The 55250-nt window shown below is 65.8% G+C and carries 58 protein-coding genes (1 of these 58 running past the window's edge); 29 read left to right on the top strand and 29 right to left on the bottom strand.

Translation table 11 applies throughout. The annotated features are described in order from the left end of the window. Nucleotides 1-3: 3 nt before the first annotated feature. Both ARC39_RS02930 and ARC39_RS02925 read right to left on the bottom strand, forming a co-directional pair. Complete coding sequence (locus ARC39_RS02930) at nt 4-336, bottom strand: H-NS histone family protein (RefSeq protein WP_068109707.1); 333 nt, start codon at nt 334-336, stop codon at nt 4-6. Between the two features lie 98 nt (nt 337-434). Then, nucleotides 435-2402, bottom strand: coding sequence for a protein meaA (locus ARC39_RS02925; RefSeq protein WP_068109704.1), 1968 nt, complete (start codon nt 2400-2402; stop codon nt 435-437). A gap of 296 nt (nt 2403-2698) precedes the next feature. Here ARC39_RS02925 and ccrA point away from each other — a divergent pair, with 296 nt between their 5' ends. The 5 genes from ccrA (at nt 2699) to ARC39_RS02900 (ending at nt 8401) form a co-directional block, all read left to right on the top strand. Further along, entirely contained in the window at nt 2699-3982 is a 1284-nt protein-coding gene (gene ccrA, locus ARC39_RS02920) for a crotonyl-CoA carboxylase/reductase (protein WP_068109701.1), read from the top strand. Between the two features lie 628 nt (nt 3983-4610). Continuing rightward, a complete protein-coding gene (locus ARC39_RS02915) occupies nt 4611-5324 on the top strand; it encodes a helix-turn-helix transcriptional regulator (protein WP_068109696.1) in 714 nt (237 codons plus the stop codon). Nucleotides 5325-5441: 117 nt separating this feature from the next. After that, nucleotides 5442-6086, top strand: a complete 645-nt coding sequence (locus ARC39_RS02910) for an acyl-homoserine-lactone synthase (protein WP_068109694.1) — start codon at nt 5442-5444, stop codon at nt 6084-6086. 60 nt (nt 6087-6146) lie between these two features. After that, entirely contained in the window at nt 6147-7673 is a 1527-nt protein-coding gene (locus ARC39_RS02905) for an AAA family ATPase (RefSeq protein WP_068109690.1), read from the top strand. Continuing rightward, nucleotides 7670-8401 carry an SDR family oxidoreductase gene (locus ARC39_RS02900; protein WP_068109687.1) on the top strand — a complete coding sequence of 244 codons (732 nt, stop codon included), beginning with the start codon at nt 7670-7672 and terminating at the stop codon, nt 8399-8401. Before ARC39_RS02905 ends, ARC39_RS02900 begins: the two co-directional genes overlap by 4 nt. Nucleotides 8402-8420: 19 nt before the next feature. Here the strand turns inward: ARC39_RS02900 and ARC39_RS25780 are convergent, their stop codons facing one another. The 5 genes from ARC39_RS25780 to lgt form a co-directional block, all read right to left on the bottom strand. Beyond that, nucleotides 8421-9029, bottom strand: coding sequence for a Hint domain-containing protein (locus ARC39_RS25780; RefSeq protein WP_161470923.1), 609 nt, complete (start codon nt 9027-9029; stop codon nt 8421-8423). Nucleotides 9030-9497: 468 nt separating this feature from the next. Continuing rightward, a complete protein-coding gene (locus tag ARC39_RS25925) occupies nt 9498-9647 on the bottom strand; it encodes a hypothetical protein (RefSeq protein ID WP_201455698.1) in 150 nt (49 codons plus the stop codon). 117 nt (nt 9648-9764) lie between these two features. After that, nucleotides 9765-10520, bottom strand: a complete 756-nt coding sequence (gene pgeF, locus ARC39_RS02890; protein ID WP_068109681.1) for a peptidoglycan editing factor PgeF — start codon at nt 10518-10520, stop codon at nt 9765-9767. After that, a complete protein-coding gene (locus tag ARC39_RS02885; RefSeq protein ID WP_068109679.1) occupies nt 10517-11590 on the bottom strand; it encodes a class I SAM-dependent methyltransferase in 1074 nt (357 codons plus the stop codon). The genes pgeF and ARC39_RS02885 overlap by 4 nt, the downstream gene beginning before the upstream one ends. Further along, on the bottom strand, nt 11587-12513 hold the full coding sequence (gene lgt / locus ARC39_RS02880; RefSeq protein WP_068109677.1) for a prolipoprotein diacylglyceryl transferase: 927 nt from the start codon (nt 12511-12513) through the stop codon (nt 11587-11589). The genes ARC39_RS02885 and lgt overlap by 4 nt, the downstream gene beginning before the upstream one ends. Nucleotides 12514-12611: 98 nt before the next feature. Here lgt and ARC39_RS02875 point away from each other — a divergent pair, with 98 nt between their 5' ends. Together ARC39_RS02875 and ARC39_RS02870 are read left to right on the top strand one after the other, a co-directional pair. Next, entirely contained in the window at nt 12612-12863 is a 252-nt protein-coding gene (locus ARC39_RS02875) for an accessory factor UbiK family protein (protein WP_068109674.1), read from the top strand. A gap of 82 nt (nt 12864-12945) precedes the next feature. Further along, nucleotides 12946-13716 carry a hypothetical protein gene (locus ARC39_RS02870; protein ID WP_149866283.1) on the top strand — a complete coding sequence of 257 codons (771 nt, stop codon included), beginning with the start codon at nt 12946-12948 and terminating at the stop codon, nt 13714-13716. Between the two features lie 87 nt (nt 13717-13803). On the opposite strand, the gene ARC39_RS26080 is transcribed toward ARC39_RS02870, so the two are convergent. Continuing rightward, complete coding sequence (locus tag ARC39_RS26080) at nt 13804-14733, bottom strand: PqiC family protein (RefSeq protein WP_236545100.1); 930 nt, start codon at nt 14731-14733, stop codon at nt 13804-13806. A 106-nt stretch (nt 14734-14839) separates the two neighbouring features. Between ARC39_RS26080 and ARC39_RS02860 the strand changes: the two genes are divergently transcribed. Next, entirely contained in the window at nt 14840-16210 is a 1371-nt protein-coding gene (locus ARC39_RS02860; RefSeq protein ID WP_068109669.1) for a phosphohexomutase domain-containing protein, read from the top strand. A gap of 113 nt (nt 16211-16323) precedes the next feature. On the opposite strand, the gene ARC39_RS02855 is transcribed toward ARC39_RS02860, so the two are convergent. The 5 genes from ARC39_RS02855 to ARC39_RS02835 are packed head-to-tail and all read right to left on the bottom strand — an operon-like array spanning nt 16324 to nt 20984. Continuing rightward, complete coding sequence (locus tag ARC39_RS02855) at nt 16324-17385, bottom strand: DUF1513 domain-containing protein (protein WP_068109667.1); 1062 nt, start codon at nt 17383-17385, stop codon at nt 16324-16326. Nucleotides 17386-17396: 11 nt separating this feature from the next. Next, on the bottom strand, nt 17397-18959 hold the full coding sequence (locus ARC39_RS02850; RefSeq protein ID WP_078059028.1) for a di-heme oxidoreductase family protein: 1563 nt from the start codon (nt 18957-18959) through the stop codon (nt 17397-17399). Beyond that, the gene (bfr, locus tag ARC39_RS02845; protein WP_068109665.1) at nt 18946-19431 is read right to left on the bottom strand and encodes a bacterioferritin; all 486 of its coding nucleotides are present in this window, start codon (nt 19429-19431) and stop codon (nt 18946-18948) included. Before bfr ends, ARC39_RS02850 begins: the two co-directional genes overlap by 14 nt. Next, the gene (locus ARC39_RS25150) at nt 19379-19672 is read right to left on the bottom strand and encodes a (2Fe-2S)-binding protein (RefSeq protein ID WP_078059027.1); all 294 of its coding nucleotides are present in this window, start codon (nt 19670-19672) and stop codon (nt 19379-19381) included. The genes bfr and ARC39_RS25150 overlap by 53 nt, the downstream gene beginning before the upstream one ends. 58 nt (nt 19673-19730) lie before the next feature. Next, nucleotides 19731-20984 (bottom strand): imelysin family protein, encoded by a 1254-nt coding sequence (locus tag ARC39_RS02835; RefSeq protein WP_068109658.1) that lies wholly within the window; start codon nt 20982-20984, stop codon nt 19731-19733. Between the two features lie 487 nt (nt 20985-21471). On the opposite strand from ARC39_RS02835, the gene ARC39_RS02830 reads away from it, so the two are divergent. The 9 genes from ARC39_RS02830 to ARC39_RS02790 all read left to right on the top strand — a co-directional run bounded on the left by ARC39_RS02830 (nt 21472) and on the right by ARC39_RS02790 (nt 33510). Then, nucleotides 21472-23088, top strand: a complete 1617-nt coding sequence (locus ARC39_RS02830) for a peptide ABC transporter substrate-binding protein (RefSeq protein WP_068109655.1) — start codon at nt 21472-21474, stop codon at nt 23086-23088. A 63-nt stretch (nt 23089-23151) separates the two neighbouring features. After that, nucleotides 23152-24075, top strand: coding sequence for an oligopeptide ABC transporter permease OppB (gene oppB / locus ARC39_RS02825; RefSeq protein WP_068109652.1), 924 nt, complete (start codon nt 23152-23154; stop codon nt 24073-24075). 10 nt (nt 24076-24085) lie between these two features. Then, a complete protein-coding gene (locus ARC39_RS02820; RefSeq protein ID WP_068109649.1) occupies nt 24086-25012 on the top strand; it encodes an ABC transporter permease subunit in 927 nt (308 codons plus the stop codon). A gap of 3 nt (nt 25013-25015) precedes the next feature. Continuing rightward, complete coding sequence (locus ARC39_RS02815; protein ID WP_068109645.1) at nt 25016-25984, top strand: oligopeptide/dipeptide ABC transporter ATP-binding protein; 969 nt, start codon at nt 25016-25018, stop codon at nt 25982-25984. Further along, entirely contained in the window at nt 25981-26991 is a 1011-nt protein-coding gene (locus ARC39_RS02810) for an oligopeptide/dipeptide ABC transporter ATP-binding protein (protein WP_068109642.1), read from the top strand. Before ARC39_RS02815 ends, ARC39_RS02810 begins: the two co-directional genes overlap by 4 nt. A gap of 778 nt (nt 26992-27769) precedes the next feature. Further along, on the top strand, nt 27770-29380 hold the full coding sequence (locus tag ARC39_RS25920; RefSeq protein WP_068109639.1) for a calcium-binding protein: 1611 nt from the start codon (nt 27770-27772) through the stop codon (nt 29378-29380). Nucleotides 29381-29472: 92 nt separating this feature from the next. Beyond that, a complete protein-coding gene (locus ARC39_RS02800; protein ID WP_068109636.1) occupies nt 29473-30168 on the top strand; it encodes a paraquat-inducible protein A in 696 nt (231 codons plus the stop codon). Next, nucleotides 30161-30814: a paraquat-inducible protein A gene (locus tag ARC39_RS02795; RefSeq protein ID WP_068109633.1), complete on the top strand. Its 654-nt coding sequence runs from the start codon at nt 30161-30163 to the stop codon at nt 30812-30814. Before ARC39_RS02800 ends, ARC39_RS02795 begins: the two co-directional genes overlap by 8 nt. Next, nucleotides 30811-33510, top strand: a complete 2700-nt coding sequence (locus tag ARC39_RS02790; protein ID WP_068109630.1) for an MlaD family protein — start codon at nt 30811-30813, stop codon at nt 33508-33510. The genes ARC39_RS02795 and ARC39_RS02790 overlap by 4 nt, the downstream gene beginning before the upstream one ends. A 102-nt stretch (nt 33511-33612) precedes the next feature. Here ARC39_RS02790 and ARC39_RS02785 read toward each other — a convergent pair whose 3' ends face one another. The 3 genes from ARC39_RS02785 to ARC39_RS02775 form a co-directional block, all read right to left on the bottom strand. After that, entirely contained in the window at nt 33613-34593 is a 981-nt protein-coding gene (locus tag ARC39_RS02785) for a DUF3179 domain-containing protein (RefSeq protein ID WP_068109627.1), read from the bottom strand. A gap of 225 nt (nt 34594-34818) precedes the next feature. Continuing rightward, on the bottom strand, nt 34819-35322 hold the full coding sequence (locus tag ARC39_RS02780; RefSeq protein ID WP_149866282.1) for a hypothetical protein: 504 nt from the start codon (nt 35320-35322) through the stop codon (nt 34819-34821). Between the two features lie 198 nt (nt 35323-35520). Continuing rightward, nucleotides 35521-35709 carry a zinc-finger domain-containing protein gene (locus ARC39_RS02775; RefSeq protein WP_068109622.1) on the bottom strand — a complete coding sequence of 63 codons (189 nt, stop codon included), beginning with the start codon at nt 35707-35709 and terminating at the stop codon, nt 35521-35523. A gap of 115 nt (nt 35710-35824) precedes the next feature. Here ARC39_RS02775 and ARC39_RS02770 point away from each other — a divergent pair, with 115 nt between their 5' ends. Next, the gene (locus tag ARC39_RS02770; RefSeq protein ID WP_068110118.1) at nt 35825-36772 is read left to right on the top strand and encodes an ABC transporter ATP-binding protein; all 948 of its coding nucleotides are present in this window, start codon (nt 35825-35827) and stop codon (nt 36770-36772) included. Continuing rightward, nucleotides 36773-37825, top strand: a complete 1053-nt coding sequence (locus tag ARC39_RS02765; RefSeq protein ID WP_068109619.1) for an ATP-binding protein — start codon at nt 36773-36775, stop codon at nt 37823-37825. It abuts the gene before it with no gap. Between the two features lie 92 nt (nt 37826-37917). Here the strand turns inward: ARC39_RS02765 and ARC39_RS02760 are convergent, their stop codons facing one another. Both ARC39_RS02760 and ARC39_RS02755 read right to left on the bottom strand, forming a co-directional pair. After that, a complete protein-coding gene (locus ARC39_RS02760) occupies nt 37918-38301 on the bottom strand; it encodes an HIT domain-containing protein (protein ID WP_068109616.1) in 384 nt (127 codons plus the stop codon). A 21-nt stretch (nt 38302-38322) separates the two neighbouring features. Next, nucleotides 38323-39900 (bottom strand): DUF5928 domain-containing protein, encoded by a 1578-nt coding sequence (locus ARC39_RS02755; protein ID WP_068109613.1) that lies wholly within the window; start codon nt 39898-39900, stop codon nt 38323-38325. A gap of 140 nt (nt 39901-40040) precedes the next feature. On the opposite strand from ARC39_RS02755, the gene ARC39_RS02750 reads away from it, so the two are divergent. After that, nucleotides 40041-40859 (top strand): sulfotransferase family protein, encoded by an 819-nt coding sequence (locus ARC39_RS02750; protein WP_068109611.1) that lies wholly within the window; start codon nt 40041-40043, stop codon nt 40857-40859. Nucleotides 40860-40862: 3 nt separating this feature from the next. Continuing rightward, nucleotides 40863-41267 (top strand): DUF3052 family protein, encoded by a 405-nt coding sequence (locus ARC39_RS02745; protein WP_068109607.1) that lies wholly within the window; start codon nt 40863-40865, stop codon nt 41265-41267. Nucleotides 41268-42236: 969 nt separating this feature from the next. Here the strand turns inward: ARC39_RS02745 and ARC39_RS02740 are convergent. The 3 genes from ARC39_RS02740 to nth form a co-directional block, all read right to left on the bottom strand. Beyond that, nucleotides 42237-42473, bottom strand: coding sequence for a helix-turn-helix domain-containing protein (locus ARC39_RS02740; RefSeq protein ID WP_068109601.1), 237 nt, complete (start codon nt 42471-42473; stop codon nt 42237-42239). A 109-nt stretch (nt 42474-42582) separates the two neighbouring features. Next, the gene (locus ARC39_RS02735) at nt 42583-43575 is read right to left on the bottom strand and encodes an adenosine kinase (RefSeq protein WP_068109598.1); all 993 of its coding nucleotides are present in this window, start codon (nt 43573-43575) and stop codon (nt 42583-42585) included. After that, a complete protein-coding gene (gene nth / locus ARC39_RS02730; protein WP_068109596.1) occupies nt 43572-44213 on the bottom strand; it encodes an endonuclease III in 642 nt (213 codons plus the stop codon). The genes ARC39_RS02735 and nth overlap by 4 nt, the downstream gene beginning before the upstream one ends. A 183-nt stretch (nt 44214-44396) precedes the next feature. On the opposite strand from nth, the gene ARC39_RS02725 reads away from it, so the two are divergent. The 4 genes from ARC39_RS02725 (at nt 44397) to ARC39_RS02710 (ending at nt 47337) form a co-directional block, all read left to right on the top strand. Next, nucleotides 44397-45242 (top strand): bifunctional helix-turn-helix domain-containing protein/methylated-DNA--[protein]-cysteine S-methyltransferase, encoded by an 846-nt coding sequence (locus ARC39_RS02725; RefSeq protein ID WP_068110115.1) that lies wholly within the window; start codon nt 44397-44399, stop codon nt 45240-45242. A 106-nt stretch (nt 45243-45348) separates the two neighbouring features. Next, nucleotides 45349-46005, top strand: coding sequence for a YiaD family glycine zipper/OmpA-like lipoprotein (locus tag ARC39_RS02720; RefSeq protein WP_068109593.1), 657 nt, complete (start codon nt 45349-45351; stop codon nt 46003-46005). A 183-nt stretch (nt 46006-46188) separates the two neighbouring features. Beyond that, complete coding sequence (locus ARC39_RS02715; RefSeq protein ID WP_068109591.1) at nt 46189-46956, top strand: FCD domain-containing protein; 768 nt, start codon at nt 46189-46191, stop codon at nt 46954-46956. A 93-nt stretch (nt 46957-47049) separates the two neighbouring features. Beyond that, complete coding sequence (locus ARC39_RS02710; protein WP_068110112.1) at nt 47050-47337, top strand: hypothetical protein; 288 nt, start codon at nt 47050-47052, stop codon at nt 47335-47337. A gap of 150 nt (nt 47338-47487) precedes the next feature. Here ARC39_RS02710 and ARC39_RS02705 read toward each other — a convergent pair whose 3' ends face one another. The 6 genes from ARC39_RS02705 to ARC39_RS02680 all read right to left on the bottom strand — a co-directional run bounded on the left by ARC39_RS02705 (nt 47488) and on the right by ARC39_RS02680 (nt 51241). Further along, nucleotides 47488-48048 carry a F0F1 ATP synthase subunit B gene (locus ARC39_RS02705; RefSeq protein WP_068109588.1) on the bottom strand — a complete coding sequence of 187 codons (561 nt, stop codon included), beginning with the start codon at nt 48046-48048 and terminating at the stop codon, nt 47488-47490. Further along, complete coding sequence (locus ARC39_RS02700; RefSeq protein ID WP_068109585.1) at nt 48048-48632, bottom strand: F0F1 ATP synthase subunit B'; 585 nt, start codon at nt 48630-48632, stop codon at nt 48048-48050. Before ARC39_RS02700 ends, ARC39_RS02705 begins: the two co-directional genes overlap by 1 nt. Before the next feature lie 84 nt (nt 48633-48716). Next, nucleotides 48717-48941 carry a F0F1 ATP synthase subunit C gene (locus ARC39_RS02695; protein WP_068109582.1) on the bottom strand — a complete coding sequence of 75 codons (225 nt, stop codon included), beginning with the start codon at nt 48939-48941 and terminating at the stop codon, nt 48717-48719. Between the two features lie 62 nt (nt 48942-49003). Then, entirely contained in the window at nt 49004-49753 is a 750-nt protein-coding gene (locus tag ARC39_RS02690; RefSeq protein WP_068109579.1) for a F0F1 ATP synthase subunit A, read from the bottom strand. A 3-nt stretch (nt 49754-49756) separates the two neighbouring features. Further along, a complete protein-coding gene (locus ARC39_RS02685) occupies nt 49757-50137 on the bottom strand; it encodes an AtpZ/AtpI family protein (RefSeq protein WP_068109576.1) in 381 nt (126 codons plus the stop codon). A gap of 207 nt (nt 50138-50344) precedes the next feature. Further along, complete coding sequence (locus tag ARC39_RS02680) at nt 50345-51241, bottom strand: DMT family transporter (protein WP_068109572.1); 897 nt, start codon at nt 51239-51241, stop codon at nt 50345-50347. A 221-nt stretch (nt 51242-51462) separates the two neighbouring features. On the opposite strand from ARC39_RS02680, the gene ARC39_RS02675 reads away from it, so the two are divergent. Beyond that, nucleotides 51463-51660, top strand: coding sequence for an RSP_7527 family protein (locus tag ARC39_RS02675; RefSeq protein ID WP_068109568.1), 198 nt, complete (start codon nt 51463-51465; stop codon nt 51658-51660). Between the two features lie 91 nt (nt 51661-51751). Next, nucleotides 51752-52117, top strand: coding sequence for an ArsR/SmtB family transcription factor (locus tag ARC39_RS02670; protein WP_068109565.1), 366 nt, complete (start codon nt 51752-51754; stop codon nt 52115-52117). 47 nt (nt 52118-52164) lie between these two features. Here the strand turns inward: ARC39_RS02670 and ARC39_RS02665 are convergent, their stop codons facing one another. Further along, nucleotides 52165-53052, bottom strand: coding sequence for a DMT family transporter (locus tag ARC39_RS02665; protein WP_438273250.1), 888 nt, complete (start codon nt 53050-53052; stop codon nt 52165-52167). 5 nt (nt 53053-53057) lie between these two features. Then, nucleotides 53058-53936 carry a LysR family transcriptional regulator gene (locus ARC39_RS02660; protein ID WP_068110107.1) on the bottom strand — a complete coding sequence of 293 codons (879 nt, stop codon included), beginning with the start codon at nt 53934-53936 and terminating at the stop codon, nt 53058-53060. A gap of 212 nt (nt 53937-54148) precedes the next feature. Here ARC39_RS02660 and ARC39_RS02655 point away from each other — a divergent pair, with 212 nt between their 5' ends. After that, nucleotides 54149-55084 (top strand): EF-hand domain-containing protein, encoded by a 936-nt coding sequence (locus tag ARC39_RS02655; RefSeq protein ID WP_068109563.1) that lies wholly within the window; start codon nt 54149-54151, stop codon nt 55082-55084. A gap of 161 nt (nt 55085-55245) precedes the next feature. After that, on the top strand, nt 55246-55250 hold the beginning of the coding sequence (locus ARC39_RS02650; protein ID WP_068109560.1) for an FMN-dependent NADH-azoreductase. Its footprint extends 586 nt past the window's final position; 5 of the gene's 591 nt are visible here — the first part of the coding sequence; the start codon lies at nt 55246-55248; its stop codon lies off the right edge, out of view.

Here is a 55250-nt window from a genome sequence, read left to right as displayed (position 1 = left end):
CGCTCAGATTGCGAATTCCGCGAGATCCTTGCCCGCCTCTTCGGCGTCCTTGATCCAGGCCGGTTTCCGCCCGCGCCCCGTCCAGGTTTGCTTGGGATTCTCGGGGTTACGGAATTTCGGCGGGTTCTTCGCCTTGCTCTTTCCGCGACCGGCGGCACGACCGCCCAACAGGTTGCTCAGGTCCGAAAGATCGTAGCCATGTGCCTTTGCAGTCTCTTCGATTGCCTCCAGCGCTTCGCGTCGTTCTCGTTCCGCGACTTCGACCATGGCGATCTCCACGTCCTTGGCCAATTGTTCAAGTTCCGCACGCGACATATTCGCTAGATCGATTGACATGTCGACTCCGTATAGTTGGTGACTGTCCTTCAAAGACACAGCAACCCGGACAAATCAATTCCTTGGTGCTCAATTTTTCGACAACCTGTCCAAAAAGTCTATTCGGCGGCCATGTTTGGCGGTGCCGCCAGGGTGACGATGTCCATCATGATCCGATTTAATTCGAAGTCTTTCGGCGTGTAGACTTTTGCCACACCCATCGCCAGAAGCCGCTCCGCATCGTCATCGGGAATAATCCCGCCGACGATTACCGGAATATGGCCCAACCCGGCATTTCTGAGTTTATCCATCAGGTTTGACACCAGCGGAATATGGCTGCCCGAGAGGATCGACAGGCCCAGAACATGCGGCAATTCGCGTTCCGTGGCCGCGACGATTTCGTCCGGCGTCAAACGGATACCTTCGTAGTCGATTTCCATTCCGCAATCGCGGGCCCGGAAGGCGATCTGCTCGGCGCCATTGGAATGACCGTCGAGACCGGGTTTGCCCATCAGGAACTTGAGCCGACGGCCAAGCCTGTCCGACGCGGCATTTACCGCGTCGCGGATGTCGTCGAGCCCCTCGGTTTTGTTCGATACCGATCGCGACACGCCGGTGGGTCCGCGGTACTGGCCGAAAACGGCACGCATGACACCTGCCCATTCGCCCGTGGTGACGCCGGCCTTGGCGGCGGCAATGGACGGTTCCATGACGTTGGCCCCGGTCGCGGCGGCGGTGCGCAGCGCCTCCAGCGCCTTGGCCACCGCGTCGGCATCCCGCTCGGCCCGCCAGGCGTTCAGCCGGTCGACCTGATCCTGTTCCACGTCCGGGTCGACGACCATGATGCCGCCTTCCTCGTCCACGAGCGGAGACGGCTCGCCTTCCGTCCAGCGGTTGACGCCGACAACGGTCGTCTCCCCCTTCTCGATCTCGCCGAGGCGGTCCGCGTTGGAATTCACCAGTTGCGATTTCATGTACTCGATCGCGCCGATGGCGCCGCCCATGGAATCGAGATTGGCCAGTTCGTGACGGGCGCCTGCCTTGAGCGCCTCGACCTTGGCATCCACGGCGGGGTTGTTGTCGAAGAGATCCTCGTATTCGAGCAGGTCGGTCTCGTAGGCCATGATCTGCTGCATGCGGAGCGACCATTGCTGGTCCCAGGGGCGCGGCAGGCCAAGCGCCTCGTTCCAGGCGGGAAGCTGCACGGCGCGGGCGCGGGCCTTCTTGGAGAGCGTCACGGCCAGCATCTCGATCAGGATGCGGTAGACGTTGTTTTCCGGCTGCTGCTCGGTGAGGCCCAGCGAGTTGACCTGCACGCCATAGCGGAAGCGACGGAATTTCGGATCTTCCACACCGTAGCGCTCGCGGCAGATCTCGTCCCAGAGATCGACGAAGGCGCGCATCTTGCACATCTCGGTGACAAACCGGATGCCCGCGTTGACGAAGAAGGAGATGCGGCCGACGAGCTTCGGGAAATCCTCGGCCGGCACCTTGTCCTTCAACCCGTCGAGCACCGCCTGGCCGGTGGCCAGCGCGAAGGCCAGTTCCTGCTCCGGCGTCGCGCCCGCTTCCTGCAGGTGATAGGAGCACACGTTCATCGGGTTCCACTTCGGCACGGCGGAATAGCAGTACTCGGCGACGTCGGTGATCAGTTTCAGCGAGGGCTTGGGCGGGCAGATATAGGTGCCGCGCGAGAGGTACTCCTTGATGATGTCGTTCTGCACCGTGCCCTGGAGCTTGGCGATATCCGCGCCCTGCTCCTCGGCCACCGCGATGTAGAGCGCGAGCAGCCACGGCGCGGTCGCGTTGATCGTCATCGAGGTGTTCATCTGCTCCAGCGGGATCTGGTCGAAGAGCGCCCGCATGTCGCCCAGATGCGCCACCGGAACACCGACCTTGCCGACCTCGCCGCGCGCGAGCTCGTGGTCGCTGTCGTACCCGGTTTGCGTCGGCAGATCGAAGGCGACAGACAGGCCGGTCTGCCCCTTCGCGAGGTTGGTCCGGTAGAGCTCGTTCGACTTCCGTGCCGTGGAATGGCCGGCATAGGTGCGGAACAGCCAGGGGCGGTCTTTCTTCGCTTCCGTCATGAAGGATCTCGCGACTCGTTTGGGGCAACAAAATTCCGTTCCAACGGTGGTATTCGAAATATTGTGGCGCTGTCAATTCGCTGCATCGCGGCACCGGCGCTTCTGCACGGCGTTTGGCGACCGTTTTCGCGCTGGCCCCTTGTTTTCTTTGCAGCGGCACGAGAAACAAACAATCGCCACGACATAAAATTTCAAAACAATAGAAACTTGCATTGCAATGTTGCGCGCGTGACCGTATCAAACTCAACGACCCGCGTTGATTCTGCGATGCGGCACATTCAACCACGGAGGCTCAGATGGCTCTGGACGATATGACCCACGCAACCTACGAGGCCCCTGAAAAGGACCTATACGAGATCGGTGAGATGCCCCCGATGGGCTATGTGCCGAAGAAGATGTACGCATGGGCGATCCGGCGCGAGCGCCATGGCGAGCCGGACAAGTCCTTTCTGCAGGAGGTCGTCGACACGCCGAAACTGGACACCCACGAGGTGCTCGTCCTCGTGATGGCCGCCGGTGTGAACTACAACGGCGTCTGGGCCGGGCTTGGCGTGCCGATCTCGCCCTTTGACGGCCATGGTGCCCCCTACCATATCGCGGGGTCCGATGCGTCGGGCATCGTCTGGGCCGTCGGTTCCAAGGTGCGGAACTGGAAGGTGGGCGACGAGGTCGTCATTCACTGCAACCAGGACGACGGGGACGACGAGGAGTGCAACGGCGGCGATCCGATGTACTCGCCGACCCAGCGGATCTGGGGTTACGAGACCCCGGACGGTTCCTTCGCGCAATTCACCAGTGTACAGGCGCAGCAGTTGCTGCCACGCCCGCAGCACCTGACCTGGGAGGAGAGCGCCTGCTACACGCTGACTCTGGCCACCGCGTACCGGATGCTCTTCGGCCATCACCCGCATGAACTCAAGCCGGGCCAGAACGTTCTGGTCTGGGGTGCCTCCGGTGGGCTCGGGTCCTACGCGATCCAGCTTGCCAACACCGCTGGCGCCAACGCGATCGGCGTGATTTCGGACGAGAGCAAGCGCGACTTCGTCATGGCGCAGGGTGCCAAGGGCGTGATCAACCGCAAGGATTTCGACTGCTGGGGTCAGCTTCCGACGGTGAACACGCCCGAATACGCCGCGTGGTTCAAGGAAGTCCGCAAGTTCGGCAAGGCGATCTGGGACATTACCGGCAAGGGCGTGAACGTGGACATGGTGTTCGAACACCCCGGCGAGGCGACCTTCCCGGTCTCGACCTTCGTGGTCAAGAAGGGCGGCATGGTGGTGATCTGCGCCGGCACGTCGGGATTCAACTGCACGTTCGACGTGCGCTACATGTGGATGCACCAGAAGCGCCTACAGGGCAGCCACTTCGCCCATCTCAAGCAGGCCGCGGCGGCCAACAAGCTGATGTGCGAGCGGCGCCTGGACCCCTGCATGTCGGAAGTTTTCCCGTGGGAGCAGATCCCGGACGCGCATATGAAGATGCTCCGCAACGAGCACAAGCCCGGCAACATGGCCGTGCTTGTGCAGGCGCCGACAACCGGGCTTCGGACGTTCGAGGACGCGCTGACCGCGCGCGGCTGATCCGGTCGTGACCTATTGTCTCACTCGCCGGCCCGCAAAGGCCGGCGGGTATTGCTGCTGACGGCGCACGCAGCGACGCCAGATCGGGGTTGGCCCGATGCCGGGCGGCACCGCATGCCGCCCATTCCTGCATGAATTTCCTGATTCCCGACGGATCCGGGCACGCCCTGTGCGGCCGGGCTGACTCCCCCTGAAAACCTCGTAAAATCAACGCGTCAGCGCTTTGGCGCGGCAGATCCGTCCGAGTGTTCTTTCGCCCCGGCCTCTCGCCGGTCTTGGGCGGCAGATTGCATTCAGAAAATGTCAGCGATTTCGTGAAACCAAGGAGTTACCAATCGCCACCTCGCCAGATTTGGGGAGGGCAAAGCCGTGAATATTGCAACAGGTACACTCGTGCTAGGGTTGTCCTAACATTTCGCTAATGAACCCAGGAGAGGTTCTGATATGACTCATGCTTGGATATTGGATGTGCTGGCTGACCTGGGGGCATATGCGCATGCACATGACCTGCGGAAGTTGGCGGATCAGTTGGACGACATGCAACGTGTCGCGGCGGCCGAATGCGGCGCGGCGGTCTCAGCAGTCGGCCCTGTTGGTCGCGAGATAGGAGAGCCGACGCCGGCACGAAATGCAGGAGAAGCTCGAAGCGCTATGTGAGTTCCTTCAGGAAGCCAAGGACGTGGGCGATCTACAGACCGCGACTGAGCGTCTTCGCGACCATTACCGGATCGCGCATATCGTTTATCACTGGGTTAACTCCGCAGGGGAGCGCTTCGGGGCCGGCACCTACAGCCAGGATTGGGTCGATCGATATGTGGAGAAAGATTATCTCCGCATGGATCCGGTCATTCTTGGATGTCTTCAGCGCTTCAACCCTGTCGACTGGAAAGAGCTCGATTGGTCGAGCCGCGCCGCGCGCGCCTTTTTTCGCGAAGCAATCGAATTCGGGGTGGGGAATCAGGGGCTGAGCATACCGATCCGTGGCCCCGCGGGCCAATTCGCCCTCTTTACGGCCTCGGACAATTGCGACGATTACGGCTGGTCGGCGTTTGTCGACGAAAACATGAGAGATCTCATGATTATTGCCCACGAGTTCAACAAGAAAGCGCTGGAGTTCGAGCAAGGGGGCGATTCGGCGCCCTCGCCGGCCCTGTCGCCGCGCGAACTTGCGGCCATGACCTATCTCGCCAAGGGAATGTCGCGCGCGCAGGCCGCCGTGGAAATGGAGATTTCCGAGCATACGCTGAGGGTTTACATCGAAGCGGCACGCCACAAACTCGGCGCTCTCAATACCACGCATGCCGTGGCCCGCGCATTGAGCCGCGGCCTGATCGTCGTGTGAAGGTTAATTGTCCACAGGAATCTTGCGTTTTGCGTGGATGATCCCGGTTCACCGTAGGGGTCTGTTAACCATATTTGGACAATCCTCTCCGTATTCGACGGAAAGGAGCCACTCGTCATGCTGCGTTATATCTACGGGAACAACCTCGATCGCTTTCCCATCCTCCGGGACACCATGTTTCAAGACCGCGCGGAACAATTCAGCCGCCGCCTCGGCTGGGACGTCACCGTCAACGAGAGCGGTGAAGAAAAAGACCAATACGATATCCTGAATCCTCTCTACGTTATCTGGGAACTGGAAGATGGCACCCACGGCGGGTCCATGCGGTTCCTGCCGACGGTCGGGCGGACGATGATCAACGAGCATTTCTCGCATCTCATCGACGGAACCCATATCGAGTCGCCGCTGATCTGGGAATGCACCCGTTTCTGCATTTCCCCGCGTGCCGACAGACGCGCCGCCGCGGCATTGGTTCTCGGTGGCGGCGAGATCATGGACAATTTCAAGCTTGAGCATTTCTGCGGCGTCTTCGACCCGCGGATGGAGCGGATCTATCGCCTTTACCATGTCGACCCGGACGTGATCGGCGCTGCCGGAGAAGGCAAGGACCGGATCGGCGTCGGCCTCTGGGAGATGAAGCCGGAAGCCTGGGCGCCGACGCTCAAACGCCTCGGGATCGAGCGCGACACGTCGCTTGCCTGGTTCAACCACTCCTTCAACCGCCGTGCCCCGGCGCCAATGCCGCTGGCGGCCATCGCGTGAGCTGACGCGCCGCGCGCGCGATCTCTGGAACCTTCGTGGTCCGGCCGATAGGGTCGGGCCATGGTTTCTTCCGCTCTTGCCCTTTCGGATGACCAGGCCGAAGCCTGGGATCGTGTCACCGACGTCCTGACGTCGGCAGGCGTCGACATTGTAAACGAGACGCTGACGCCACGGGCAGATGGCAAGGCCTCCGCGCTTGCGATTGTCGGCAAGGCCGGCTCCGGCAAGACCCTGTTGCTTGCCAGGCTGGCACAGGCCCTGGAAACTGCCGGTGTCGATGTGGTGTCCGGCGATTGGGAAGGCCGGCGCCGCAAGGATCGGCGTACGCTCGCCATTCTGGCCCCGACGAACAAGGCCGCGAGCGTACTGCGCAGCCGCGGCGTGCCGGCCACGACCATTCACCGTATCCTCTATACCCCCGTCTACGACCCGGAATACGAGCGGATCGCCGAGTGGCTGGCCGGTCAGGGCGAGCGGCCGGAGGTCGAGGGGCTGACGGATGCCGCGCTCGACCGTGCCTTTGCCTTCTACCAGGCCAACAAGTCCATTCCCGGCGCACTGGCGGCCGCGGGCCTGCGCGGGTCGGATTTCATCACCGGCTGGAAACGCCGCGAGGAGCCGCTCGACATCGGTTTCGTGGACGAAAGCTCCATGCTGGACGCGCGCCAGTTCGACGACCTGCGCGAGATCTTCCCGACGCTCGTCCTTTTCGGCGACCCGGCGCAGCTCGCGCCCGTCAATAATTCCGGCGAGATGGTTTTCGATACCTTCCCGGAGCGCCGGAAGTTGGAACTGCACCGGGTCCACCGGCAGGCCGGCGACAATCCGATCCTCGATCTTGCGCATGCGCTGGCGGACCCGGACCTCGGATTCGAGCAATTCGAGCGGATGGTGGAGGACGCGGCGCGGGACGACCCGCGCGTCGTCATCGGGCAACGCGTCGAGTCCGACCTGATGGCACGCTCCCCGGTGCTCGTCTGGCGGAATGCCACGCGGATTCGCCTGATTCACGCCTTTCGCGCGGCCTTCGGCGCGCCGGAGGACGGGCTGCTGCCGGGAGAACCGCTCATCTGCGACGGCATCGAATTGCCGCTCAAGCATCGCAAGCGGCGGCTCGACCTGGAGGCACGCGGGCTGATCAAGGGCGCGCAGGTGGTCTATCTCGGGCCGGGCCGGAAGCCGGGCTTCTCGCTGCTGCATGTCATGGGGGCCGAGGATCCGCGCCTGTCGGCGGCCTCGATCATCAAGATCGAGAAGCCGGACGAGGAAGAGCCCTTCATTCCCTTTGCCGCCAATATGGGCGCGGCCTTCCTGCATGGCGCCGCGGTCACGATCCACAAGGCGCAGGGGTCGCAATGGCCAACCGTGCAGGTCTTTGCGCCCGATCTCTACGCCGCGGCGCGGGCCGGCCGCGTCGAAGCCGGGCATCCGCTCTGGAAGCGGCTGGCCTATGTCGCAATCACGCGTGCGGAGGAGCGGCTGATCTGGGTGACGCGCTATCGCCTTGGTAAGCCGAAGGCGCCGCTGGACACGACGGACCTTGCCGCACCTGCCCCGCGGCTTGCTTTGGAGGAGCAGCAATCATGAGTGGAACGATCTTCATCACCGGCGCGTCCGGAGGCATCGGCGCCGGCGTCGCCCGCCGTTTTCTGGACGCGGGCTGGATCGTCGGGCTGTTTGCCCGGCGCAGGACGGCCCTGGAAGAGGTCGCGGCGGCGGCCGATACGGCGGTGGTCCTGCCGGGCGACGTGACGAACCCCGACGACGTGGCGCATGCCGTTGCGCGTTTCGTCGATGCCGCCGGCCGGCTGGACGTGTTGTTCAACAATGCCGGGATGTTTACGCCCCAGGCCACGATCGACGAGATCGAGATCGACGACTGGCGGCGCAGCGTCGACGTCAACCTCACCGGCATGTTCCTTGCCGCGCGGGCGGCCTTTGGCCAGATGCGGCGGCAGGACCCGCAGGGAGGCCGTATCATCAACAACGGGTCGATCTCGGCGCATGTGCCGCGCGAAGGCGCGGCCCCCTACACCGCGACCAAGCATGGCGTGACCGGGCTGACGCGCCAACTGTCGCTGGACGGAAGGCCCTTCGACATCGCCTGCGGCCAGATTGACATCGGCAACGCCCGCACTGATCTCCTGCAGGAGGTCACGGAGAAGGCGCGCGCGGCCGGCGAGGCCCCGCCGCCGACGATCGAAGTGGATTACGTGGCCGATGCGGTGTGGCAGATGGCGAACCTGCCGCTGCATGCCAACGTGCAGTTCATGACACTGGTGGCGACGCAGATGCCCTATATCGGGCGCGGCTGACGGCGCGGCCGCGCGGCGATCAGATGTCGCGCAACGTCTCGAATTCGTAGGTCGTCATGCGCGGCGTCTCCATCGGGCCGAATCCCTCGGGGCCAACGGCATGTGGGAACAGGCTCAGGAAGAGGTCGAGGCTGCGACGGTCCATGCGGGCTTCGAACTGGGGGCCGGGATGGTAGCTTTCCACCTCCATCCCGTTCGCATTGACGATCTGCTGACCGGAGAACCCGAGATGGTAGGCGCGCACCGGCGCAATCGGCGTGACGCTGACCACGCTCAGGCCGTCGACGAAGGCCTCGGCGGGGACGAATGCCTCCGACGCGCCGAGCACGGCGCGGCATCGCGGGTTGCGATAGAGCAGGCGCGCGAAGGGGCCGAGAACGAGATCGGGAATCGGGCGGCCGTGCCCGAAGGCCTCGGTGGCGATGCGCACCATGCGGGGCGGCTCGATTCCGTGCAATTCGGTCGTCGTCGGGTAGATGCTCATCGACCCGATCCAGAGCAGCGGCTGCAGGCCCTGCCCGGCCGTTTCGACACACATGCCGGGCACCAGATCCTCGACGGCAACGACACCGGCATCGGTGGTCACGAGCGCGCCGCGCCCGAATGCGGAGAAGGCTTCTTCGAACACGGGCAGCGCCGGGGCCGCGCAGGCGAACTCGTCGACGGTGCCGTGTGGAGTCAGAAAGGCAACCTCATAACGGCGCGAGAGAGGCTGTGCGCGCTGAGGTTGCCTATCCGAGCGAGCGGTCTTTCCAGGGACCGTGGCCGTCTGGCCAAATTTGTTTTGCGGCGCGATACCCGCGGCCGTCGGGCGGTGGCGTTCCAAGCAATCGATCCTTTCGGTCGGTCGCTTCTGCGGGCCCCCACCGCCATGCAGAAGGTCTTTTCTTTGACACGATAATGGTCGTCCCGTCCGGGAATTGTCAAAATATTCGCGTCGTCTGCAGTCCCATTCGGACCAATCCCAATGTCCGGCGCAGCTTTGTTTCCGGATAGGCGACCAGGTTGCCACAATTGAGATTCGCGGGGGGTGGGAATCGGAACGCCCGCCGCCGGGGAAGGCAGCGGGCGTTCGTGTCGCGACGCGGCTGCAGCCTCAGGCGCTCAGGGCCTGCGGTAGCGCTCGTGCGCCATTGCGGCGCGCGATCCATTCTTCCCGGCGTGCGCCTCGTTCCCAGGGGAGATGCGCATCCAGCGCCTCCGCGGCGGCGATCACCGAAGCGATCCAGCGTCTCTTGTGCGGCATGCGGCTCTCCTTCTGTCTAACGCACGTCCCATGGGCCTCTCTCGCCCGTGATGTTGGATCATCGGGGGGCATTTGGGCGGGCTTAGGGCGAATGCAGGGAAATCCGCTGGCGCGGTTTCAGAGGCGAATGACCGAAATAAGGCGCCCGTAATCGGCTTCGTTCAGGTGGCACGAACGCCGGTAGGAATAGAATCGCGCGGCATCGGAATAGGTGCAGTGGCGGGTCCATTCCGCCACCCCGATCCCGGCCTGCCTGAGGCGGTGCAGACCGTATGCGGGCAGATCGAACTGCGTTTTGTCGCCGTTGCCGCCAGCGAAGAACCGGGCGTTTGCCGGATCCTCGGCGACAAAGGTATCCATGAATTCCCAGTCGACCTCGTAGGCGGTCTGGCTGATCGTCGGGCCGATCGCGGCCCGGATGCGCCCACGATCGGCGCCGAGGCTTTCCATCGCGTCCAGCGTGCTTTCAAGGATACCGGCGAGCGCGCCGCGCCAACCCGCATGGGCGGCGCCGATCACGCGGGCCGTGTGGTCGGCAAACAGCACGGGCTGGCAATCGGCCGTGAGAATGGACAATGCCAGCCCCGGCCGGTCCGTCACCAGCGCGTCGGCTGTCGGACGGGTTTCCAGCGGGGCGTCGACAATCGCGACCGTTGCGGAATGCACCTGATTGACGGTGACCAAGGCGTCGAGGTCGACGCCCATCGCCTCGGCCACCCTTGACCGGTTTATCGTGACGATATTCGCCTGATCGGAGGAGCCTTGCCCGCAATTGAGCCCGGAGAAGACACCCGATGACGCGCCGCCACGGCGGGTGAAGAAGCCATGGCGGATGGGAGACAGATTGTCGGAGGTAAGAATTTCCAGCGTCATGAATCAAATCCGGGTGGGACGGGCGTGGAGTGGCGGTGGAAGGCGATTGCTTTGAAGAGCGAACCCATTTCCTGCGGATGCGTCAAGCGCCGATGCGCGGCAATGTGGTTGCGGCGGCTTTCTTCGTCCGGCAGGCGCGCGAGGAGCGCCCGAGCGCGTTCGGTGATGCCGAGCCGTTCCAGGAACACGCCCTGCGGTGTCATTTCGGTCACGGCGGCGCCTTCGGCCGCGGCCGTCCGCGCGATGGCCTCGAAATCCACATGCGCCGTCAGGTCGGCCTGACCGGGTGCCGCGAGCGGATCGTCCGGCGCATGGGACCGAAGGGCTTGAAGCGTGTCTCCGATGGAGCGCCAGTCGCCGTAATCAAGGAAGATGGCAAGGCCGCCCTGCGCCGCGATCCGGGCCGCGAGCCGCGACACAACGGGGCTCAGCGCCGGGCAAACCTCCACGATGTCGCCGGGACGCGTCTCGGCCTCGCGGTGCGCCAGATCGGGCTCGTGCCGGGGGTCCGCATGGACGAAGGCAAGCGCGCCGTCGCGCAGCCCGACCAGCCGCTCCTGCCAGCCATCGTCGCTGCGGCGAAACTGGCGGATTGGCAGCGCGTCGAGAAACTCGTTGGCGACAAGGAAAAGGGGGCCGTCGGGAAGCTCCTCGACGCGGTCGTGCCATGTTACCGCGCGCCCGGCCAGCGTTTCTTCCTGAACGGCACGGAGGCGCGGGCTCGCCTCCACAAGATGCGTGGTCGTTGCATCCGCGAACCCGGGCACCTGCGCCGTTGCCCGCAAGGCATCGGCCATCAACGTGCCCCGGCCGGGACCGATCTCGACCAGACACGCCTGCTCTGGGCATCCCTGATCCATCCAGCACTGTGCCAGCGCCAGCCCCAGAAGCTCGCCGAACATCTGGCTGATCTCCGGCGCGGTGGTGAAATCGCCCGCACGGCCAAAGACGGACGCCGTGGTGTAATAGCCATGCGTCGGGTGCAGGAGGCATTCCGCCATGTAGTCCGCGACGGACATGGGGCCGGTCTCGGCGATCCGGCGGCGAAGGACTTCGGCAAGCGGCGTCATGCGGGCGCGGGTGTCCGGCGCAACGCAAGGGCGATCAAGACCGCGCCCAGCACGACCATCGGCAGCGACAGGAGTTGCCCCATCGTCACGCCCACGGCGCCCTGCCCGATCACGAAGCCGATGGGATTGTCGGCGGTGATGAACTGCGGGTCGGCCTGCCGGAAATACTCCACGATGAAGCGCGCAATCCCGTAGCCGGCGAAGAAGACCCCGGTGATCAGACCCGGCCGCTTGAGCGCCCGGCCCCGGATGGCCAGCCAGACCAGCACCAGGCCAAGCACCAGCCCTTCCAGCGCCGCCTCGTAGAGCTGGCTCGGGTGCCGCGCGACCTCGTGGCCATAATAGACCCATTCGCCTGCCACCGGGCATCCCTGCAACACAGGGTCGGAACACAGGGTGGGGAACTTCATCGCCCATGGGACATCCGACGGGCGCCCCCAAAGCTCGCCATTGATGAAATTGGCGATTCGCCCGAAGAAGAGCCCCGGGGGCGTCGCCATGGCGAGCGCGTCGGCCGCGCCGAGGCGCGGTATCCCGTGGCGTCCGGTGAAGATCCAGACCGCGATCACCACGCCCAGAAGGCCGCCGTGAAACGCCATTCCGCCCTGCCAGACGGCAAGGATCTCCATCGGGTGGGCGAGATAGTAGAGCGGCTTGTAGAAGAGCACGAAGCCCAGCCGCCCGCCCAATACCACGCCGAGGATCACCCAGGTCAGAAGATCCTCGACCTGGGCGGGTTTCATCGGCGGAGCGTTGTCCGGCCACAGGCCGGGGCGCCGGACCAGCGAAACGACCAGCCGCCAACCAAGGATCAGGCCCGCGATATAGGCCAGCGCGTACCACCGCAGCGCGAACTCCATTCCAAAGAGCGTGAAGGAAAAGAGTTCGGGGCTCGGCTCGGGAAAGGGGATGACTGCCTGCATTGCTTACCGCTCTTGCCTGTCGTTATGCGGCGAAGTCAACCTTGAGGCCGCCCGCCATGAGGGCCATATAGGATGCGGATGTAACGGACGGGTGCCCTATGCAGAGCCGAAACAAGTTTTTCGACGACTTCTCGCAGCTGATGACCAACGCGATGGGCGTGGCGCAGGGCGCGAAGGACGAGGCCGAGACGGCCTTCAAATCCATGATCGACCGCTGGCTGGCCGAACGCGACTTCGTCACGCGGGAGGAATTCGACGCCGCCCGCGCCATGGCGCAGAAAGCGCGGGAAGAGAACGAGGCGCTGAAGGCCCGCATCGAGGCGCTGGAAGCGGCCGTGAAGGCCGAGTGAGACCCGGGCCGATGCCGCGCACACAGCGGTGAGCCGCGTAAGAATGGCGGCGGATGATCGCAACCACAAGAAGAGATGGATCATGTCGGATCCGGTCCTGATATGGACGTTTCGTCGGAGCGGCGGTACTGCGCTGGCGCAATTTGTCGGCTCGCTGTCCGACACCACGATCATGCACGAACCATTCAATGCAGACCGCTCGTTTGGGTGGGTCGTCAAGAATTTCCGAGAAACCAAAGACGGCGGTACGCTCAGTAGGAACGTTGGCAAGGCGCTGGCCGCGCGTCCGAATATCAAGCATTGCTTCGATATGTTGCCGCGGCCGCTGCACCGGGCGCTCGTGTCCGAAGCGACGACGCTCGGCTACAAGCATGTTGTCCTGGACAGGCGTGACGACACGCAGCGCGCGCTCTCGCTGGAACTGGCAAGGCAGACGGGCGCCTGGGGACCGAGGCAGGCAAAAGAGATCTACCCGGAGATCGAGGCTGGCCGCATCGTGCTCAAGCCCCTTTCGACGCCGGATGCGATAGGGCACATCCGAAAAGGCCTGAACCGCCGAAAGTGGCTGGCCCGGAAATTCCGGGAGAACAACCTTGTACCGCATATCCTCCAGTTTGAGCAGATCTACGGCGATCCCGCCGCCGGGCGCGCTCGCGTGATCGAATTGCTGGAGTTTATCGGGCTGAACCCCGAGGGAATCCCAGGCTTCGAAGACAGCCTGAACGCGACGCTCACTGGCAAGTCGCAGAACTCGTCATCCGTCCTCGATCTTGTCCCGAACATCGGCACGGTACGCGAGGAGATCGCGCAATGGTCCCGAGAGTCGCCGGACAGTGCATTTGAGTGGCATTGACGCCGCTCGCACTTTTCTGGTGCAAGGAAGAGATCATGTCAGGCGGCACCACGGCAACGAGAGTTGGCACCGCGCCGAGATTCGGCCCTAGATACCGCGGGAGGCGATGAGCCGGGCGAGATCGCGCACCGCAATCGCCCTTGCCGCCGCGATCCCCTGCGCGCCGCTGTCGGGCGCGATCGGTGCGCTGACGCGAAAATCCCCCGAGCGGTCGCGGCGCCCGCTGTCGCTTGCCACGTAATATTGCCCGGCCAGCCGGAAGTTGCCGTCCACGCCGGCCACCATCTCGCCCACCCGCACGACCAGCCGCGCCTGGGGCAGATCCTCGAATGGCCAGGGTTCGGCCGCGACGCGCGCGCCGGTGAGCGACGACAGATGCTGGCTGAGTTCCTGGGTGATCCCGCGCGAAGGCTCATCCGCCCAGAGGGTTCGGGCGCTGGAGCGCAGGGCACCGCCGTCGATCTCGGTCCAGATCTCCTCGGTCTGGGCATAGGTGGGCAGCGAGACTTCGCGCACTTCAAGCCGTGAAACGGAGATTCCGATGCGATTGCCCGAAGGCACTGGCGCCGCGGCATAACGGGTGGTCGGGCCGCCGCATGCCGCCAGAAGGCTGGCTACGGCGAGAAGGCAGAGGAGGCGGCGCATGTATGTCCCACGGAAGATTGTCGTTCGTCGCTGGCAGCATAGCGACGCCGCCGCGACGGGCAAGCCGGTACGGCACCGTGGCGCAGCGCCCTGCCCGGCCACAGCATCGCCTTGATGCCGGGCGCGCAAGCCTCGCCGATACCCTCCCGTTCCGGGCTGGCCCGGCGACACATCCGGCAGCGAGCGGCCATGGTTCGGTCCTGCCTCGATATCGGCGTGGCCGTGCATGCCGAGGGTCCTCCAGGCGACGGTCACGCGGGCATCGGGATCGAGGACGCGGCGCCGGCGGCCGCTTTCCATGAACGTCGCATAGAGCGCCGGGACGCACTCCCCGACCGCGCCCACCAGCCGGGATACCGAGACATCGTCCATCGAGGGCGCCTGCCGCTCCGTCTGGGACCATGCGGCGCACCGGCGCCGGCTGGCACGGCCGGCCCGCCCCCCCTATGGTCGCGCGGGAATTGCCAAGGAGACGAATATGCGACTGGCCTGTTTCAAGGGATACGACGTGCGCGGCCGTATCGGTGAGGAATTGACCGCCGAAACCTGCCGCCAGATCGGCCGCGCCTATGCCGCCGTGATGCGCCCCGGCACCGTCGTCGTCGGCCGCGACGTGCGCGCGACCTCCGAGAGCTTCGCCTCGGCCCTTGCCACGGGCCTCGCCGAAAGCGGAACGGACGTCATCGACATCGGGCTTTGCGGCACCGAGGAAGTCTATTTCGCCACGGAGCATTTCGGCGCCGGCGGCGGGCTGATGGTGACGGCGTCCCACAATCCGATCGACTACAACGGCATCAAGTTCGTGGGCCCCGGCGCGCGCCCAATCCCCCCGGACGAAGGCTTCCAGGAGATCCATGACCGCACCGCCGCCGGCATCGCCGCGCCGGATGGCGCCCGCGGCTCGATCCGCGCGGAAAATCCCCGTCCGGCCTACGTGGACCGCGTCCTCTCCTTCGCCGATCCCGCCGCGCTCAAGGGGCTGAAGATCCTCGTCAACCCGGGCAACGGCTGCGCAGGCCCGACATTCGATGCGATTGCCGAGGCGCTTGCCGAACGCGGTGCCGATCTCTCCGTCGTGCGGCTGCACCACACGCCGGACGGGACCTTTCCCAACGGCATCCCCAACCCGCTGCTGCCGGAGAACCGGCCCGCGACGGCCGAGGCCGTGAGCGCCGCGGGCGCCGATTTCGGCGTCGCGTGGGACGGCGATTTCGACCGCTGCTTCCTTTTCGACGAAACCGGCGCCTTCATCGACGGCGAATACCTCGTCGGCCTGCTGGCCACCGCCTTCCTCGGCAAGTCGCCCGGCGCGAAGATCGTCCACGACCCGCGCATCATGTGGAATACGCAGGAGCTGGTCGCGCGGGCCGGGGGCGAAGCGGTGGCCTCTCTCACCGGCCACGTGCACGTGAAAGCCGCGATGCGCCGGGTCGACGCGGTCTACGGCGGCGAAATGTCGGCGCATCACTACTTCCGGGATTTCATGTATTGCGACAGCGGCATGATCCCCTGGCTCCTGATCGCCGAACACATCTGCCGCACCGGCCAGCCGCTCTCGGCGCTGATCGGCGACCGCCGCGCCGCCTATCCCTCTTCCGGCGAGATCAACTTCCGTGTCTCCGACCCCGCCGCGGCGATGGCGGCGGTGGAGCGCGCGCTTCAACCGGAGGCGCCGGAGATCGACCGCATGGACGGCCTCGGCCTCGCGGTCGCCGACTGGCGCCTCAACCTGCGCCGCTCCGCCACGGAACCGGTCCTGCGGCTCAATGTCGAAACCCGCGGCGACCGCGCCCTGCTGGACCGGAAAACCGCCGAGGTCTCGGCGCTGATCCGGGCATTCGAGGCCTGAGGGCGGCTGCGCATCTTCTGTCGGGAAATATCCTCGGGGGGAGCGCGGCACCTGCCGCGCGGGGGGCAGACAGCCCCCCCGACACCACCGCCGGGGCGTGCCACGGCCGGTCCCTAGCCGATGGCCACCAAATGGTTGTCCCACGACCAGCCGCCGGCCACGGGAACCCTGCGAAAATCGCCGTTGCCCCCGAGCGCAAGGCCGCCCTCGATAGTGATCGCCAGCCCCTCGGCTGCCGGGGCTGCGCCAGCGGCGACCGGGAGCGCCCGTCCCGGCAGCGGCCTGCCGCTCTGCGCGTCGAAAAACACCGCGTAGCTCCCCTTGGGGCCGGTCAGCACGATCTCCTGCCGCGTCGCGCTCACCGCGATCGAGCCGGCATATTGCTTCAGCCGGACGGTATCGGGGTGATCGAGAAACCGCAGCGCGTCGCCCCGGCGGTGGGTCGCGAGCAGCGGGACGCGGGTCATCGGGTTGCCCTGCCATTGCAGCGCGATCGCCACCAGGCCGCCATCCTCCGCGATGTGGCGGATCGAGTTCAGCCGCATCTCCTCCGGCGGCGCCACGGTCTCCAAAATGGCGGCAGTGTCCGAAAGGTAGGTCAGGTTTGGCCGCATGGTGGGGATGTTGAGCTTCTGGCGCGCATAGTCCGGATGGGTCTGGATGCCTCCGTTCGCCACGGCAAACCCGCCCGACTTCAGACGGATCATCTCGTGGGGCCCGATCCCGCCCGACGGCAGGTCGTCCACGCGCACGTACCCCGCGGCCACATCCCAGACGCCGATCCGCCCCTCCGGCACGTCATAGGCGTTCTCGGTGGTCAGCAGATGGGCGCCATCGGCCGTATAGGCCCCATGGCCGTAGAAATGCCGGCCCTCCGGTGCGGCGAGCCGCGCGAGGCTGCGGCCGTTCGAGCAATCGAGCACCACCGCGAAGGTCCCCGGCCGCCGGGCGATGGCCACGGCCTCGGCGCGCTTCGGGTGCAGCGCGGCGGCATGGCCGCGCCCGGGCACCGGAAAGGCGAAACAGACCGCCCCCGCCGCATCGAGTCCGACGGTCCAGGTGCTGCCGTCGGGCTTGCCGGCCGCGGTCACGAAGGCAGGCGCACCGGCGTCCGCCCATGCGGGGGCCGCGAGCATGGCCGCGGATCCGGCCGCGAGGAAGTGGCGTCTGTCCATGTCTCTCTCCGTCAGAGCGATTTCAGGAATGCCAGGAGCGCGGCGCGGTCCTCCGCTTGCATCTCCCGCACGGCGTCGCGCGCCGACGACGCTTCGCCGCCATGCCACAGGATCGCCTCCAGCAGGCTGCGCGCGCGCCCGTCGTGCAGATAGCCGAAACCGGCCGCGCCCGCGACCGCCTCGGTATGGCCGATCCCCCAGAGCGGCGCGGTCCGCCATTCGCGCCCCGTGGCCGCCGCCTCGGGACGAGTGTCGGCCAGCCCCGGCCCCATGTCGTGCAACAGCAGGTCCGAATAGGGCCAGACGAGTTGGAAGCTCTGCTCCGGCTGCGCCTGCAAGCGGTGGGTCACGAACTTCGGCCTGTGACAGGCGGCGCAGCCGGCGGCGTGGAACTGGGCCTTGCCGCGCAGCACGTCCGGCGCATCGCTGTCCGGCCGCGCGGGAACGGCAAGGTTACGCACGTAGAGCGTCACCCGGTCCATCGCCGGTGTCGGGATCTCCAGCCCCTCCGCATTGCCCGTCACGCCGTGCGGCGCGGCGCGGCAGGACGCCTGCGGTTCCATGCAATCGCCCCAGGGCGAGGGGTGCAGCGGCGTCGAGATCCCGATATCGTGCACGAAGGCATCCGAACTCTGTTGCGCCAGGGTTGGCTGCCCCGCCTTCCAGCCGAAGCGGCCCAGCATCCATTGCCCGTATTCCAGCGACCAGACCCGGTTCGGCCGCCCCGATATGCCGTCGCCATTGGCGTCCGCAGGGTCCGCCGCCGCCAGGATGTCGGCCTCCGGGATCGCCTCCAGCAGGCCGAGGCCGATCATCGGCGGCGCGATACGCGCGCTGGTCTCCGCTTCCGCGTGCAGGGGGCCCTGAGACAGCCGCTCCACCGTCACCTCGGGCCTGCGGAGTTCCACGACCATGCCATCGGCGAGTGTCACGGTCTCCGTCGTGTAGGAAACCCGGAGCCGCCCCTCTGCCGCCAGCCCGGCCACCGATTTGTCCTGCAACTGCCGGCCATAGACCGGGTCCGGCGCGTTGTTGAGATAGGCGCGCGTCGCCTCCGACAGATCGGAGGCTTCGTCCGGGACGGACAGGCGCAGGACCATCGAAACCCCGAAATCGTCCGGGCCCGCCGGGGCGTGGCCCCGCCCGTCGCGAATATGACAGGATTTGCAGCCGCGCGCGTTGAATAGCGGCCCAAGACCGTCGCTCGCGGTGGTGGCGGTGGGCGCCTCCACCCAGAGCTTCTCGAAGAGCCCGTTTCCAACGCGGAAATCCAGCCCGAGTTCCGGGCGCAGGTTGGCGGAGGGCAGGGAAAACGGCGTGCTGGTCGCGTGATCGACATGCGTCGCCGCACCGGCCGGGCGGGCCTCGTAGGGTTCCGCCGCCTCGAACGTATCCGGCGCCGCCGTGACGCCCGCGATACGTGCCAGTTCGTCGTCCGTGCGGGGGACCACCGAGAGGTGCGGTTCTCCCCATCCTTCGGCGGGCACATCCAGGCCCACCGCGACACCGGGGTGCAAGACAAGGGCCGTGGCGCAGGAAGCCACGGCCCGCAGGGCCTGGCTACTCGGCTTCATCCATCTTGGACGCGTTGAGCAAGGCATACCGCTCCTCGCCCAGCTTGGCGTGCAGGTCGAGCTGCGTTTCGAGGAAATCGATGTGGCCTTCTTCATCGGTCAGCAATTCGTCGAACAGGAACTTCGACACGTGGTCTCCGACTTCGTGACAATATTCGCGGGCTTCCTTGTAGAGCGCGCGGGCCTCCTCCTCGGCGGCAAGATCGCATTCCAGCGTTTCCTTCGGGGTCTGGCCAATCCGCAGCGGGTCGAGTTTCTGCAGGTTCGGATGACCCTCCAGGAAGATGATCCGCTCCATCAGCTTGTCCGCGTGGTTCATCTCCTCGATGCTTTCCTCGCGGCTCTTCTTGGCCATGTGGCCGAGCCCCCAATCCTCCTGAAGCTTGTAGTGTAGCCAGTACTGGCTGATCGCCGTCAACTCACTGCGCAGTGCCGCGTTGAGATAGTCGATGACCTTTGCGTCGCCCTTCATGTCCGGAATCCTTTGTCTTTGCTACCCGCAAGTTGCGGAGGGTGGCTGGCACTTCGAGATTGTCATTGCACCGCATCGCGGACAAGAACAAAGGCATGCAGGCGCCGCATTCGGCCCTCTTTCCAAGGGCGTGATAGATTTTTCCGGGCGTAATGATCGTTTCGGCATCAGAAGCGCGCATCCAGTCGACAGCGGCGTGAATGTCGTGGTCGGTGATGTTCTGGCAGTGACAGACGATCATGGCAGTCGGCTTCCGGAAATGGCCGGGAGCGCCAGGTCGGCACCCCCGGGCGGTTAGCTTATTCGAAGACGGCGTCGGGGTTGTCGAGGCTGTCGGAGCCCTCGACCGCGATCGGGTCGAGACCGACAGCGGCGACGGCGCGCTCGATATTGCGGGTCTGGGCGACGAGCGCGTCAATGGCGGCCTGCACGATGGCGTTGCCCTCATCGTTGCCGGCGCCGATCAGCTGGTCATAGGCGGTGCCGGCTTCAGCCTGCGCCACGATGGCACCGAGCTTTTCCATCGTCATCTCGATGTCCGCCTTCAGCGCGTCGGCCAGATCGGCGTCCTTTTCCTTGACCACGTCATAGAGCGACGGACCTTCGACCATCGAGCCGTCGACCCGCGTATAGGTGCCGGTGTAGACGTTCTGAATGCCCTGCCCGTCGTAGAAGTGGCTGGCGTGGGTATTGTCGGAGAAGCAATCGTGCTCTTCTTCGGGATCGTGCAGAAGGAGGCCGAGCTGCATGCGCTCGCCGGCCTGTTCGCCGTAGGAGAGCGAGCCCATGCCGGTGAAGGCCATCACGAGGCCCTGCACAGGATCGGCCGTCACGTCGGCGCGGCCTTGCCCGCCTTCAGCCCACAGCGCGACCGCATCTTCCAGGTCGGAGATCAGCAGGTCGGCGGCGGCCAGCAGGTATTCCGCGCGGCGCTCGCAATTGCCGCCGGTGCAATTCGCGGCATCGAAATCGGTGACCGGACGCATGCCGGCGCCAGCATCGGTGCCGTTCAGATCCTGCCCCCAGAGGAGGAACTCGATCGCGTGATATCCGGTCGTCACGTTCGCTTCGATTCCGTCGATCTCATGCATTTCCTGCAGGAGTTCCGGGGTGATCGCCGTGGCATCAACCGTGGCACCGGAGACTTCCAGCGACGGGTTGGCGATTACGTTGGCGCCGGAGAACGGGTTCTCGTCGTTCAGCCCGGCGTCGCCCTCGACATAGTCGATCAGGCCTTCGTCCAGCGGCCACGCGTTCACCTTGCCTTCCCAATCGTCGACAACCGGGTTGCCGAAGCGGAACGCCTCGGTTTGCTGGTAGGGAACACGGGCCGCGATCCAGGCCGCTTTTGCAGCGTCCAGATTCGCGTCGGTCGGCTCGGCGACCAGGGTTTCCAGCGCGGCCTTCAGCGCCTTGGCGGTTTCCAGGCTGTCTTCGTACCCGGCGAGCGCGATATCGGCGTAATTGCTAACAACATCAGCCGGCGCGGCGGCCTGAGCGGCCAGCGCGGTTCCGCTGAGTAGGGCCGCGAGGGCGGTCGTGCGAATGGTCATGAGAATTCCTGTTGGTCGTCACGTTGTGGTCGATTGAGAGATTGAATATCAGATAAATTTACTCGGACAAGCATTTTACTGACAACAATAGTCAGATACTCCGGATCACAAACCACAATCGTCCATAATTTCGGCGCCCAGGCGCGTTCCTGGCCCATTGCGCGTCCAAGTGTCGCCCGGGGAATTCCGGTGCGCTCCCGGGCAGAGGCCGGTCCGAGCGGCGCGCGAATCCGTATCGGCCAGCGGTGCGGAATGGCGGGTCGCGCGGTCCGCTATTCCCGCACATACGGGACTTGCTCAGGCGTTTCGGGTGCGTTTCATGCGGAGATCGGCGCAGCCGGAGGTCGCAGTTCCGCAACGTCACTCTTGTGGTCGCCGGGGCATAGAAAAAAATGGCGTAACCACCTGACGCCAGTCATAGTGCCGTCAGGCCGGCATCCGCCGTTTGAGCGCGGAGCCGCTGTCGAAACCTACAGGGAGACTGTCAATGAATACCAAGGCAACAATGTACTTGTCCGCCGCCGCGATGGTGCTCGCCACCTCTGCAATGGCTGAAGGCACGCATCCGGTGACCGGAGAGGCGCTCTCCGACAACCAGACCTTCTCCTATCGTCTGCTCGACCAGTTCCCGACGCTCGACCCGCAGCTCAACGAGGAGACAGAGGGCCACCACGCGATCCGCGACCTCTTCGAAGGGCTGATGATCCAGGACGGCGAGGGCAACGTCATCCCCGGCGTCGCCACCGGCTACGAGGCATCCAACAACAACCAGACCTACACCTTCACGCTGCGCCCGGAGGCGAAGTGGTCCAACGGCGATCCGGTCGTGGCCGCGGACTTCGTCTATGGCTGGCAGCGCGCCGTCGACCCCGCCAACGCCTCGCCCTATGCCTGGTACATGGAACTGGCCTCCATCGTGAACGCCTCCGAGATCGTCGCCGGCGAGATGGACCCGACGGAACTGGGCGTGAAAGCGATTGACGATCACACGCTTGAAGTGAACCTCACCAAGCCGCTGCCCTACTTCCCGGCGATGACGACATACGCGACGATGATGCCGGCCCACCGCGCCACGATCGAGGCGCATGGCGCCAAGTGGACCGACCCGGCGAATATCGTCTCCAACGGTGCCTACGTGCTGACCGAGATGGTGCTCAACGAGTATCACAGCCGCGAAAAGAACCCGATGTACTGGGACGCCGACAACGTCATCATCGAGAAGACGACCGGTTACGTCATCAACGACGTGAACCAGGCGCTGACCCGCTACAAGGCCGGCGAAATCGACGCGTTCTATCCGCTGCCCGCCGGTCAGTATCCGACGTTGCTGGAACAGATGCCGGATCAGGCGCATGCGGCGCCGCGGCTCTGCAACTACTACTACCAGATCAACCAGTGGCCGGATGGCAAGGAGGAGCTGAAGGACCCGCGCGTGCGCAAGGCGCTGTCCTACGCGATCGACCGCAACGTGATCGTGGATCAGGTTCTGAAGGGTGGCCAGTGGCCGGCCTATAACTTCGCTCATCTCAAGACCGCCGGGTTCGAGGTGCCGGAGATCGACTACGCCAGCTGGTCCCAGGCCGAGCGCGACGCCAAGGCCAAGGAGCTATTGGCGGAGGCCGGGGTGGAAAACCTCGAGCTCAAGCTGATCTACAACACCGACGAGAACCACAAGCAGATCGCGACCATCATGTCGCAGATGTGGAAGCAGAAACTGGGCGTCAACGTCACGCTGGAGAACATGGAGTGGAAGACCTATCTCGGCGTCCGCAAGTCGGGCGACTTCGATGTCTCCCGCTCCGCCTGGTGTGCCGACTACAACGAGGCTTCGACCTTCCTGTCGATCCTGGTGTCGGAAGAGGAGCACAACGACGGCAAGTACTCCAACGCCCGCTATGACGAGCTGATGGAAGCCTCCACGACGTCTGAGAGCCCCAACGAGATGTACACCGAGGCCGAGCAGATCCTGGCCGAGGACATGGGTGTCATCCCGATCTACCACTACACGCAGCCGATGCTTCTGTCGGCGGACATCAAGGGCTGGCCGTTCAACAACGCCGAGTTCAACTGGTACTCGAAGGACCTGTATCGCGCCGCCGAGTAATACCGTCACAAAGGCAGGGCGCGCGGGCTTTTCCCGCGCGCCCGACCCAACGCCAGGCCACCCATGCTGTCATTCATCCTGAAGCGTCTTGCTGTCGCTATTCCAACGCTTCTAATCCTCGTCGTTTTCTCTTACGTGATCATGTACGCCGCCCCCGGCGGGCCGTTCGACACCGAACGTACCCTGCCGCCGGAAGTGATGGCGAACCTCGAGGCGAAATTCGGGCTCGACAAACCGCTGATCGTTCAGATGTTCAACTACGTCTGGAACGTCGTCGTCCATTTCGATTTCGGCCCGTCCTACGTCTACAAGGACCAGACGGTTAACGACATTATCGCGCAGGGTTTTCCGGTGACGCTGACCTATGGATTCTGGTCCTTCGTCGTTGCCACCGTCGTTGGCATGACGCTCGGGATCCTCGCGGCAATCTACCACAATTCCTGGCTCGACTATCTGGCCGTCGGCATCTCGATCGGCGCCCAGGTGCTGCCAAACTTCGTCATGGCCCCGATCCTGACGCTTGTCTTCACGCTGTGGCTCGGCTGGCTGCCCGGCGGTGGCTGGCAGGGTGGGCAATGGCAATACGTCATCATGCCGGTGATCGCGCTGTCGACGTCCTTCATGGCCTCCATCGCGCGTCTCACCCGCTCTTCCATGCTGGAAGTGCTGAACGCCAACTACATCCGCACCGCCCGCGCCAAGGGCTTGCCGATGCGCCGGGTGATCTTCCGTCACGCATTGAAACCCGCGCTGCTGCCGGTGATCTCCTACCTCGGACCCGCCTTCGTGGGCATGATCACCGGATCGGTGGTGATCGACATCTACTTCTCCACCGGCGGCATCGGCGTTTTCTTCGTCAATTCGGCGCTCAACCGCGACTATTCGGTGATCATGGGGATCACCATCCTGACCGGCGCGCTGACCATCCTTTTCAACCTCGTGGTCGATATCCTCTATGCCTGGATCGACCCGAAGATCCGGTACTGAGGCGCGCACCATGATCTTCGGCAGACGCACCGCAAAGTCACTTGAAAACGCAGACCTGGCGCCGACAATCGAGGGCCGCTCGCTGTGGGCGGATGCGCGTATCCGCTTCTTCCGCAACCGCGCCGCCGTCGCCGGGCTGGTCGTGCTCATCCTAGTCGCGCTCTTCGCCGCCTTCGGGGCGTATGTGGCCCCTTGGTCCAACGAGGAGGTCGACTGGAGCGTCCTGGGTCAGGTCGACACAATGGGCCGGCCAAGCCTCGCATCGGGGCATTACTTCGGCACGGACGAGTTGGGCCGCGATCTCTTCGCCCGTACTGTGCAGGGCACCCAGATCTCTCTCATGGTCGGCCTTATCGCGGCCTTCATCGCCGTCATTGTCGGCACCATCTACGGCGCGACGGCCGGCTATTACGGCGGCCGGATCGACAACTTCATGATGCGGCTGGTCGATGTGTTCATGTCGGTGCCCTACATGTTCGTGCTGATCCTGCTGCTCGTCATCTTCGGCCGGTCGATCCTGATGCTCTTCGTCGGCATCGGCCTGATCTCCTGGCTGGACATGGCGCGGATCGCCCGCGGGCAGACACTCTCGATCAAGAACAAGGAATTCGTCGAGGCCGCCCATGCCATCGGTGTGCGGCCCTCGACGATCATTCGCCGCCACATCGTGCCGAACCTGTTGGGCGTCGTGATCGTTTACGCAACGTTGCTCGTGCCCAACATGATCATCTACGAGAGCTTCATCTCCTTCCTCGGGCTCGGTGTTCAGGAGCCAAACACGTCCTGGGGCGCGCTGATTTCGGAAGGGGCGAGCCAGTTGCAATACGGCACGCTCTGGATGCTGCTTTTCCCGCTCTTCTTTTTCGTCATCACGCTCTTTGCCTTCTTCTTCGTCGGCGACGGGCTGCGCGATGCGCTCGATCCGAAGGACCGCTGACACATGGCGCTCTTGGAAGTCACAGACCTGAACGTGAAGTTCGAAACCAACGATGGCATCGTCTCCGCCGTCAATGGTGTCACCTTCAACGTCTACGAAGGCGACACGCTTGCCATCGTGGGCGAGAGCGGCTCGGGCAAGTCGCAGACCGCCTTCGCGGCCATCGGCCTGCTGGCCCGCAACGGCCATGCCACGGGGTCCGTCAAATGGGACGGACAGGAAATCCTGAACCTGCCGGAGGCGAAGCTCAACAATATACGTGCCTCGGAGATCGCGATGATCTTCCAGGACCCAATGACCTCGCTCAATCCGTTCCTGAAGGTCTCCGAGCAGATGGAGGAGGTTCTGACGCTGCACCGGGGCATGTCCCGCCGCGAGGCGCGCGCCGAGAGTGTGCGGATGCTGGACGCCGTCCGTATCCCCGATGCGGCGGCGCGGATCACCATGTATCCGCACGAGTTCTCCGGCGGCATGCGCCAGCGGATCATGATCGCCATGTCGCTCCTGTGCCGTCCCCGCCTGCTGATCGCCGACGAGCCGACGACGGCGCTCGACGTCACGGTACAGGCGCAAATCATGGATCTGCTCAGGGACATTAAGGACGAGTTCAACACCGCGCTGATCCTGATTACCCACGATCTCGGCATTGTCGCCGGCGCCTGCGAGCGCACCATGGTCATGTACGGCGGCCGGATCATGGAGCGGGGTACGACGGAGGAAGTCTTCGCGCGCCCGACCCATCCCTACACGCTCGGGCTGCTGGAGGCGGTGCCGCGGCTCGACCGGAGGGAGGATGTCCTGCCCACCATTCCCGGTGAGCCGCCCGACATGCTGAAGGGCTTTCCTGGCTGTCCGTTCGAGCCGCGCTGCCCGATGCGCGAGCCGCGCTGCGCCACGGAAATCCCGCCGCTTGAACGCCTGACCGACACGCGCGTCCGCGCCTGTCATCGCACACCGGAGGACGTGGCATGAGCGACTCCACGCTTTTGATGGTCGACGATCTTCAGGTTACCTTCGACGTGCGCCCGCGCGGCGCCTGGCCGTGGACACCGTCCCTCAAGCTCCATGCCGTCGGCGGCGTGAGTTTCGAGCTGGAAAAGGGCGAGACGCTCGGCATCGTCGGCGAGTCGGGCTCTGGCAAATCCACCGTCGCGCGCGCCATCATCAATACGATCCCCGCATCGGGCGGGCGCATCCTGTGGAAGGGGCAGAACCTACTTTCGATGGGGCCCGCCGAGCGCCGGCGCCACAGGCAGGCCGCGCAGATGGTCTTCCAGGACCCGCTGGCGGCGCTCAACCCGCGCATGAAGGTGGGCGAGATCATCGCCGAGCCTCTCACGACCCACGCCCCCGACACGCCCAAGGCCGAGGTGAAGCGCCGGGTCGGCGAGCTGATGGAGCGGGTGGGCCTCCTGCCCAACCAGATCAACCGCTACCCGCACGAGTTTTCCGGCGGCCAGTGCCAGCGGATCGGGATTGCCCGCGCGCTGATCCTGAACCCGGAGCTGGTGATCTGCGACGAGCCGGTGTCGGCACTCGATGTCTCGGTGCAGGCGCAGGTCATCAACCTGCTGTCGGAGCTGCAGCGTGACCTCGGGATCTCGCTCATTTTCATCGCCCATGACCTGAGCGTGGTGAAGCATATTTCGGACCGGATCCTGGTGATGTACCTGGGCCGGGTGATGGAGACGGCCGACGCGGACACGCTGATCGAGCGGCCGGTCCACCCCTACACCCGCTCGCTGGTGCAGGCGGTGCCGATCCCGGACCCGGTGGTGGAGCTGGCGCGGGAGCATCCGGTGCTGGAGGGCGACCTGCCCTCGCCGCTCAACCCGCCCTCGGGCTGCGTCTTCCGGACCCGTTGCCCGCGGGCCCTGCCCGCCTGCGCCCAAGGGCGGCCGGAGGGGCAGCAGATCGGGCCGGGACATGTCTCCTGGTGCCCGGTCACGGCGGCGGAGGGGCTGGCTGTCTCATCGTGAGACAATACCCGGGCCGTTAGAAATCAATGGGTTGCAGCGGCGGGTTTACCGTTCATTAACCCTTGCCGCAGCGATGCGAACGTCGCGTTGGCAGGACCGCATCGCCTTTGCCGCGCGCCTGGTACAGAGGGCCGCGGCCGACCTGGGAGGGCGTTCCGCGCCGCCTGTGGTCGACGCTTTATCCCGAAGCCCCAAAGGACGGTTGAACGGCAACCGACATCGCCTTGGCCGGGCGCCCGGTACAGAGGGCCGCGGCCGACCCTGGGAGGGCGTTCCGCGCCGTCTGTGGTCGATGCTCTATTCCGAAGCCCCGAACGACGGTTGAACGGCGACCGACATCGCCAGAGCGCCCTCCCGGGGGGAGGGTCGGGCGCGGCCCGGGCTGGTCGCCCGTGCTGTCCTTTGTCGACTTTATCGCGCCGCTCCCCGGACAGACGATGTGCGGCAGGGGATATGTCCCATGCGTCATTCAAGGGGCAGCGTCGGGAGGTGGGGCGCGAACAACCAGTGGACGTTTCGCCAGCCCGAACGCGCGGCTCGGGCTGGTCGCCCGCGCTGTCCTTTGTCGCCGTATCGCGCCGCTCCCCGGACAGGCGATGTGCGGCGGGGGACATTTCCCATACGTCATCCAAGCGGCAGCGTGGGGAAGTGGGGCGCGGCTTCGGCATATGCCCAGTTTTCAAACGGTTGTTCGCCGTTCCCCTGACCTGCATCAACGCGCGAATTGACCAAAAGTGGTATGTCTCGCGCATCTTTCAACACACCATGGGAGGGGGCCATGGGACACGAAATTCATACCGATACGTTAACGGTTCCTACGCTCTCGGCACCGCCGGGCGGGCCCTATGCGACCATCGACTACGAGTCGTTTTACGACGGCACCTACCGGATGGACGTGTGGCTCGGGGATCATGTCGCGCTGCTTGTACCAGAAGGCACGGTTGTTGACGCGACCGTCATGGACATGCTCGTGGGCACGTTCGACACCGGCTACGAAACCTACATGAGCTTCACCGGCCGCACGCCGGAAGCCTGGGACCCCTACACGTTCGAGGGGCGCGGCACGATTGCGGTGGTCGCGGAGACCTGCGGCGCGGGATGCGGGTATCTCGGCCGGCACGGGATCGAGATCCTTGACGACATGTTCGGCGCGGGGTTCGACACGCTCTGGCCGTGGATCAACGGCGTCTACGATGCCATTGCCGACAGCGGCGCCATCATGGACATCGTCTTCTACGAGTTGGGCCGCAATTTCTGGTTCTACGGGGATGCGCTCGGCGGGTACAACTTCCCGACCGGCTACGCGGTGGCGAACCGCTATATTGCCGGCGAGGCGACCGGATACCCGTGGGATGCCACGGCCAATGAACCGGCGTTCTACGAGACGGTTCTGCCGGCCGAAATGATGGCCTATTTCAGCGACGACAGCATCACTCCGGAGGCCGTGGGCAAGGCCGGGATCTATCAGCTGTTCTATGAACATGCCGGAATGGAGGGCTACACCGTGTTCTGGGACGCTCTTTCCCGGGCCTATCCGGCAACGACGGTCGAGGAAGCCTTCGGCAACTTCGCCTGGGCGGCCAATGAAGCGACGGGATTGTCGTGGGGCTGGCTCACCAAGGACGACTGGCAGTTCGTGGTTGGCACGGCCGACGCCGATTCGCTGCAGCCGACCGTCAATGACCGCGACATCAGCCTCGTACTTCTTGGCTTTGGAGGCGACGACACGATCCGGAGCTTTGGCGGGAACGACCTGCTCTTCGGCGACACCGGGAACGATGTCCTGATCGGCCGGAACGGCGACGACCAACTGGCCGGCGGTTCCGGTGACGACAGCCTCAAGGGCGGCAACGGGGAGGATATTCTCTCGGGCGCCGACGGCAACGACGTGCTCAAGGGCGGCGGCGATGGCGACCTGCTGATGGGCGGCAGCGATGACGACGTTCTGACCGGCGGCGCGGGCTCGGATGCGCTTCGCGGCGGCGACGGCGACGACACGCTGCGTGGCGGCAGCGGTGGCGACCGGCTGACCGGCGGGCATGGCGAGGACGTTCTGACCGGCGGCGGCGGCGACGACACGCTGATCGGCGGGCCGGGCACCGAGGAATGGTTGGGGCCGTGGCCGGAAGATTGGACGGAGATGCTCCGCGATGGTGTGCGCGACGAGTTCCGCATCACCGGAAACGCCGGAACCGGCAACGACACGATCGAGGGCTTCGAGCTCGGCGTCGACGTTCTGCGCTTCAAGCAGGTCGATATCGTGACTGCCGAACAGGCCGGAGACGACGTGCTCCTCGACACCACGCTTGGCGGCACCGTCCTTGTGACCGGGGTGACGCTGGAGGCGCTGGCAGACGACATCGTCGGTACGGAGTACTTCGGGATGTAGCACGGACGGCGGCGGGCGCCCAACGCGCGCCCGCCCATTGCGCCGTGTCGCGGGGATGATAGTGTGCGCCCGATGCAGCGCAGCGAGACCCCGTGACACGAGCCGCACATTCCCACAGGGACCTGGACGACCTGATCGCCTGCCCGACCTGCGACGCGCTCTATCGCGTCCACGCGCCGCAGAATGGCGAGCGCGCGGTCTGCGCGCGGTGCCATACGGTGCTGATCGCGCCGGTCGAGGGGGCGATTTTCCGGATCGTCGCGCTTGCGCTGGCGATCCTGATCCTGCTGATCACGGCGCTGTTCATGCCGTTCCTGAAGATCGAGGCGAACGGGCTGTCCAACGCGACATCGATCTACGAGGCGGCGCTGTCCTTCTCGAAGGCGCATATGGTGGCGCTTTCCGTGGGCGTGATGGCCCTCATCATCTTCGTGCCGATCGCGCGGGCGCTGTTGCTGATCTACGTTCTCGGCCCGCTGATGATCGGGCGTCCGCCGCTGCCGGCCGCGCGGGCGGCCTTCCGGCTGTCCGAAGACCTGCGGCCGTGGTCGATGGCGGAAATCTTCGTGCTCGGCGTCGGCGTCGCGCTGGTGAAGGTGGCCGACCTTGCGCGGGTGGAACTGGGAGCGGCCTTCTGGCTTTTCGCCGCGCTCGTCGTGGTGAGCATTCTGCAGGACGGGACGCTGTGCCGCTGGTCGGTCTGGCATGCGCTGGAAGAGGCCGGCCCCGAGGAGGCCGAGGCCGGTATTTCGCAGGACGACGCGGTACGGGACGTGGCCCATGGCTGAGGCGCACGCGCACAGCCCGCTGACCGCCCGCGCGGCGGGGCTGGTGGCCTGCACCCATTGCACCCGGGTCTGGCCGCGCGGCACCGAGCGTTGCGCGCGCTGCGGCGGCCGGCTGACCTCGCGGGACCACATGAGCCTCAGCCGGGTCTGGGCGTGGTGGTGCGTGGGGCTGATCTGCTACATCCCGGCGAACCTCTTCCCCATGCTCAACACGACCTTCATGGGCAAGACCTCGGGCGACACGATCGTCGGCGGGGCGATCACGCTGGCGTTGCATGGCGCGATCCCCGTCGCCCTGGTCATTCTCATCGCCTCCGTGGCCATACCCATGGGGAAATTCGCCGCCGTCGGGTACCTGGCGCTCTCCGTCCAGAACCGCTGGCACGGCAGCCACCTGCGGCGGACCCAGCTCTACGAGCTGGTGGAATTCATCGGCCGCTGGTCGATGATCGACGTTTTCGTGGTCGCGGTGCTTTCCGCCCTCGTGCAATTGTCCGTCGTGGTTTCGATCAATCCCGGCCCGGCGGCCCTGAATTTCGCGCTCTCGGTCATCTTCACCATGTTATCGGCCCGGTCCTTCGACAGCCGACTGATCTGGGACAGCCTGGACCGCACTCCGGATGATGAAAAGGTAAGCCCAACGTGACCGACAGCGACCAGATCCCCACGACCCCGGTGAAGCCCGCGCGGCGCAGCCTCATGGAGCGGGTCTCCATCGTCTGGATCATCCCGGCGGCGGCGCTTGCCATCGCGCTCGGCATCGCCTGGCAAAGCCTGCAGAACCGCGGGGCGCTGATCGAGATCGCCTTCACCAACGCGGCCGGAATCGTTGCCGAGCAAACCCAGCTGCGGTTCCGCGAGGTCTCGGTCGGGGTCGTCGAGGAGGTCACGTTCGCGCCGGGGCTCGATTCCATCATCGCGCATGTCCGGCTGGACAAGGAAGTCGAAGCCTACGTCGATTCCGAGGCGGTTTTCTGGGTGGTGCAGCCAGAGGTCTCCGCGCGCGGCATCTCGGGGCTGAACACGGTGCTGAGCGGCGTCTACATCGAGGGGAGCTGGGACGGTGAGCCCGGCGGCCTCACCCGGCATTTCGTCGGGGAAGAGGTCAGGCCGGTCGCGCGGCCCGACAAGGAAGGGCGGCGGATCCTGCTCAGCTCGAACACCGGGCGCGGCCTGCAGGAGGGCACGCCGATCCTCTACAAGGGGCTGGAGGTCGGGCGGCTCGGGCGCCCGAAGCTTTCGCCCGACGGCGTGACAATCACCGCCGAGGCCTTCGTCGAGGCCCCCCACGACCAGCTCCTGACCAGCCGCAGCCGGTTCTGGGATGCCTCCGGCTTCTCGTTCAACCTAGGCGCCGGCGGCGCGTCGGTGAGCGTGGAGAGCCTCGCGGCGCTGATCTCGGGCGGCATCAGCTTCGAAACCGTCGTCTCCGGCGGCACGCCGGTGGACAACGGCGCGGAATTCGCCGTCTTCGCGTCCCAGGACGACGCCCGCACGAGCCTCTTCGAAGGCGCCGGCCCCGATGGCGGCACGGTGGATATCGCCATGGTGTTCGAGGAGAACGTGAACGGCCTGACCGTGGGCGCGCCGGTGACGCTGCGCGGGCTTCAGATCGGCGAGGTCGTCGGGCTGACCGGCAAGGTCGACGAGGCGCAGTTCGGCGACGATCGCGTGCGGCTGGTGGTGGTGCTGTCCATCGAACTGGACCAGCTCCAGCTCGGCTCGGATGCCACCGATGCCGAGGCGATCCTGGATTTCTTCGAGGCCGCGGTGGCCGAGGGCTGGCGCGCGCGGCTAACGAAGGCGTCGCTGCTGGCGGGCGGGCTGAAGATCGAGATGCTGCGGGTGCCGGACGCGGCCCCGGCGACCTTCGTCCGGGATGCCGACCCCTACCCGATCTTTCCCAGCGTGGCGGCGGACCTTCAGGGCGTGGGAGCCTCTGCCGAGGGTCTGCTGAACCGGGTCAACGAGCTGCCCGTGGAAGAGCTTCTCAACTCCGCCATCGCCTTCATGGAGAACGCGGCGGCCCTTGTCTCCAACGAGGAGATACAGGCGCTGCCGGCGGAAATCACCGGCGTGGTGACTGACCTGCGCGGCGTTCTCAGCTCCGAGGATCTCAAGGTGCTGCCCGAGCGGCTCGGCCGGATCTCCGACGAGCTCATCACACTGCTCGACGATCTCAAGACGCGCGAAGGCATCGCCAAGCTGGTGGAGGCGGTGGAGAGCGCCGGAGAGGCGGCGGCCTCAGTCGCGACCGCGGTGGAAGAGGTGCCCGCGCTCATCGAGCGGGTCGAGGCGGTCGCGGCGAAGGCCGAGGCGCTCGACCTCGAAGCGCTGTTGGCGCAGGCCACGGGGCTCGTGGACTCCGCCGACCGGATACTCGGCGGCGAGGCGGCGCAGGCGCTGCCCGCGCGGCTGAACGATGCGCTTGGCGACGTGGACGCGGCGGTGACGGAAGCGACGGCGTTGCTGGCGAATCTCAACGAGAGCGACGCGGCGGCGCGGCTGGCGGAGGCCATCGAGGCCGCGGGCGCGGCGGCGGCGGATGTGTCGACCTCCATGGAGGGCGTGCCGGACCTGATCGAACGGATCGAGGCGGTGGCGGCCAATGTCGAGGCGCTGGACCTCGACGCCTTGCTCGCGCGGGCGACGGGGCTGATCGACAGCGCCGACGCGATCCTCGGAACGGAGGCCGCGCAGGCCTTGCCGGCACAGCTGGGCGACTCGCTCTCCGGCCTCGACTCGGCAATCGCCGAGGTGACATCGCTGCTCGGCCGCCTCAACGAGACGGATGCGGCGGCGCAGCTCGAGACCGCCCTGGCGGCGGCGGGCGATGCCGCGGCGAGCGTGACGGACGCCGTCGCGGGCGTGCCCGACCTGGTGGCGCGGATCGACGCGGTTGCAGCCCAGGCGGAGACGATGGAGCTGGACCGGCTGGCGGAGGAGGTCACCGCGCTGGTCGAGAGCGCCGATGCGCTGATCGGCACCGAGGCGGCGCGGGCGTTGCCGGAAAGCCTGAGCGCGGCGCTCGACCAGGTCCGCGCGACGCTCGACGAACTGCGCGCCGGCGGAACGGTGGAGAACGTCAATGCAACGCTCGCCTCGGCGCGGGAGGCGGCAGGCGCGGTGGCCCAGATCACCGACGACCTGCCCGGCCTCGTGGCGGAGGCCGAAGCGGTGTTGCGGCAGGCCAACCAGGCGCTGGCGGGGCTGGCCGAGAGCGGGGCGCTCAACCGCGAGACCCGCAACGCGATGCGGGAGGTCTCCCGCGCCGCCGAGGCGGTGCGCTCGCTCGCAAGGACGCTGGAGCGCAAGCCCAACGCGCTGCTCACCGGCAAGTAGCCGGCGCCCTCCCGCCCGTCGTCGGCGCATCGAAGATGCCCCTCCTCCCGTTGGGCCGGGCAGGCTTCGCCTGCGGGCGTGGCGCGGGCCTCCGCGCCGGGATCACTCCAGCATCCAGCGCCCGTCGGGGTAGAAGGCGTGGAAGGCGAAGGCGAACATCACGTCATGGGGCACATTCCTGCCCTGCCCGTCGCGCACGCGGATCGAGCCCACGTCGCGGCCGCGCGCGATCTGGCCGGTGTCGAGCGCGGAGGCCTGCCCGGGGCGCCAGGAGAGGGTGACGCCGGCCTCGCGGATCTCGCCGGTGGCCGCGAGGCGGGCGACCGGCCAGGCCCGGGTGCCGACGCGGACAACGCGCGCCAGCGGTTCGATCCCGTGCGGCGGCATCTCCCCATCGTAGAGAAACGGGCGCCGGGAGCTGTCGTAGCTGGCGTAGGGGTTGCGGCCGTAGGCGCGGTTGAACGCCGGTTGCGCCATGACGAGTCCGTCGGGGTTGCGCGCGCGGAACTCGGCCCAGCTTTCCATCCACGTGGGAAGCTGCCGAAGCTCCGCCCCGGTGTACTGCCCGACGATGGCGGTGCCGATGGCCTGTTGCCACCAGCTCTGGGTCTCGCGGTCGTACATCACCATGTCCGAATTGCGCAGCTTGCCGGAGACCCCGAAGGTGAGGGTGCGCCCACCGACGCGCCGGTCGAAGGTGAGGCCGGAGTTACACAGCGGGCAGAAGGTGACGGCGACCGGCACGCCGCCGACCGTGTCGTTGACGATCTCGTGCCAGGTCAGGTAGCGGATCGGGTAGGCGCGCGGGGCGGCCGAGCCGATCTCCACCGTGATCACCGGTTCGCGGGCGCCGATGCGGGATTCGTCCGCCGCGCGGTGGAAGCTGGGATCGCTGAGGGCGGGAATGCCATCCTTCGGGGGGCCGCCGGATACGATCTCGCCCCAGCCATCGAGCGCGGTCCGGGAGAAATCGGTGTCCGGCCACTCGCGCTGCCACGCTGACGGGTCGGCTGAGGCGGTGGAGGCAGACATCCAGACGAATGCCGCCGTCAACACCGCCGAGACACGTGGAATGAAGCCCATGGCGCGATCCCTCCCTTCGACAGGTGCAAAGGGTCGCAGGGCACGGGCGGCTTGGCCAGCCCTGTTCACACAGGGTTCAGGGATCGTGCGCGCCGCGCGGAGGTGCCGGGCCGAGGTGCCGGCGGCGCCAGCGGAACTCCGGCCGCGCGATGCGACGTCAGCTCACGCGCACCGCCTGAGGGCGGTCGAATGCCGCACGCAGGCCACGGCGCGGGTCGTGCGCCTCTACCGGCCTTCTTCGAGGACGACGTAGGAGCGGCCGTCGGACGCCTGCTCGAGCTCGATAACGGACACGGTCGTGTCGAAGGTATCGGTCGTGGCCGCCCGGACCTGTGCGGCGGTGGCCGTCTGGGCGTCCGGATTGTTGGTGGTGAAATCGTCCCGGAATACCGTCTTGCCGCGCGACGGCACGTAGGCGGGATGCTCGCCGTGCGGACCCGGCGCGCCGGTGAATTCCGGCGCATCGTCGCGGTAGGTGCCGGTACGAAGCTGCGCTTCGCGTTCCGCGCGGGCGGAGACACGCTGCGTGCCGTCCGGCAGGTAGACCAAGGCACGGGTCGTCTCGTCGGGGTAGTCGCAGGCCGAGAGGCCCAGGCCAAGGGCCAGAATCGCCGTTCCGCGAAGGAGCGCGCGCGATCCGGCGAACCGCCGTGCGGGCACTCCCACATCCGATTGCGATGGTTGCATGCGCTTTGCCGCCGTCTCGCCTGAATTCGTCATCCCCAGCAATTCCGCCTCCTTCAATGGCCGCCCAATCCGTCACGTCCCGGACCCGACCCCGAACGTCGGACCGCATTGCGGATACCTGCCTGACATTCGACAGGATCTTCGCGTGTCACCATATCGGCGATTGGGCCGGTGAGATAGGTCTTTGTCACCTGCGCGCGGACGGGTGTCACTCTGGTGTTCCCGCTGCAACGCGCGGGATCAGGCGCTGCCGCCCGGCGCCGTGTCCGCGAGAATGAAAAGCTTGTCGCAATACGGGCATGTCACCTTGCCGTCGGCGCCGAGGCTCAACCAGACACGCGGATGCCCGAGCGCCCCTTCGCCGCCGTCGCAGGCCACGCGCTTGGCGGTCACGGTCTCGACCTCGGGCGGTTCTGGTAGGGTACTCATGATCTGGCTCCTGCGGGATCTTTCGAGCGGCCGCCTTGTCGCGGCCATTGGCACGGCTTACGTTCGCGGCATCATAGGGAACGCCCGGTCCCGGGCAAGTGCCGGAGCGCCGCATATGACCGAACACGCGATCGAAATCGAGGGCCTGACGAAGACCTATTCCGGAGATCGCACGATGGCGCCGAAGACGGCCCTGCACGGAATAGACCTCGCGGTGCCCACCGGCAGCATTTTCGGCCTGCTCGGGCCGAACGGCGCCGGCAAGTCCACATTGATCAACATCCTGGCGGGGCTGGTGCAGAAATCCGCGGGGACGGTGCGCATCTGGGGGTTCGACCAGGATGTGAACCCGCGTCAGAGCCGGGCGGCGATCGGGGTGATGCCGCAGGAACTGAACATGGACCCGTTCTTCACCGCGCGCGCGTCGCTCGACACGCAGGCGGGCCTCTACGGGGTGCCGAAGGCCCAGCGGCACACCGAGGAAATCCTGGAAATGATCGGCCTCACGGACAAGGCCGATGCCTATGCCCGCACCCTTTCGGGCGGCATGCGCCGGCGGCTGCTGCTGGGAAAGGCGTTGGTCCATGCGCCGCAAGTGCTGGTGCTGGACGAGCCGACCGCGGGGGTCGACATCGAGTTGCGCCAGATGCTCTGGCAGAACGTCCGGCAGCTGAACGCGCGGGGCATGACCATTATCCTCACCACCCACTACCTCGAAGAGGCCGAAGAGATGTGCGACGAGATCGCCATCATTCATGACGGCCGGAAGATTGCCCATGACCGGACCGACAGGCTGATCGGCCAGATCGACGCCAAGACGCTGGTGATCCATCCGGCGGAACCGGCATCCGGCGAGGTGGCGCTTCCCGATGGGGTGGAGCTGGAACGGCGCGCCGACGGGGCGCTGGCGTTTTCCTATCGCCGGGGGAAGGTCACCGCCGAGCAGGTGCTCGATGCGCTTCGGGAGGCCGGCATCCGGATTCAGGACGTGGCGACCGAAGAGCCGCATCTGGAGGACGTCTTTCTCGCATTGACCCGGACAGGACAGGGGAAGGCTGCCTGAATGCTCCTCGTCACTCCGGAACGCTCCCCGCCCCCCGGCGGTTCGATGAACCGACGCCTGCTGGCGGAAGCCGCGGCGGCGCGGGGCGGCCACCTGGAACTGGAGGCCGACCACGGCTACGTGGGCCGCTACACCCCGCCCGGCGGCCACCCGAGGCCGATTTTCGGCAAGTCGCTCGGGCTCAACCGCGATTCCGCGGCGGGGCTCGCGGGCGACAAGGATTACACCGCGCGCTGGCTCACGGCAGCCGGGCTTCCGGCGCCGGCCGGACAGGTCATCTTCTCGCCCCGGCATTGCGCCGAGCGGGCACTGAAGAATGCGCGGGTCGCGGGCCGTCTGCCGGGCGCCGAGGCGGCACGGGCCTTTGCCGAACGCCACGGCTACCCCGTCGTCGTGAAACCCAATCGCGGCGAGGAAGGCCGCGGAATCTCGGTGGCCCACACGCCGGAAGATCTGGCGCGGGATATCGAGCTGGGGTTCGCCCGCGAGGACCAGCTGCGCATCGAGCCGCGCATCGAGGGCCGAGACCATCGCCTGCTTGTGCTGGAGGACCGGGTGATCCTCGCCTATGAGCGGCGCCCGTTCTCGCTTGTCGGGGACGGCACGCGCACGGTTGCGGCGCTGCTCGACCGTGCCCTTGCCGATCTGGCCGGCAAGCATCAGGGCCGGAAACTGCTGCCCGACGACCCCCGCCTTGGGCGGCGCCTTGCCGCCGAGGGGCTGACGCCGCAGAGCGTTCTTCCCGAGGGCGCCACGGTTGCGCTTCTCGACAATGCGAACCTCTCCACCGGCGGGCAGTTGCGGGATCTGACCGGGCAATTGCCACGGGCAGCCGAGGACCTCGCGGTTGCCGCGACCCGCAGCCTTGGGCTCACCTTCGCCGGTGTCGACATCCTCAGCCCCGACCTTGGCCGGGGGCCGGAGGGCGCCGTGATACTCGAAGTGAACGCCGGGCCGAGTTTCGATCACTACGCGGCCGAGAGCCCGGCGCATTTCGAGCGCGCCCGCGCGGCGGTTGTCGAGATTTTCGCGCGGCTGGAACGACAGACCTGACCGGGCGACGGCGCTGCGAAGAATGCGGGCTGGTATGGCGTGCCACCTGAGCCGGGCGAACCGGCACGCCTGACGATGGTCCGCGCAGGCCGCTATTCGGCCGGTGCGAGCATCCGCCCCAACATGCGGCCGCCCAGCACATGCACATGCAGATGCGGCACTTCCTGCACCCCGTGCACGCCGGCATTGGCAATCAGCCGGCAACCGTCGCCGGCGGCATCCGCCTGCACGCCGAGCGCCTTGCAGACCCTTCCCACGGTGCGGGTGAAATCCAGGATCTCTTCGTCGGTGGCCTCCAGCGCGAAGTGGTCGTAGCAGACATAAGCCCCTTTCGGGATCACCAGCACGTGCACCGGCGCCTGCGGCGCGATGTCGTTGAAGGCGAGCGAATGCTCCGTCTCCAGTACGGTGTTGTTGGGGATCTCGCCCCGCAGGATCTTCGCAAAGATGTTCTGGTCGTCGTATTCATAGGCCATGGGCCGGTCCCTCCGCTCCGCTCAATCGGCAAACAGGTGTTCGGTGGCGGCGATCTCGCGCGCCGTCTCCATCGGTATAGACAGGAATGCCGACAACGACACCGCATTCTCCTCCGCCGCAGCGCTTTGCCGTATCCGGTGGAGATGCGAGAAGCCGGCGTCGCGCATACGCTCGATCTCGTGTGCGACGCCGTTGCGAATCGCCGGCAGCAATTGCGCCTGTGCCTGGTCGGACGGGGCCGGCCCGATGAGCCCGACGCGTTGCGCATGGCCGAGGAGCCAGTCATCGTCGAGCGTGCAATCGATTTCCAGCACACGGGTGATGGAGGGATCGGCCTCGAAATCCTGCATGAGGTCCAGCATCGAGGGGTCGAGGCACAGGAGCAGCCGGTCGGTCTCCATCACGCCGAAGAGCATGTTGGCGAGCACGCGGCGGTGCCGCATGCGTTTTTCCAGCCCGCGCTCGATGCCTCCGAGGTCGGGCATCGGGGTGTCTTCCTCGTTGAAGACATAGTCGAGGGCGGACAGCCCGGTATTCTGCCGTACCGCCTCCACCAGCCGCTTGGCGACGTGCCATTTCTTGCAGACCACCAGCAGCAGTTCCTTGTCGCGCCCGAGGCTGCCCTCGCTCTCCCAGAAGCGGGGCGCGAAGCGTCGTCCCTCGCGGCCGCGCCCGGCGAGAAAGCTGTAGAGGCTGCGCCCCTCGCCGGATATCTCGAACCGCTCCCCCGTTGCCGCGTAGAGCCGCCCGAGGTGCCGTTTCAGGGCGTCGGCCTCGCGGCTGATCTTGCGGGCGAAGAGCGCGTCCTGTCCGACCAGCAGCTCGTAATGGTCGTTGTAGAAGGTCACCGGCATGCCGTAGTCGGTGAACATCAGGAAGGTGAGCGTGCGCGAGCGGATCTGGTCACGCGGGACGAGATGGCGCACGAGCGTCTGGAAAAAGCTCTCGTCGGGGATCCAGGTGGTGGAGAAGAACCGCATCACGTCCGGCCGCTGCGCGCAGAAATCGAGCACCGCCTCGAGCGTCGCACGCCGCAGGCACCACCACTGGCTGCCGATCATCATCTGCAGGTCCTCGGGGATGCGCCGTGTCAGGCCGAGCCGCTTTTGCACCTCGTAGCTCGCGTAGAACAGACGCTTGCGCTCGCGTTCGTTGAAGTAGTGGCGGTAGATCAGCCGTTCTTCGCAGAAGCCCGTCTTGATCCAGCCGCTTTCGAAGAAATCCTCGGATTCGATGTAGTCGGCATCTTCGGCGGCGAGAAACTCATGCGCGTATTCCGCCGATTTCACCGGCATGCAATCGCCCGACAGCATGTAGAAATGGCTCGCCTCCGGAAAGGCCGAGAGCGCCGCGCGGACCGCCTCCAGCGTGGCCGCCACGAGCGACCATTCTCCCCAGCCGCAGCGCAGGCGCCGCGCCGCGAATGCCACGTTGGGGTTGTCGCCGAGTTCCTTGCGCAGCGCGTCGTAATCGGCGCGTGGCGCGCGGGCGTCGAAATGTATGGCGACACAGTCGCCGGCCGCGGTCAGCCGCCGGGCCTGCGCGACGATCGCCGCCGGGTCCCTGTGGCAAAGAAGGATGTAGCCGATTTGAACCATTGCGGTGGTATCCGTTCCACTTGCGGCACTGCTCTCCCGCAAATAACGCCGGGGGCCATTGTATTGACAAGGTTTGTTTGATTTTTTCGCGGTATTGCAAGAGGCGACGGGCGGCTGACCCGACGAGGAGGAAGGCGCCAATGGGATTTCCCGGCACATGGATGACGGAAAGCGAGAGCATGGTCTATCGCGTGGTGCCGAAATGCGCCTGCTCGACCATCGGCCAGATCATGTTCTATTCCGACCACGGCCGGTTTTACGACGGCGACATTCACGACGCGGAGTCCGGCCTTCACAAGTGGGCGCAGGATCGCAGCAAGGAGCCGATCGCGGACAATATCCGCAACCGCCGGTCGCTGGCCTTCACCTGCGTGCGCAATCCCTACACGCGCATCCTGTCGTCGTTCTTCGACAAGATCTGTGGCATCCAGCGCAACGGGCGCCGCTACCGGGGCAACCTCGTCCCGCTCCTGATCCAGAAATACGGCATCGAGGTGGGCGACCCGGAGACCGGGTTCGAGTTCGACCAGATCCGGAGCTTCCGGCGCTTTCTGCTCTTCGCCCGCGACACGATCCGCTATCGCCGCCCGATGGACCCGGACATCCACTGGTCCGCCATGTCCGGCCATGTCTCGACCTTCATCTGCAACGGCGGACGCTACGACCGGATCTTCTGGACCGAAGCCTTCAACGAGGGCATGCAGATTGTGCTCGACGCCGTGGAGACGCCGCACCCGGTGACGCTGGCGGAGATCCCGCGTTTCAACGAGAGCGAGGGGCACGGGCCGAAACGGGCGCATCCGGTGGAAGCCTATTTCGACGACCTGTCGATGCACCTTGTCTACGAGATGTACAAAACCGACTTCGACCTCTTCCGCTACGATTTCGACGACCCGTCCAACAAGATGCCGGTGGGCGAGATCGACCTCGACGAAGTGCACGCCAAGCTGGGGGAGTGAGCCATGGCCGGCTATTCCGGCAAGCCGCTCGCGGAGAAACTGGGCCTCAGGGTCGGCGACCTTTCCGTCGCGGTCGGGGCGCCACAGGGCTATGTCGAGATGCTGGGGGAGATGGGGCGCGGGGTTCGGACAGGCGATGCCCCCGTCGCGGGCGCCGCTTTCATCCACCTTTTCGCCGCCCGCCGGGACGCATTGGAGACGTTGATTGCACAGGCGCTCGCGGCGATGGATCGCCACGGCATGATCTGGGTCTCCTGGCCCAAGCGGGCCTCGAAGGTCCCCACCGATGTCACCGAAGACGTCATTCGCGAGATCGCGCTTCCGCTGGGCCTCGTGGATGTGAAGGTCTGCGCGGTGGATGAGGTGTGGTCCGGCCTGAAACTGGTGATCCGCAAGGAGCTGCGCTGAAATCGCCCGTAGAAGGATCGGGCCGCCGTGCATCGCCGGTCCGCGGGGCGTCGACCGGCCCTCCGAACAGCAGCGATTTATTCCCTTGGTCCCGAATGACCTCCGAGCGGTGCGCCCGCCTCACCCAATCGCCGGCCCGGGGGGCGGACCGGCGATGCGCGGCGGCCTGCGGCCTTTGCTCCGCGCGGGGTGCGGAGGAGCAGCCGAACGAGGCGGATCAGGTGAGGTGGAGTATTCGGGTTGTGCCTTTCGCGAGCCGCGCATTGACGGTCCGTGGGGCGACGCTTCACCCTCCGAGCAACAGCTCTTTATCCATCCACGCCGAAGGACCTCAGAATGTCGCGCCGACGCCTCACCCAAATCGCCGGCCCGTTCGGGCGGACCGGCGATGCGTGGCGGCCTGCGGCCTTTGCTCCGCGCGGGGTGCGGAGGAGCAGCCGAACGAGGCGGATCGGGTGAGGTGGAATAATTGGATTGTGCCTTTCGCGAGCCGCGCATTGCTGGTCCGCGGGGCGGCGATGGAAGGTCGGGGCAACCGTGATTTATCCTGTCTTCCCGAATAACATCCGAGCGTCGTGCAGACGGCCCCCAAATCGCCGGCCCGTGCGGGCGGACCGGCGACGCGCGGCGGCCTTCGGCCTTTGCTCCGCGCGGGTTGCGGAGGAGCAGCCGAACGAGGCGGATCGGGTGCGGTGGAGCAATCGGGTTGTGCCATTCGCGAGCCGGGCATTGCCGGTCCGTGGGGCGGCGATGGAAGGTCGGGGCAACCGTGATTTATCCTGTCTTCTCGAATGACCTCCGAGCGGTGCGCCGACGCCTCCCAATCGCCGGCCCGGGGGGCGGACCGGCGATGCGCGGCGGCCTTTGGCCGTTGTTCCGCGCGGGTTGCGGAGAACCGGGACGAAAGGCTGATCTTGGGTGGGCGATGCGCGGCGGCCCGGCGGCCTTGTCCCGCGCGACGGTGTCGGGTCAGTCCTTGGACTTCAGTTTCACCTTGAGCTCGTAGCCCCCGTCGACCTCGTGCCAGGTGGCGCCGGATTTCGCCAGTGCCTTCTCCAGTGCCCGCACCGTGGAATAGCCCGCGCCGGCGCCGCCTTCGAGACGCTTGAGTGTCTGAACGTGCACGCCCGCTGCGGCGGCCAGTTCCTTCTGCTTCAGACCCGCGGCACGGCGTGCGCGGGAAATGACTTCACCGATCTTCATCATGGCCGAATGGCACCCAAAGGCGCAAAAATCAACCCCAATGTCCGATGTCGCTACACGGCGTACAAGCCTGTCAGCAGCCGCTTCTCCTGGGGGTGACACGCGGTTGGCGTCAGACGAGGCCGGCCTGGCGGAACAGGTCGTAGGTGTCGGTCTGCGGGCGCGGCCCCATGTGACCGATCACCTCACCGGCACAGATCACACCCATGCGCCCGCATGTCTCCAGGTCGCGGCCGGTGCTGAGACCGTAGAGGAACCCGGCGGCGAACTGGTCTCCCGCGCCCGTGGCGTCCACCGGCGTCACCTTGTGGACCGGCACTTCCACGCGCTCGCCCTCGCGCAGCAGGACCACGTCCTCGCCGGAGCGCGTGCAGACCACGAGGCCGCAATCGACGGCGGCATGGGCGAGCGCCCGTTCCAGATCCTCGGTCTGGTAGAGCGACGACCATTCGTGGATGTTGCCGATGACGTAGTCCATCTCCTCAGCCACGAGGCGCCGGAAATCCGCCCGGTGACGGTCCACGCAGAACGGATCCGATAGCGCGATACCGGCGCGCCCGCCGGCCGCCTTGCAGAGCCGCGTGGCCTTGAGAAACGCCTCTTTCCCCTTGTCCTTGTCGAAGAGGTAGCCTTCGAGAAAGAGGATTTCCGCCCCCGCCGCCACCGCCTCGGGCACATCGCCCGGGCCGACCTCGGCGGAGATGCCGAGATAGGTGTTCATCGACCGCTCCCCGTCCGGCGAGACGAAGATCATCGACCGCGAGGTGGGAAGCTCGCCGTTCGGCACCGGCGCATTGACGAAATCCGTGCCGTCGGTATCCAGCGCCTGCGCGTAGTAGCGCCCGAGCGCGTCGTCATGCACCCGCCCCATGAAGGCGGTCTTCAGCCCCAGGTGCCCGAGCCCGGCCAGCGTATTGGCCACCGACCCGCCGGGCGCCTGCTTGCGCTCGTCCATGGCGGCGTAGAGGATCTCCGCGCGCTCCTTCTCGATGAGTTGCATGATGCCTTTCTCGATCCCCATGATGTCGAGAAAGCTGTCGTCGGAATGGGAGAGCACGTCGACAATCGCATTGCCGATGCCGGCAACCTGGTAGGTGGGGCTCATTCAACGCCCTCCTTCGGGCAAAGATCTTCGATGACGCAGACCGCGCAATTGGGTTTGCGCGCCTTGCAAACATAGCGCCCGTGCAGGATCAACCAGTGATGCGCGTGGCGGGCGAAGTCGGCGGGCACGTTGTCCTCGATGGCACGTTCGACGGCGACGACATCCTTGCCCGGCGCGAGCCCGGTGCGGTTTCCGACGCGGAAGATATGGGTATCGACCGCCTGCGTCGGCATCCCCCACCACATGTTCAGCACGACATTGGCCGTCTTGCGGCCGACACCGGGCAGGCTCTCCAGCGCGGCGCGGGAATTGGGCACCTCGCCGTCGAACTCCTCCACCAGGATGCGCGAGAGCTTCATCACGTTCTTCGCCTTGTTGCGGTAAAGCCCGATGGTCTTGATATGCGCGATCAGGGCCTCCTCGCCGAGGTCGAGCATCTGCTGCGGTGTCGAGACCCTGGCGAAGAGGTCGCGCGTGGCGCGATTCACGCCCTTGTCGGTCGCCTGCGCGGAAAGCGCCACGGCGACGAGGAGCGTATAGGCGTTGGTGTGCTCCAACTCGCCCTTCGGCTCCGGTTCGCTCTCGCGAAACCGCTCGAAGATTTCCCGCATCGTCCCGTAGGGTAGCTGCTTTGCCATCTGGTTGCCTCGCACCGCCGTCGCCCGGGTTTAGCCGGATCGGCGCGGGATGCAACACGATGCCGGCCGCGGGACGTTCGGCTTACCTTCGCCAGACAGGCGGCGCACGGGAGAAGGCGCAGGAAACGGGTCGCGCGGGCGGGCGCCGTCGCCTAGGTTCGGGTCATGAAGGATGCCGAGACCATGACCGCCGAAACAAGCTACCACTTCCACGTGATGCGCCGCGCGCTCGAGGAGATCGACGCCGCCGCACTGGCGGGCGAGGCGCTCTCGCTCGACGCGCTGGCCGGACGGATGCAGATGAGCCCGGCGCATTTCCAGCGCCTGTTCAGCCAGTGGGTCGGCGTGTCGCCCAAGCGATACCAGCAATACCTCGCGCTCGGGCATGCCAAGGCATTGCTGCGCGACCGCTTCACGACGCTGGAAGCGGCCAGCGCCGTGGGCCTCTCCGGCAGCAGCCGGTTGCACGACATGTTCCTGCGGTGGGAAGCGATGACGCCGGGGGAGTTCGCGAAGGGCGGCGCGGGGCTGGAGATTTTCTGGGGCTGGTTCGAGAGCCCCTTCGGCCCTGCCCTCGTGATGGCCACGGAGAAGGGCATTTGCGGCATCGGTTTCGCGGCCGAGGCGGGCGCCGAGGTGACCATGGAAGACCTGCTCGCACGCTGGCCCGACGCCACGTTCACCGAAGATCCGACAGCGTTGCGCCCGTGGGTGCAGGCCGCCTTTGGCGAGACGACGGGCGAGGCGCGACTCTACCTCATCGGCGCGCCGTTCCAGATCAAGGTCTGGGAGGCGCTGCTCACGATCCCCACCGGGCATGTCACCACCTATTCCGAGATTGCGGGCGCCATCGGCCACCCGAAGGCCGTGCGCGCGGTCGGCACGGCGGTGGGGCGAAACCCGATTTCGTGGCTGATCCCCTGCCACCGGGCGATCCGGAAATCCGGGGCCTTGGGCGGGTATCACTGGGGCCTGCCGGTCAAACGCGCCCTGCTCGCCTGGGAATCGGCCCGCGCCGAAGCCGGATAGGCACTTTTTTTGCCGGTCTCGCTGCAAATCAGCGCCAAAAAGGGGTGCCTCTGCGATTCCTGTGGCGTAGAATCGGGCCAGTAAAAAAAACAAGAGGCATTCGAGCATGACTATTCGGCTTCCCGTCGTCCTGACGCTGTGCAGCGCAATGGCGCTTGCGGCCTGCACCGACCCGGCCCGGCTGAACCCCGATTCCAACTACACGCAACAGGGCGCCGTGACCGGCGGTATCCTGGGCGCCGCGACCGGACTTGCGGTCGGCGGGAGCAATGCGGCGAAGAACGCGCTGGTGGGCGCGGCGGTGGGCGCCGGGGCGGGCGCGCTGCTCGGCAACCAGCTCGACAAGCAGGCCGAAGACCTGCGCCAGTCCATCGGCAACCAGAACATCATCATCAACCGCCAGGGCGACGTGCTCGTCGTGACGATGCCGCAGGACATCCTGTTCGAGGTGGACAGTGCGGTGGTGAGCGGCTCCTTGCAGGGCGATCTCGCCGCGCTGGCCAGCAACCTCAACCAGTATCCGGACACCAATGCGGAGATCATCGGCCACACCGACAATACCGGCGACGCGGCCCACAACCAGGACCTCTCCGAGCGCCGTGCCCTCTCCGTTTCGCAGGTGCTGACGGCCAATGGCGTGGCTGCCTACCGGCTCTCGGCCACGGGTCGCGGCGAGGATGCGCCGGTGGCGTCCAACCTCACCGACGAAGGCCGCGCCTTGAACCGGCGCGTGGACATCCTCATCCGTCCCACGGGCGCCTGACACGCGGGGCGCCCGGACCTGCGCCGCAGTGTCCGGGCGCGCGCCCGCTCCGGCCGGTTCGGCCCCCCGAGGGGCCGGCCGAAATCCATTCGCGGTGTGAACGGTGCGGCACCTTCGAGGCGCGGCGCTTGCCCATCCGGCCGAATGGTGGTCAGATAATCTGACCAATCCCACAGGCCGCCAATGCCATTCACGCCCGTCGAATCCGAAAAACTCAGCCATGCCGTCGTACAGCAGATCGAACTCCTGATCCTGCGCGGTATCCTGCACCCCGGCGAGCGATTGCCGGCGGAGCGCGAGCTTGCCGAACGGCTCGGCGTTTCGCGCCCGTCGCTGCGCGAAGCCTTGTCAGACCTCGAAGCACACGGGCTGATACGGCGGCGGGCCGGTGCCGGGATATACGTGGCCGACGTGTTGGGACCGGCTTTTTCGGAACCGCTGATCCGGCTTTTCTCCACCCACGACGAGGCCGTTTTCGACTGCATCGCCTTTCGCCGCGACATCGAGGGGCTGGCGGCGGAGCGCGCCGCGAAACTGGGCTCGGAGACCGATCACGCGGTGATCGGCGAGATTTTCCGGCAGATGGAAGAGGCGCACCGCCGGCGTTCGGGCAACGACGAATCCCGACTGGATGCAGAGTTTCACATGGCGATCATCGAGGCGGGGCACAACCTCGTGACACTGCACATGATGCGCGCCATGTACGCGCTTCTGCAGGAGGGTGTCTTCTACAATCGAAAAGCGATGTTCCGGCAGCGAAGCACGCGCGATGCGCTTCTCGACCAGCATCGCGCCATTCACGACGCGATCCTCAAACGGTCGCCGGAGGGTGCGCGCGCGGCGGTCGAGCGCCATCTGGACTTCGTGGAACAGGCCATGCTCGATCAGCGCAGAACGGAGCGCAATGAGAGCATCGCCCGCCAACGCCTCGACCACGCGGCAAGGACCTGAGCAACAAGGCGCATTCCTCCGCGTTTCGTGCTAGTGTTACGCCGGGTCAACGGCCCAGCGCGACAACAATGACCGAAACCAGGGGGGATGGAGATGTTTGCACGTATCACACCGTACAAGATGAAGGCGGGCTCGCGGGAGGCGACGACGGCGATCATGGACGGTCTGAAGAGCCGCATCATGGAACTGGAGGGGATGACGCATTTCATCAACGTGATCGACGGAGACGGCAAGGGGTACGTCGTGGCCCTCACCACGAATCCGGAGATGAGCGAAGAGACCGCTGCGAAGGTCAAGGCGCTCTGGGGCGCGTTTTCCGAGTATCTGGAGATGGAACCGGCCGCCGAAAGCTATGACGTCATTGCCGACTGGAACAACTGAAGGGGCGGCCGATACGGCGGGACGATGGGCCGCGACGGCGCCCTCTCCGCACGCGAGATCGGCCACATGGCAATCGTGAAAACGAAAGTGGCCGGCGCACAGCGCCGGCCATTTGCATGATACCGTTCGGGTCCGTGGCGCGGGCGCCGCTCAGTGCAGCTTCGCTTCCACGACCTTGATGCTTTCGTTGATCAGCGCCGTGGCATCGGCGTCGCTCATGCCCTTGGCAACGACGTCGGCCGCAGCGGCGACGGCCACGTTGATGGCAGTGTCGCGGACTTCCTTGACCGCGTTGGCCTCGGCCGAGGAGATCTGGTCTTCCGCAGCTTGCAGACGGCGGGCGATCGACTTTTCAAGGTCGATTTTCGCCTGGTTCGCGGCTTCCTGGGCGTCGGCCTTGGCCTGGGTGACGATCAGTTCGGCCTGCTCTGCCACGTCTTTCTGCTTGCGCTCGAAATCGGCCAGAACGGTCTGCGCCTCTTCGCGCAGCGCGCGGGCTTCATCAAGCTCGGAGCGGATGGTCGCCGCGCGCTTGTCGAGTTGCCCCAAGAGCATCCCCGGCACCTTGAAGTAGAACAGGATGCCGATGAAGACGAGGAAGGCGATCAGCACAACGAAATTGGTGTTCGCCAGGCTGAAGAAGGGGCCGGAGGCCGCGAAGGCCGGCGCGGCGGCGAGCGCCAGGGCGGCGGTCAGGATGGACTTGCGCATCACGCGCCTCCCTTCAGTTGGGCGTCCACCGATGCGGCGACGGCCTCGGCGTCGACCGGGCGTCCGAGGACGGAGACGATTTCGCCGGCGGTGTCCTTCGCAACGGTTTCGATGCTTGCCAGGGCGCTGTCGCGGATCTCCGCGATGCGGGCCGCGGATTCGGCCGACTTGGCAGCGATCTCGGCATCGGCCTTGGCGGTCGCCACGTCGAGCTCGTCCTTGATGGCGCTGCGGGCTTCGGCGGCGATTTTCTGCGCCTCGGAACGCGCCTCGGCCAGGGCTTTCTGGTAAGCCTTCTCCGCCTCCACGGCCTTGAGCTTCAGCTCTTCGGCGGCGGCGATGTCATTCGTGATGGTTCCGTTCCGTTCGGCCAGCACGCTCGCGATGCGCGGCAGGGCGACCTTGGTCAGGATGAAATAGATCGCGAGGATGGTCACGATCAGCCAGAAGATCTGGTTCGGGAACGTCGAGAAGTCCAGCTGCGGCATGCCGGCGCCCTCGGCTGCGTGTGCAGCGTCAGCGGCTCCGTGCGCGGCGTCGGTCGCGTGTTCCGTCGTTTCGGTTGCGTGGCTGTCGCCTGCCATGCTGTCCTCCTGGATCTGGAAGTTCACCAAGGGGGCCGGACGGATCGGCCCGCCCCCCTGGCGGCAAGGATCTCGGGAAGTCGCTTAGACGGCGAACATCAGCAGAAGCGCGACCAGGAACGAGAAGATGCCCAGGGCTTCCGCAAAGGCGATGCCGATGAAGAGCGTCGCGGTCTGACCGGCGGCGGCGGTCGGGTTGCGCAGGGCGCCTGCCAGGAAGTTGCCGGCCACGTGGCCCACCCCGATGGCGGCAGCGCCGGAACCGATAGCTGCGAGGCCTGCGCCGATGTGTGCGAGATCGCCTTCCATTGTGATTTCTCCTTGCGATTGGAAGTTGATGTTTCTGGTATTCGGTATCCCGGCTGCCGCCCTCAGTGCGAGGGATGCAGCGCGTCTTTCAGGTAGACGCAGGTCAGGATGGTAAAGACATAGGCCTGGATGAAGGCCACGAGGACTTCGAGCCCGTAGATCGCGGTGATCGCCAGGATCGAGAAGGGCGCGATGGCGGTGACGGCGGCGAAACCGGCGAACACCTTGATCACCGCGTGGCCGGCCATCATGTTGCCGCCAAGACGAATGGAGTGGCTGACCGGGCGCACGAAGTAGGAGATGATCTCGATCACCGCCAGCACCGGGCGCAACGGCAGCGGCGCGGACTTGACCCAGAAGAGTTCAAGGAACTTCGCACCGTTCTTCACGAAGCCGACGACGGTGACGGTGATGAACACGGCCAGCGCCAGGATCGCGGTCACGGCGATGTGCGAGGTGGTGGTGAAGGCCATGGGCAGGAGGCCCAGCATGTTCGCGAAGACGATGAACATGAAGAGCGTCATGATGTAGGGGAAGAACTTCAGCGCGTCCTTGCCGGCCACATCCTCGACCATCTTGTAGACGAAGCCGTAGGCAAGCTCGGCCATGGACTGGGCGCGGGTCGGGATGATCGCCCGGCCCCGGGAGCCGACGACCAGCAGCAGGACCACGGCCAGAACGGTAATCGCCATCCAGAGCGTCACGTTGGTGATCGTGTACCAATGCACCGTGTCGCCGCCGAACAGGGGTTTCACCACGAACTGATCCATCGGGTGGATGGAAATGCCGCCGCCGTGTGCTTCGTCTGCCACGTGTCAGTCCCTTTCGTCCCTGGCGGCCGGGGCCGCCTGCTTGTCGTCCGCGGCGCGTGCCGCCTGTGTTTCCTTGGCGGCCTCGGCCACCTGTGCTTTCTGGACCTCGCTCGCGGTGCGCATCATCGTCTTCACGCCCGCCACGAAGCCCAGCAATATGAACAGCACCAGCATGATGGGCTTCGTGCCTAAAAGCGCGTCCAGCCCCAGTCCGATGCCAAGGCCGATCACGATGCCGGCCACAAGCTCTGTTACCATCCGCCAGGCGATGTTTGCCTGGGAATACTTGTCGGCGGCCATCGAGCCTTGCGTTTCCTCACCCTTGGCCGCCGCGATTTTCTCGTGGAGCCGCCGCAGCCGCTCACTGTCGCTGTTGTCTGCCAATAGGAGCTGTCCTCCGACAATTGACGCGGACACTAGGCAATCGGAGTGCCCGGAGTCAATTGGGTATTCTGCGGCCGCAAACGACCGCAATAGATTGAAAAATAACGATAATTTTTCCATGCGTCAGAACGCGCGTTCCAACCGGACCGCTCACGACACGCGACGCCAAATTCAACCGAAAGGTTGATCTTTCCGAAAATCACCGCGTCAGTTCGGGACCGTTCCGCGCAGGTAGCGCCGCAACAGGCGTCCGTCGATGGCCAGCAAGCCCAGGAAGATCATGCCCATTCCCGCCAAATGCGCCGTCTCGATCTCGTCGCCCAAGAGCGCATGGCCGAGCAGAACGGCGGAAACCGGTGCGATGAACGTGACGATCGACGCGTTCGTGGCGCCGATCTGGGGGATGATCGCGTAGAGCACGATGAAGGCGACCCCCGTGAGAACAACGCCGAGCCCGAGCACGGAAACCACGCCTGCGGGTGTCGCGATGATGGGCGGACCCTCCATTGCCAGCATTGCCGGCGCCATGAAAAGCGCGCCCGTTGTCAGGGCGGTTGCGGCAACGACGGCGGGGTCGACCCCGTGCAGGCGGCGAAGGTAGTTCATCGCCACGGCGTAGCAGACCGGCGCCAGCAACGTGAACAGGATCGCACCGACCTCGCTGGATACCCCGCCGCGCAATGCCGGCAACGTGAGCACGACGATTCCGGCAAACCCGAACAGAACACCGAGTGTCTTCGCAGGCGTGGCACGTTCGCCGCCCGGCCAGAAATGCGAGACGATCACCACCATGATAGGCATCATCGCGTTCACGATGCCGGCGACGCCGCTTGCGATGTATTGCTGCGCAATCGGATAGACCGCGAAGGGGATCGCGTAGTTGAGAACCCCGAGCACCAGTGCTTGCCCATAAAACCGCATAGACCGAGGCACGGGCTTCCCTCGCGCCAGCACCCAGGCCCAACAGGTTGCGGCCCCGAACGCGATCCGCAGGAAGGACACGGCCAGCGGGCCGACCTCCCGCAAGAGGATCGCGTTGAACGTGAACGACGCGCCCCAGCCGATACCGAGCACGAAAACGATGAGCCAGTTTCTGAACGCCATGGCAGCCTCCTGCCGCCTGCATCGCAAGACCGATGCGGCGGCGCCACCCGAAACTTGCGCATTTCCCGTGCGGGGATCTGACGCAATGCACAGACATGCAGCGCCGCACTGCGGCGACATGCCCTCTCTGCAATGCGGCAATGCTCCTGCCGGCGCTACTGCCGTTAGCGATAACGATCTATCTTGGCCGTGGAGGCGCGAACAGTGAAAGGATGACTCACATGACGAAGTATACTCTCGAACTCTTTGATAACGCCGAGATTCAGGAATTCGACCAGTTCAACCTGGTTGAGATCGAACGACAGGCCGCCCAGCTTCGTGCCGAAGCGATCGCAGAAGGCGCTGCCGCGCTGCGTCGCAGCATCGTGAGCTTTTTCCGCGCGGACAAATCCGTGAAGCCGGCCGAAACCGCGGCCTGACAGAGACCATTCAGGACTGCGCCGGCCGCTCCATGCGCTGGCGCAGCCTGCTCCCTTCCCCCTGCTCCTGCCCGGGCGTAGACTGGCGCCCATGCAACCGTCGCTCGATACCATCTTCGCCGCACTGTCGGACCCGACCCGGCGCAGGATCCTGTCGATGCTGCTGGAAGACGACATGGCCGTGACGGATGTCGCGGACCCGTTCGAGATGTCCCTCGCGGCGATTTCCAAACATCTGACGATCCTCACGCGCGCAGGGCTGATCAGCCAGGAGAAGCGCGGGCGGGTGAAATGGTGCAAGCTCGAACCCCATGCCTTGCGGGACGCGTCGGTCTGGATGCAGGGGTTCGGTCAGTTCGAACCGGTGAACCTGGATGCGTTCGAGCGGTTTCTTGAGACCGAGCTGCAGCCGGACGGCGATGGTCTGTCCCCAGGAGGCGAGCTGCCCGGTCAATAACCGCTTTGGGCCCGGCATCCGCGCGCCGTGATCCGGCTGAGCCCCGGCTAATCCGCTTCGAGCAAGAGCACGAGGGCCAGCACGGTCAGCGCAACGCCCGCCATGATCATCAGGGGCGGCGCCGGCCTACCGAACGCGATTTCCCATCCGAGCACCCACGTCGGGACCAGATAGGTGTAGGCCATTACCTTGGCCGCCGGCAGGCGAAGCGCGGCGTATTGCACCAGAACGAACGTGATCGCCGAGGCAATGACCGCGAGATAGAGCAGCGTGATCCAGACGATCCGTGGCAGCGCGCCCCAATCGGTCGCGACGATATCCCCCCAACCGTAGACGAGTAGCAACAGCGCCGCTGCAACGAGCGTCCCGAACGTGAAAACGTCCGGCGATTCACCCCGGTTCAACCGGGGCACCATGGGCGCATAGGCCGCGTGGGCGACGCAGCCCCAGAAAAAGATTGTCTCGCCCCGGCCGATGCGAAAGGCAAAGAGCGCTTCCCAGTCGGCACGGAAGATCACCCAGAGCGCCCCCGCCGCGCCAATCGCCAGGGCCAGGGCAACGCGCAGGGACATGCCTTGCCGCAGCAATAGCCACCCGAAGGCCGCGGCCATCGGAGGGGTCAACGTGAACACCGCTGCGGCAGAGACCGGCGGCGCGGTCTTCAGCCCTTCGAACATCGCCACGAAATAGATGGAGAACAGACCGCCCAGGATCAGGTATCGCCACGGAGCGGCGAATGCCGACCGGTGCAGACGGCCGGTGGCGGTCGCGAATATGCCGATGATGACCGCCGCGATCATGAAACGCGCTGCATTCAGCGCGGTCGGCGCGATCTCTCCGGCCGCCATCGCGCCCAGGCTGAAGGACCCTGCCACCAGTGCGGAAAAGAGCAGCATCGCCAGATGACCACGGCGCGACTGGCCGGGGATTTTCACCCGGCTCACGCTTCTTCCCACTCCCGAACTTTTTGCTTCAGGAAGGTCACCAGGGTCTGCACCTTTGCGGTGCGGTGCAGGTCCACATGCGTGACGAGCCAGAGCTGGCTGACCCAATCCTCGCGCGGCTCCATCATTTCGACGAGGGTGTCATCCTCGCGGCCGTCGGGCACGGACATGAAACCGATCCCGGCCCCGGCCCGGATCGCGTCGAGCATCGAGCGATATTGCGAGGCGCGATAGACGATCCGGCTCGCCGGGATCGTTTCGCCCATCCAGCGGAAGAAGGGGGCCCGGCTGTTCATCTCGTCCGGTCCGACGAACCGGTGATCCTCCCAGGCGCCGTCCACGAGCGGCCCGTACCGGTCCACATAGTCCCGCGCTGCGAACAATGTCTGGTGCTCGGTCAGGAAGGGCTGGACGATATTGTCGGGTTGATCGGGTTTCACCCCCGCCCGGATCGCCACATGCGCCTCGCCGTATTCCAGCTTGAACAGCCGGTGATCGGTGAGGAACCGCACGCGGATATCGGGATGAGCCTCCATGAACTCCCGCAGCAGCGGCGCGAGGCGCGGCGAAAGAGACGGCAGGGACGTGACGATGATTTCACCGGCCACGTCGGAGCCGCGCCCCCGGATCCGCCCCACGAGCTGCGTGAACTGATCCTCGGTGGCGCTGGCCACCTGCAGCAGGTCGAGCCCTGCCTCGGTCGGGGTGTAGCCGCGTGCGTGGCGCTGGAACAGCTTGGTGCCGAGCCGCGCCTCAAGCGCGTCCACGTGGCGGATCACCGTCGCGTGGTGAACGCCGAGCGCGTCTGCGGCGCCGGACACCGTTCCCAGCTTGGCCACGTGAAAAGATGTTCTGATTTCGTCCCAGGTATCCACCGTCATATAGTCGAACCCATACTGCATGCCTCAAAAAATTCGTGCGCACATGAACAGATTGCGGGGCGGTGTGGAAGTCCCCTCTGCAAAAAGTGAGATCGAGTGACGGCCGCTTGACCGGCATCGGCGCTCTTTCCGGAATCGCGGCGACGGAAACCCGCCGCCGGTGCGTATCTGGAGCATCGTCAACCCGGAACCAGGGAAGAGACATCATGAAACGCACCGTTATTTCCGCACTTGCCATCGCGGCCAGCCTTTCGGCGCCGGCCATGGCACAACAGGCCGCCCCCGGCGGCTTTGCCCCGGGCGAGACCTTTCTCTCCATGTGGGACGGCGACGCGGACGGCACCGTGACGCTGGAAGAGATTCAGGCCCGGCGCGCGGACATCTTTGCAAGCTTTGACGCCGACGAGGATGGCGCGCTGAGCGCGGACGAATTCGCCGCGCTCGACGCGGCACGTGCCGACGCCATGCAACGCCCCGACGATCGCGGCCGTGGTCTCGCACAGGGGCAGCAACCGCTACAGCGCGCGGCCATGGACACCGACGGCGACGGCAGCATCACGCAAGCCGAGTACCTCGCGGCCGCGGAGGGCTGGATCGCCGTCATGGATGGCAATGGCGACGGCGTCCTGACCACGGCCGATTTCGGCCGCGGGCCGGGACAGGCCGCGAACGCCGGCCCCGGCATGCAGCGCGGCATGGGACAGGGGCGCGGTCAGGGTCAGGGCTTTGACGGACCGCGTTGGCAAGAAGGCCCTGACGTCGCGATGGGCAATCGCGGAAACGGCCAGAGGGGGGGCCAGATGGGCCGCATGCAGGGTCACGCGCAGAACCAGCAATTCGGCATGATGCAGGGCCACGGGCATGGATGGCGTCAGCAAATGGCGCCCGGCGGGGCGGACCGAGACGACATGGGCCGCTGGCATTCGACCATGGGGCCCGGCAGCATGGGACCGAAAGGCGCGCAGTTTGGCGGGATGGGGCAAGGCGGCATGCGCCAGGCTCAACCGGCCGCCTTCCAGGCGTTCGCGACGAACGACGGCGCGCTCTGGGTTGTCGATGCCCGCACCGGCGACATCCTGCATTGCCGGATAGGGACCGCGCCCGACGCTCCGGCCCCGGTGTGCGTGGAAGCCGTGAAGTAACCGGCGCGGCTAACGCTCCGGGAATACGGGCGGGCCGAGAGGTCCGCCCGCGTGCTTTTCAAATATGCACACACGAACGCACATTTGCGCAGATTGAACACAAAAACAAACAGGCTCATCTGTTACGGGACACCAGAATTCAGGATTGAAGGACCGACCAGATGAC

Source organism: Tropicimonas marinistellae (genome assembly GCF_001509585.1).
Lineage (GTDB): Bacteria > Pseudomonadota > Alphaproteobacteria > Rhodobacterales > Rhodobacteraceae > Tropicimonas > Tropicimonas marinistellae.
Note: the sequence above shows the minus strand (reverse complement) of the source record. Positions and strands in the feature narration are given on the sequence as shown.

Coding starts and splice junctions, on each gene's coding strand:
- ARC39_RS02815 (WP_068109645.1), top strand. CDS start 25,016: ATGGCGCTCTTGGAAGTCACAGACCTGAACGTGAAGTTCGAAACCAAC.
- oppB (WP_068109652.1), top strand. CDS start 23,152: ATGCTGTCATTCATCCTGAAGCGTCTTGCTGTCGCTATTCCAACGCTT.
- ARC39_RS25920 (WP_068109639.1), top strand. CDS start 27,770: ATGGGACACGAAATTCATACCGATACGTTAACGGTTCCTACGCTCTCG.
- ARC39_RS02830 (WP_068109655.1), top strand. CDS start 21,472: ATGAATACCAAGGCAACAATGTACTTGTCCGCCGCCGCGATGGTGCTC.
- ARC39_RS02745 (WP_068109607.1), top strand. CDS start 40,863: ATGGCCGGCTATTCCGGCAAGCCGCTCGCGGAGAAACTGGGCCTCAGG.
- ARC39_RS02695 (WP_068109582.1), bottom strand. CDS start 48,941: ATGGAAGGCGATCTCGCACACATCGGCGCAGGCCTCGCAGCTATCGGT.
- ARC39_RS02765 (WP_068109619.1), top strand. CDS start 36,773: ATGCTCCTCGTCACTCCGGAACGCTCCCCGCCCCCCGGCGGTTCGATG.
- ARC39_RS02860 (WP_068109669.1), top strand. CDS start 14,840: ATGCGACTGGCCTGTTTCAAGGGATACGACGTGCGCGGCCGTATCGGT.
- ARC39_RS02720 (WP_068109593.1), top strand. CDS start 45,349: ATGACTATTCGGCTTCCCGTCGTCCTGACGCTGTGCAGCGCAATGGCG.
- ARC39_RS02655 (WP_068109563.1), top strand. CDS start 54,149: ATGAAACGCACCGTTATTTCCGCACTTGCCATCGCGGCCAGCCTTTCG.
- ARC39_RS02680 (WP_068109572.1), bottom strand. CDS start 51,241: ATGGCGTTCAGAAACTGGCTCATCGTTTTCGTGCTCGGTATCGGCTGG.
- ARC39_RS02670 (WP_068109565.1), top strand. CDS start 51,752: ATGCAACCGTCGCTCGATACCATCTTCGCCGCACTGTCGGACCCGACC.
- ARC39_RS02795 (WP_068109633.1), top strand. CDS start 30,161: ATGGCTGAGGCGCACGCGCACAGCCCGCTGACCGCCCGCGCGGCGGGG.
- ARC39_RS02915 (WP_068109696.1), top strand. CDS start 4,611: ATGCAGGAGAAGCTCGAAGCGCTATGTGAGTTCCTTCAGGAAGCCAAG.
- ARC39_RS02755 (WP_068109613.1), bottom strand. CDS start 39,900: ATGGTTCAAATCGGCTACATCCTTCTTTGCCACAGGGACCCGGCGGCG.
- ARC39_RS02910 (WP_068109694.1), top strand. CDS start 5,442: ATGCTGCGTTATATCTACGGGAACAACCTCGATCGCTTTCCCATCCTC.
- ARC39_RS02710 (WP_068110112.1), top strand. CDS start 47,050: ATGTTTGCACGTATCACACCGTACAAGATGAAGGCGGGCTCGCGGGAG.
- ARC39_RS26080 (WP_236545100.1), bottom strand. CDS start 14,733: ATGGACGATGTCTCGGTATCCCGGCTGGTGGGCGCGGTCGGGGAGTGC.
- ARC39_RS02835 (WP_068109658.1), bottom strand. CDS start 20,984: ATGACCATTCGCACGACCGCCCTCGCGGCCCTACTCAGCGGAACCGCG.
- ARC39_RS02855 (WP_068109667.1), bottom strand. CDS start 17,385: ATGGACAGACGCCACTTCCTCGCGGCCGGATCCGCGGCCATGCTCGCG.
- ARC39_RS02700 (WP_068109585.1), bottom strand. CDS start 48,632: ATGGCAGGCGACAGCCACGCAACCGAAACGACGGAACACGCGACCGAC.
- nth (WP_068109596.1), bottom strand. CDS start 44,213: ATGGCAAAGCAGCTACCCTACGGGACGATGCGGGAAATCTTCGAGCGG.
- pgeF (WP_068109681.1), bottom strand. CDS start 10,520: ATGACGCTGGAAATTCTTACCTCCGACAATCTGTCTCCCATCCGCCAT.
- ARC39_RS02725 (WP_068110115.1), top strand. CDS start 44,397: ATGACCGCCGAAACAAGCTACCACTTCCACGTGATGCGCCGCGCGCTC.
- ARC39_RS02875 (WP_068109674.1), top strand. CDS start 12,612: ATGCAGAGCCGAAACAAGTTTTTCGACGACTTCTCGCAGCTGATGACC.
- ARC39_RS02930 (WP_068109707.1), bottom strand. CDS start 336: ATGTCAATCGATCTAGCGAATATGTCGCGTGCGGAACTTGAACAATTG.
- ARC39_RS02885 (WP_068109679.1), bottom strand. CDS start 11,590: ATGACGCCGCTTGCCGAAGTCCTTCGCCGCCGGATCGCCGAGACCGGC.
- ARC39_RS02735 (WP_068109598.1), bottom strand. CDS start 43,575: ATGAGCCCCACCTACCAGGTTGCCGGCATCGGCAATGCGATTGTCGAC.
- ARC39_RS02675 (WP_068109568.1), top strand. CDS start 51,463: ATGACGAAGTATACTCTCGAACTCTTTGATAACGCCGAGATTCAGGAA.
- ARC39_RS02760 (WP_068109616.1), bottom strand. CDS start 38,301: ATGGCCTATGAATACGACGACCAGAACATCTTTGCGAAGATCCTGCGG.
- ARC39_RS02870 (WP_149866283.1), top strand. CDS start 12,946: ATGTCGGATCCGGTCCTGATATGGACGTTTCGTCGGAGCGGCGGTACT.
- ARC39_RS02750 (WP_068109611.1), top strand. CDS start 40,041: ATGGGATTTCCCGGCACATGGATGACGGAAAGCGAGAGCATGGTCTAT.
- ARC39_RS02775 (WP_068109622.1), bottom strand. CDS start 35,709: ATGAGTACCCTACCAGAACCGCCCGAGGTCGAGACCGTGACCGCCAAG.
- bfr (WP_068109665.1), bottom strand. CDS start 19,431: ATGAAGGGCGACGCAAAGGTCATCGACTATCTCAACGCGGCACTGCGC.
- ARC39_RS02850 (WP_078059028.1), bottom strand. CDS start 18,959: ATGAAGCCGAGTAGCCAGGCCCTGCGGGCCGTGGCTTCCTGCGCCACG.
- ARC39_RS25150 (WP_078059027.1), bottom strand. CDS start 19,672: ATGATCGTCTGTCACTGCCAGAACATCACCGACCACGACATTCACGCC.
- ARC39_RS02925 (WP_068109704.1), bottom strand. CDS start 2,402: ATGACGGAAGCGAAGAAAGACCGCCCCTGGCTGTTCCGCACCTATGCC.
- ARC39_RS02740 (WP_068109601.1), bottom strand. CDS start 42,473: ATGATGAAGATCGGTGAAGTCATTTCCCGCGCACGCCGTGCCGCGGGT.
- ARC39_RS25925 (WP_201455698.1), bottom strand. CDS start 9,647: ATGCCGCACAAGAGACGCTGGATCGCTTCGGTGATCGCCGCCGCGGAG.
- ARC39_RS02900 (WP_068109687.1), top strand. CDS start 7,670: ATGAGTGGAACGATCTTCATCACCGGCGCGTCCGGAGGCATCGGCGCC.
- ARC39_RS02810 (WP_068109642.1), top strand. CDS start 25,981: ATGAGCGACTCCACGCTTTTGATGGTCGACGATCTTCAGGTTACCTTC.
- ARC39_RS02820 (WP_068109649.1), top strand. CDS start 24,086: ATGATCTTCGGCAGACGCACCGCAAAGTCACTTGAAAACGCAGACCTG.
- ARC39_RS02770 (WP_068110118.1), top strand. CDS start 35,825: ATGACCGAACACGCGATCGAAATCGAGGGCCTGACGAAGACCTATTCC.
- ARC39_RS02705 (WP_068109588.1), bottom strand. CDS start 48,048: ATGCGCAAGTCCATCCTGACCGCCGCCCTGGCGCTCGCCGCCGCGCCG.
- ccrA (WP_068109701.1), top strand. CDS start 2,699: ATGGCTCTGGACGATATGACCCACGCAACCTACGAGGCCCCTGAAAAG.
- ARC39_RS02715 (WP_068109591.1), top strand. CDS start 46,189: ATGCCATTCACGCCCGTCGAATCCGAAAAACTCAGCCATGCCGTCGTA.
- ARC39_RS02905 (WP_068109690.1), top strand. CDS start 6,147: ATGGTTTCTTCCGCTCTTGCCCTTTCGGATGACCAGGCCGAAGCCTGG.
- ARC39_RS02785 (WP_068109627.1), bottom strand. CDS start 34,593: ATGGGCTTCATTCCACGTGTCTCGGCGGTGTTGACGGCGGCATTCGTC.
- lgt (WP_068109677.1), bottom strand. CDS start 12,513: ATGCAGGCAGTCATCCCCTTTCCCGAGCCGAGCCCCGAACTCTTTTCC.